The sequence below is a fragment of the Mitsuokella multacida DSM 20544 genome (assembly GCF_000155955.1).
GTDB lineage: Bacteria > Bacillota > Negativicutes > Selenomonadales > Selenomonadaceae > Mitsuokella > Mitsuokella multacida.
Genome location: NZ_GG697141.2, coordinates 614,775 through 672,445, shown reverse-complemented (window position 1 = coordinate 672,445; position 57,671 = coordinate 614,775). Strand labels below are relative to the sequence as shown.

The 57,671-nt window shown below is 58.0% G+C and carries 42 protein-coding genes and 1 riboswitch (2 of these 43 cut by a window edge); of the genes, 4 read left to right on the top strand and 38 right to left on the bottom strand.

Annotation, left to right across the window (positions count from 1 at the left end):
• The 16 genes from hisS to MITSMUL_RS03070 form a co-directional block, all read right to left on the bottom strand.
• Positions 1-706: the 5' portion of a histidine--tRNA ligase gene (hisS, locus tag MITSMUL_RS03140; RefSeq protein WP_005839872.1), read on the bottom strand. It extends 560 nt beyond the left edge of the window; the window shows 706 of its 1,266 coding nt (coding positions 1-706); it begins with the start codon at positions 704-706; its stop codon lies off the left edge, out of view.
• Positions 707-727: 21 nt separating this feature from the next.
• Positions 728-2,239 carry a coproporphyrinogen dehydrogenase HemZ gene (gene hemZ / locus MITSMUL_RS03135; protein ID WP_040635824.1) on the bottom strand — a complete coding sequence of 504 codons (1,512 nt, stop codon included), beginning with the start codon at positions 2,237-2,239 and terminating at the stop codon, positions 728-730.
• A 32-nt stretch (positions 2,240-2,271) separates the two neighbouring features.
• On the bottom strand, positions 2,272-2,727 hold the full coding sequence (locus MITSMUL_RS03130) for a Fur family transcriptional regulator (RefSeq protein WP_071599933.1): 456 nt from the start codon (positions 2,725-2,727) through the stop codon (positions 2,272-2,274).
• Positions 2,728-2,902: 175 nt separating this feature from the next.
• On the bottom strand, positions 2,903-5,125 hold the full coding sequence (locus MITSMUL_RS03125; RefSeq protein WP_005839867.1) for a RelA/SpoT family protein: 2,223 nt from the start codon (positions 5,123-5,125) through the stop codon (positions 2,903-2,905).
• A gap of 73 nt (positions 5,126-5,198) precedes the next feature.
• Entirely contained in the window at positions 5,199-7,205 is a 2,007-nt protein-coding gene (gene recJ, locus MITSMUL_RS03120) for a single-stranded-DNA-specific exonuclease RecJ (protein ID WP_005839866.1), read from the bottom strand.
• Between the two features lie 784 nt (positions 7,206-7,989).
• On the bottom strand, positions 7,990-8,904 hold the full coding sequence (gene secF / locus MITSMUL_RS03115; protein ID WP_005839864.1) for a protein translocase subunit SecF: 915 nt from the start codon (positions 8,902-8,904) through the stop codon (positions 7,990-7,992).
• The gene (gene secD, locus MITSMUL_RS03110) at positions 8,897-10,150 is read right to left on the bottom strand and encodes a protein translocase subunit SecD (RefSeq protein WP_187115581.1); all 1,254 of its coding nucleotides are present in this window, start codon (positions 10,148-10,150) and stop codon (positions 8,897-8,899) included. Before secD ends, secF begins: the two co-directional genes overlap by 8 nt.
• Before the next feature lie 43 nt (positions 10,151-10,193).
• Positions 10,194-10,790, bottom strand: coding sequence for a 5-formyltetrahydrofolate cyclo-ligase (locus MITSMUL_RS03105; protein WP_005839862.1), 597 nt, complete (start codon positions 10,788-10,790; stop codon positions 10,194-10,196).
• Complete coding sequence (gene yajC, locus MITSMUL_RS03100) at positions 10,790-11,068, bottom strand: preprotein translocase subunit YajC (RefSeq protein WP_005839860.1); 279 nt, start codon at positions 11,066-11,068, stop codon at positions 10,790-10,792. The genes MITSMUL_RS03105 and yajC overlap by 1 nt, the downstream gene beginning before the upstream one ends.
• 72 nt (positions 11,069-11,140) lie before the next feature.
• Complete coding sequence (gene tgt, locus MITSMUL_RS03095) at positions 11,141-12,268, bottom strand: tRNA guanosine(34) transglycosylase Tgt (RefSeq protein WP_005839858.1); 1,128 nt, start codon at positions 12,266-12,268, stop codon at positions 11,141-11,143.
• Positions 12,269-12,299: 31 nt separating this feature from the next.
• Positions 12,300-13,163, bottom strand: a complete 864-nt coding sequence (locus MITSMUL_RS03090; protein ID WP_040635374.1) for a shikimate dehydrogenase — start codon at positions 13,161-13,163, stop codon at positions 12,300-12,302.
• A 17-nt stretch (positions 13,164-13,180) separates the two neighbouring features.
• A complete protein-coding gene (locus MITSMUL_RS03085; protein ID WP_272869386.1) occupies positions 13,181-14,647 on the bottom strand; it encodes a nicotinate phosphoribosyltransferase in 1,467 nt (488 codons plus the stop codon).
• Positions 14,648-14,889: 242 nt separating this feature from the next.
• Positions 14,890-15,858: a D-2-hydroxyacid dehydrogenase gene (locus MITSMUL_RS03080; RefSeq protein WP_005839850.1), complete on the bottom strand. Its 969-nt coding sequence runs from the start codon at positions 15,856-15,858 to the stop codon at positions 14,890-14,892.
• A 170-nt stretch (positions 15,859-16,028) separates the two neighbouring features.
• Positions 16,029-16,571, bottom strand: a complete 543-nt coding sequence (gene pnuC, locus MITSMUL_RS03075) for a nicotinamide riboside transporter PnuC (RefSeq protein WP_005839849.1) — start codon at positions 16,569-16,571, stop codon at positions 16,029-16,031.
• Positions 16,568-16,741 (bottom strand): hypothetical protein, encoded by a 174-nt coding sequence (locus tag MITSMUL_RS12955; protein ID WP_005839847.1) that lies wholly within the window; start codon positions 16,739-16,741, stop codon positions 16,568-16,570. The genes pnuC and MITSMUL_RS12955 overlap by 4 nt, the downstream gene beginning before the upstream one ends.
• Position 16,742: 1 nt before the next feature.
• The gene (locus MITSMUL_RS03070) at positions 16,743-17,492 is read right to left on the bottom strand and encodes a nucleoside phosphorylase (RefSeq protein WP_005839845.1); all 750 of its coding nucleotides are present in this window, start codon (positions 17,490-17,492) and stop codon (positions 16,743-16,745) included.
• A 193-nt stretch (positions 17,493-17,685) separates the two neighbouring features.
• Positions 17,686-17,784: riboswitch (THF riboswitch) on the top strand.
• A gap of 104 nt (positions 17,785-17,888) precedes the next feature.
• On the opposite strand from MITSMUL_RS03070, the gene MITSMUL_RS03065 reads away from it, so the two are divergent.
• Positions 17,889-18,437: a folate family ECF transporter S component gene (locus MITSMUL_RS03065; RefSeq protein WP_005839844.1), complete on the top strand. Its 549-nt coding sequence runs from the start codon at positions 17,889-17,891 to the stop codon at positions 18,435-18,437.
• Between the two features lie 223 nt (positions 18,438-18,660).
• Entirely contained in the window at positions 18,661-18,816 is a 156-nt protein-coding gene (locus tag MITSMUL_RS12525; RefSeq protein WP_005839843.1) for a hypothetical protein, read from the top strand.
• 229 nt (positions 18,817-19,045) lie between these two features.
• Here the strand turns inward: MITSMUL_RS12525 and MITSMUL_RS03060 are convergent, their stop codons facing one another.
• From MITSMUL_RS03060 to MITSMUL_RS03045, 4 genes are all read right to left on the bottom strand, one after another.
• Positions 19,046-19,834 carry a DUF6339 family protein gene (locus tag MITSMUL_RS03060; RefSeq protein WP_005839842.1) on the bottom strand — a complete coding sequence of 263 codons (789 nt, stop codon included), beginning with the start codon at positions 19,832-19,834 and terminating at the stop codon, positions 19,046-19,048.
• Entirely contained in the window at positions 19,831-20,670 is an 840-nt protein-coding gene (locus MITSMUL_RS03055; protein WP_005839839.1) for a hypothetical protein, read from the bottom strand. The genes MITSMUL_RS03060 and MITSMUL_RS03055 overlap by 4 nt, the downstream gene beginning before the upstream one ends.
• Positions 20,671-20,701: 31 nt before the next feature.
• Complete coding sequence (locus MITSMUL_RS12060; protein WP_147653083.1) at positions 20,702-22,573, bottom strand: hypothetical protein; 1,872 nt, start codon at positions 22,571-22,573, stop codon at positions 20,702-20,704.
• A 274-nt stretch (positions 22,574-22,847) separates the two neighbouring features.
• Positions 22,848-23,531 carry an alpha/beta hydrolase gene (locus MITSMUL_RS03045; RefSeq protein WP_211205208.1) on the bottom strand — a complete coding sequence of 228 codons (684 nt, stop codon included), beginning with the start codon at positions 23,529-23,531 and terminating at the stop codon, positions 22,848-22,850.
• 378 nt (positions 23,532-23,909) lie between these two features.
• Between MITSMUL_RS03045 and MITSMUL_RS03040 the strand changes: the two genes are divergently transcribed.
• Positions 23,910-24,650: a metallophosphoesterase gene (locus MITSMUL_RS03040; RefSeq protein WP_005839832.1), complete on the top strand. Its 741-nt coding sequence runs from the start codon at positions 23,910-23,912 to the stop codon at positions 24,648-24,650.
• A 28-nt stretch (positions 24,651-24,678) separates the two neighbouring features.
• On the opposite strand, the gene MITSMUL_RS03035 is transcribed toward MITSMUL_RS03040, so the two are convergent.
• The 14 genes from MITSMUL_RS03035 to MITSMUL_RS02970 all read right to left on the bottom strand — a co-directional run bounded on the left by MITSMUL_RS03035 (position 24,679) and on the right by MITSMUL_RS02970 (position 52,623).
• Positions 24,679-25,305, bottom strand: coding sequence for a sugar O-acetyltransferase (locus MITSMUL_RS03035; RefSeq protein ID WP_005839830.1), 627 nt, complete (start codon positions 25,303-25,305; stop codon positions 24,679-24,681).
• 195 nt (positions 25,306-25,500) lie between these two features.
• Positions 25,501-26,085, bottom strand: coding sequence for an orotate phosphoribosyltransferase (gene pyrE, locus MITSMUL_RS03030; RefSeq protein ID WP_040635807.1), 585 nt, complete (start codon positions 26,083-26,085; stop codon positions 25,501-25,503).
• 2 nt (positions 26,086-26,087) lie between these two features.
• A complete protein-coding gene (gene pyrF / locus MITSMUL_RS03025) occupies positions 26,088-26,813 on the bottom strand; it encodes an orotidine-5'-phosphate decarboxylase (RefSeq protein WP_005839824.1) in 726 nt (241 codons plus the stop codon).
• Positions 26,814-26,821: 8 nt separating this feature from the next.
• A complete protein-coding gene (locus MITSMUL_RS03020) occupies positions 26,822-27,772 on the bottom strand; it encodes a dihydroorotate dehydrogenase (RefSeq protein WP_005839822.1) in 951 nt (316 codons plus the stop codon).
• Positions 27,769-28,548: a dihydroorotate dehydrogenase electron transfer subunit gene (locus MITSMUL_RS03015; RefSeq protein ID WP_005839820.1), complete on the bottom strand. Its 780-nt coding sequence runs from the start codon at positions 28,546-28,548 to the stop codon at positions 27,769-27,771. The genes MITSMUL_RS03020 and MITSMUL_RS03015 overlap by 4 nt, the downstream gene beginning before the upstream one ends.
• Positions 28,535-31,762, bottom strand: coding sequence for a carbamoyl-phosphate synthase large subunit (gene carB, locus MITSMUL_RS03010; RefSeq protein ID WP_040635371.1), 3,228 nt, complete (start codon positions 31,760-31,762; stop codon positions 28,535-28,537). Before carB ends, MITSMUL_RS03015 begins: the two co-directional genes overlap by 14 nt.
• 3 nt (positions 31,763-31,765) lie before the next feature.
• Entirely contained in the window at positions 31,766-32,839 is a 1,074-nt protein-coding gene (gene carA / locus MITSMUL_RS03005; protein WP_005839816.1) for a glutamine-hydrolyzing carbamoyl-phosphate synthase small subunit, read from the bottom strand.
• 17 nt (positions 32,840-32,856) lie between these two features.
• The gene (locus MITSMUL_RS03000; RefSeq protein WP_005839815.1) at positions 32,857-34,143 is read right to left on the bottom strand and encodes a dihydroorotase; all 1,287 of its coding nucleotides are present in this window, start codon (positions 34,141-34,143) and stop codon (positions 32,857-32,859) included.
• The gene (locus MITSMUL_RS02995; protein ID WP_040635369.1) at positions 34,140-35,087 is read right to left on the bottom strand and encodes an aspartate carbamoyltransferase catalytic subunit; all 948 of its coding nucleotides are present in this window, start codon (positions 35,085-35,087) and stop codon (positions 34,140-34,142) included. Before MITSMUL_RS02995 ends, MITSMUL_RS03000 begins: the two co-directional genes overlap by 4 nt.
• Positions 35,088-35,399: 312 nt before the next feature.
• Positions 35,400-37,013 (bottom strand): MBL fold metallo-hydrolase RNA specificity domain-containing protein, encoded by a 1,614-nt coding sequence (locus MITSMUL_RS02990; protein ID WP_005839812.1) that lies wholly within the window; start codon positions 37,011-37,013, stop codon positions 35,400-35,402.
• A gap of 222 nt (positions 37,014-37,235) precedes the next feature.
• Entirely contained in the window at positions 37,236-49,349 is a 12,114-nt protein-coding gene (locus tag MITSMUL_RS02985) for an ESPR-type extended signal peptide-containing protein (RefSeq protein WP_169627130.1), read from the bottom strand.
• 324 nt (positions 49,350-49,673) lie between these two features.
• A complete protein-coding gene (locus MITSMUL_RS02980) occupies positions 49,674-50,381 on the bottom strand; it encodes a winged helix-turn-helix domain-containing protein (protein WP_005839809.1) in 708 nt (235 codons plus the stop codon).
• Between the two features lie 100 nt (positions 50,382-50,481).
• On the bottom strand, positions 50,482-51,084 hold the full coding sequence (locus MITSMUL_RS02975; protein ID WP_040635367.1) for a hypothetical protein: 603 nt from the start codon (positions 51,082-51,084) through the stop codon (positions 50,482-50,484).
• A 117-nt stretch (positions 51,085-51,201) separates the two neighbouring features.
• Positions 51,202-52,623 (bottom strand): GDSL-type esterase/lipase family protein, encoded by a 1,422-nt coding sequence (locus tag MITSMUL_RS02970; protein WP_005839805.1) that lies wholly within the window; start codon positions 52,621-52,623, stop codon positions 51,202-51,204.
• Between the two features lie 110 nt (positions 52,624-52,733).
• Here MITSMUL_RS02970 and MITSMUL_RS02965 point away from each other — a divergent pair, with 110 nt between their 5' ends.
• A complete protein-coding gene (locus MITSMUL_RS02965; protein WP_040635365.1) occupies positions 52,734-53,717 on the top strand; it encodes a site-specific integrase in 984 nt (327 codons plus the stop codon).
• A 383-nt stretch (positions 53,718-54,100) separates the two neighbouring features.
• Here MITSMUL_RS02965 and MITSMUL_RS02960 read toward each other — a convergent pair whose 3' ends face one another.
• The 4 genes from MITSMUL_RS02960 to truB all read right to left on the bottom strand — a co-directional run.
• Positions 54,101-56,170 (bottom strand): polyribonucleotide nucleotidyltransferase, encoded by a 2,070-nt coding sequence (locus MITSMUL_RS02960; RefSeq protein ID WP_005839801.1) that lies wholly within the window; start codon positions 56,168-56,170, stop codon positions 54,101-54,103.
• A gap of 116 nt (positions 56,171-56,286) precedes the next feature.
• On the bottom strand, positions 56,287-56,565 hold the full coding sequence (gene rpsO / locus MITSMUL_RS02955; RefSeq protein WP_036376552.1) for a 30S ribosomal protein S15: 279 nt from the start codon (positions 56,563-56,565) through the stop codon (positions 56,287-56,289).
• A 115-nt stretch (positions 56,566-56,680) separates the two neighbouring features.
• The gene (locus tag MITSMUL_RS02950) at positions 56,681-57,619 is read right to left on the bottom strand and encodes a bifunctional riboflavin kinase/FAD synthetase (protein WP_005839796.1); all 939 of its coding nucleotides are present in this window, start codon (positions 57,617-57,619) and stop codon (positions 56,681-56,683) included.
• A gap of 12 nt (positions 57,620-57,631) precedes the next feature.
• Positions 57,632-57,671: the final stretch of a tRNA pseudouridine(55) synthase TruB gene (truB, locus tag MITSMUL_RS02945; RefSeq protein ID WP_040635363.1), read on the bottom strand. 854 nt of this gene lie beyond the right edge of the window; the window shows 40 of its 894 coding nt (coding positions 855-894); its start codon lies off the right edge, out of view — the gene reads right to left on this strand; its stop codon occupies positions 57,632-57,634.

The window sequence follows — 57,671 nt, the reverse complement described above, 5'->3', positions numbered from 1 at the left end:
CGAAGTGCTCGCGGCACTCGTCACAGAGGCAGTCCGTGATCTTCGGCGCATCGGCCATGTAAGGCTTGTCGGCATCGACCTTGCAGTCGAGGATGCGCAGCGGGCTGCGCTCGAAGCGGTCCTGGCAGTCCTCGCAGAGGTCATCGAGCTTGTCGCGGAAGTAGTCCTGCAGGACCTTGCGGTAGACAGGACGGCACTTCGGGCAGCCGACCGAGTTAAGGCTGAGCTTCAGGTCCTTGAGCCCGAGCGACTGCAGGAAATCGACGGCCAACATGATGATCTCAGCATCGGCCATCGGGTTCTCCTCGCCGAGCGACTCGACGCCGAACTGATGGAATTCGCGCATGCGGCCGGCCTGCGGGCGGTCGTAGCGGAACATCGAACCGATGTAGAAGAGCTTGACGAGCGAGGAGTCGCCGTAGAGCTTGTTCTGCAGGTAAGCGCGCACGACTGACGCCGTGTTCTCCGGGCGCAGCGTGATGCTGCGTCCGCCGCGATCCTCGAACGTGTACATCTCCTTGTCGACGACATCGGTGCCTTCGCCGATACCGCGATGGAAGAGCTCCGTGTGCTCGAAGAGCGGCGTGCGGATTTCTTCAAATCCGTAACGGCCGCAGATCTCGCGGATCTTCCCTTCGATGTAGTTCCATTCGCCGACGGTGTCGGGCAGGATGTCTTTTGTTCCCCGAGGGGCATTGGTGAGCATGAATCGTTCCCCCTGTATGAATTATGATGGATTGCCGTACGCTTCGTCGAGAAGCGCGCGGCGCTTTTCGATGTAGATATCGATGTCGCGCAGGTACGTCACGAGGTCCTTCGCGTTGAACGAGGACTTCATGCGCTTCCTGCGAAAATCGACGCCCTTCGTCGTCGCCGCACCGCCGATGCCGATGATGGTCTGGTGCTCCTCCATGATCTGGATGTTGTACATGCCTTCCGCACCGGCGCGGCAGCAGCCGACGTTCTCGAGGTCGCCGCTCATGTAGCCCTGGCGGTAGAGGTAGTACGGGCGCATGCCGAGCTTCTCGACATAGGCCATCGCAACTTCCGACATGCGGCGCGTCTCCTCGTCGGACGGCAGCTCGACGTGCTGGTCCTCCATGAGGAGGCGCAGGCGCGAGCCGCGCTTGAGGGCCAGGGCGTGCAGCGTGATGTCGTCCGGTCCGAGCGCCGTGACCTTCTCCATTGTGTCGCGCACATCTTCGGCCGTCTCGCCTGGCAGGCCGAGGATGAGGTCCATGTTGATGTGCGGGATGCCGGCCTCACGCAGCGCGTGGAACATCGTGACGACGTCTTCCGGCGTGTGCTGGCGGCCGATGCGGTGGAGCGTCTTTGCCTGCATCGTCTGCGGGTTGACGCTGACGCGAGAGACGGAAAGGCGCTTCATCATCTCGATCTTCGCGGGCGTGATGCTGTCCGGACGGCCCGCCTCCACCGTGAACTCCACGATAGAGGGCCCATAGAAAGCATTATATACCATATTGAGCATTTCGGCAAAGGCTTCATCCGGCAGGCTCGTCGGCGTGCCGCCGCCGACGTAGATATTCTGCACGCGGAAGCCGTAGTGGTCGATGGCCTTTTTGGCCGCGAGCAGGTCTTTCTCGAGGACAGTCATGAACTCCGCGATGCGCTTCTTGCCCGGCAGGATGTTCGACGGGAACGAGCAGTAGAGGCAGCGCGTCAGGCAGAACGGGATGCCGACGTAGACGCTGACCGTCTTTTCGTCCGACTGCGCGAGGAATGGCAGTTGGCGGAACGCCATCGGCACGATGACGCGCGCCTTTGCCTCGCTGCAGGCGTAGTCCGACTGCAGGCGCTCGATGATATCTTCTTCCCCCATGCCGCCGCGGATCCAGCGGTGTACGATCTTCGTCGGGCGCACGCCATGCAGAATGCCCCAGGGTGCCTGGGGCATATCGAGTTCTTCGCAGAAGATATGGTAGAGATTGAGCTTGATCAGGCGGTTGACCGCCGCGCCCTCGCGCTCGTCGAGTGCTCCCGTGCCGCGCCGCACAAAAGAAGTGGCGTGGCCTGCGAGGTCAAAGAGCATGAGCTTCGACTCGATGACGACGCGCCCGTCCTCGGTGTCGGGCAGGCGGTGGTTGATGACGGAGAGCTGCAGGTAGTCGGCCTCGCCCTGGCGCCCCACGGTTTCCACCTTGAAGAGCACGAGCACCTCGCGCACAATCTTCGAGATGATCTCCTTGCGGTTGTTGAGCGTGAATGTCCGGACCGTCAGCTTTGCCTCTTGGGTCCCTGCATGTACTGCCGTCACTTCTGGGCCTCCTGGCACTCCTTGCAGAGGCCGAAGAACTTGACCTGATGGTCGCTGACCGTGAAGCCGAGCTTTTCCTTGATGTCGTCCTCGAGCGGCTCTAAGAGGTCGTCCTGGAACTCGATGACCTTGCCGCAGTTCGTGCAGATCAGATGGTGGTGATGGTGCTTCGACGGATCCGTCCTGTTGACCTCGTAGCGGCTGCAGCCGTCGCCGAACTCCATCTTCTGCAGGATGCCGAGCTCCGAGAGCAGCTCGAGGCTGCGGTAGACCGTGGCGAGGCCAATCTCGGATTTGTTGTCGCGCAGGATGCCGTGTACATCCTCAGCCGAAAAGTGCTCGCCCGGATGGTCGAGGAAGATCTGGAGGACGACCTGGCGCTGCGGCGTCATCTTGTGCTGGCGCTCCTGCAGCATGCGCTTGAGGTCGTCCATCGTGAAAGTCTGTGACATAATATAGTCCCCTTTTCTATCGTCTATTGATTCTTGATCCCTGCTACCCCTCTGTATCATTGTTTCATTTCATTCACAGGATATCGTAACATTTCAAATGCATATATTATAACAAAAATGTGAAAAAAATACAATCAAAAGAGAACTGAAATCAACTGTTCTAGACGCTCTGTACTCACTGTCCCGTGCGGCTGCTCAGGGCGCGGGAGACGCTGTAGACGTTCTTGAGACGGCGCATCTTCGTCATGATCTGGGAGACCTGCGTCGCGTTCTTGACGTCGAGGCCCATGATGATGGTCGACGTCTTGTTGCTGCGGTTCGGATTGGCGTTGACGCTGTGGATGTTGATCTTCATCTCCGACGGCACGGCGAGGAGCTCTGCGAGCACGCCGCTCTTGTCGTTGCAGACGATCTCAATCTCGACCGTGTAGTCCTTGTCGAGGCCGATATCCCAGCTGACCTCGATCATGCGCGAGAGGTCGTTGTCGCGCAGGACGTTCGGGCAGTCCGCGCGGTGGACGGAGACGCCGCGGCCCTTGGTGACGAAGCCCGTGATCGGGTCGCCGGGAATCGGGTTGCAGCAGCGGGCCAGGCGGACGAGCAGACCGCTCTCGCCCTCGACGAGCACGCCGTGGCTCGAGCGGTTGCGCTTGCCGACGTGCTGCGGCGTCTTGAGCTCCGAGAGCATCTTCGAGACGTCGGGCGGCGTGGCTTCCTTGAGGTCCTTCTTGTAGAGCTCGATGAGCTTCGTCATGACGCTGCGCACCGTGATGCCGCCGTAGCCGAGTGCGGCGAGAAGGTCTTCCTCACTGAGGATGTTGAGCTTGTCCGCGACCTGCTGCAGGCGCCCTTCCTTGAGCAGGGATTTGGGCGCATAGCCGAGGCGCTTGGCCTCGTCCTTGATGAGCTCGAGGCCCTGCTCGATGTTCTCCTCGCGCTTCTCCTTCTTGAACCACGAGCGGATCTTGCTGCGCGTCTCCGACGAGGCGACGATGTTGAGCCAATCGCGGCTCGGGCCGTTGTTCGCCTTGTTGGTGATGACGGAGACGATGTCGCCGTTCTTGAGCTTGTACTCGAGCGGCACGAGCTTGCCGTTGACCTTGGCGCCGACGCAGTGGTGGCCGACTTCCGTGTGGATGCGGTAAGCAAAGTCAATCGGGATGGAGCCCTTCGGCAGGTCGACGACGTCACCCTTCGGCGTGAAGACGAAGACCTCGTCCGAGAAGACGTCGACCTTGAGCGCCTCGAAGTACTCCTTCGGGTCGCTGAGTTCCTGCTGCAGGTTGACCATCTGGCGCAGCCAGCTCATCTTCTGGTCGACGGCACCCGTTGCCTTGGCGCCCTTGCCCGCTTCCTTGTATTTCCAGTGCGCGGCGACGCCGTACTCCGAGACCTGATGCATCGCAAACGTGCGGATTTGGATCTCGAGCGGATAGCCGCGCGTCATGACCGTCGTGTGCAGGGACTGATAGCCGTTCGACTTCGGCATGGCGATGTAGTCCTTGAAGCGGCCCGGGATTGGCTTCCACATCGCGTGGATGACGCCGAGCACACCGTAGCAGTCCTTGACCGAGTCGACGAGCACGCGCACGGCCGAGAGGTCGTAGATCTCACTGAGCTCCTTGTTGTCGCGCTTCATCTTCTTGTAGATGCTGTAGAAATGCTTCGCGCGGCCGCTGATGTCCGCCTTGATGTGCGCCTCGGCAAGCTTCTCCTTGATCTGCTCGATGGACGTATCGATGAACGTCTGGCGCTCCTTGCGCTTCTGCTTGACGTTCTCGACGAGGTCGTAGTAGATTTCCGGCTCGAGGTAGCGCAGGCAGAGGTCCTCGAGCTCCCACTTGATGCTCGAGATGCCGAGACGGTTCGCGAGCGGCGCGTAGATCTCAATCGTCTCGCGCGCGATGCGCTTCTGCTTGTCCTCGCGCATGTACTTGAGCGTGCGCATGTTGTGCAGGCGGTCCGCGAGCTTGATCATGATGACGCGGATGTCCTTGGCCATCGCGAGGAACATCTTGCGGTAGCTCTCGAGCTGAGCCTCTTCCTTCGATTTATACTGCAGGCGTCCGAGCTTCGTCACGCCGTCGATGAGCATCGCGACCTCGTCGCCGAACATCTCCTTCATCTGGTCGTTCGTGTAGATCGTGTCTTCGACGACATCGTGCAGCAGAGCCGCGCTGATGGTCGCGTCGTCGAGATGCAGCTGCGTGAGGATCTGGGCGACGTGCAGCGGGTGGATGATGTACGCCTCCCCCGACACGCGCGTCTGCCCGGCATGGGCCTTTCTCGCGAGTTCATAGGCGCGCCGGATGAGGTCGAGGTCGGCCTTCGGCGAATACGATTTGACAGCGTCGAGGATGTTCTCGATCGTCACCGGTTCTTTCTCTTTGTCATTCATACATCCCACTCCTTTTTGTCATCACGCATAGACTTGCCGCGTGATGCAAGGTCTTTCTGTTTCTCTATCCCTGTCAGATGACCTTGTGCCGCCGGTACGTCGGCGAAGCGTCCAGTTCCATCTTTCCCTGCTTGCCCTGAACGGGTGGCAAATAATAGCGATTTTCATTGAGATTCTCTCTTAGGATACCTAATTCTTGGAAAATGCGCAAGGCCGCACCCATCGTATACTGCGAAATATGATGGAATGACTGGCAAAAACCTGCTGTGAGCGCCGCTGTGTCAAAGGGAATCAGTCCCTGCCCCCTCTGCATGGCGTAGAGGTAGCGGTAGATATCGCGCAAGAGTTCCTTCTCGGGGAAGACGCGCTCGCTCTGTGCAGGGCTCAGGTCCTCGACCATGCACTGCAGGCTGCGGCGCCCGTTCCACTCATTGATGGCTGGCGCGTAGACGACGTCGAGTGTTTCGCGGTTGACCGCGGCGGCGAGGTCAGCGCGGTTCCACATCAGGCTCGTCACAGGTGCATCCTCCGTGCCGAGCTTGAAGCGCAGGTGGTTCTGCTCGCGCCCGATGGCCATCGCTTCGCGGCCGCGCACATTGCGGCAGCCGAAATACGGCTTGGGGTTGCCCATGCCGTACGGTTCGAGCAGCGAAAGCTCCTCGACGAGGTCAAGCGTCAGTTCCTCCGGCATCATCTCGAACTCGACCGAGACCTTCGGCTCGTAGTCCTCCTCCGAGAGATGCGCGCCCGCATAGGCGGCAAACGCCGCGCGGAACGCGGGAAGCTCCTCCTCGCGCAGCGAGAGGCCAGCCGCCATCGCGTGGCCGCCGAACTGCAGCAGATGCTCCTTGCAGGCCGAGAGCGCCTCGTACATGTTGAGCCCCTCGATGCTGCGGCACGAGCCGCGGCAGATGCCGTCCTCCTGCACGGAGAGCACGATGGTCGGCTTGTAGAACTTGTCGACGAGCCGTGATGCTGCGATGCCGATGACGCCGGGGTTCCAGCCCTTGCCCGCGACAACGATGGCTTTCGTCTCCGCCATGTCGAGGGACTCGAGCTCCTGCTCCGCCGTCTGGCAGATGGTACTCTCAATCTCGCGCCGCTCCGTGTTGAGCGCGTCGAGCTCGAGCGCGAGCTTGTCGGCCTGCGCGCGGTCCTCCGCCGTCAGGAGTGCGACACCCGTGCGCGCCGACTCGATGCGCCCCGCCGCATTGAGCCGTGGCGCGAGCAAGAAGCCGAGATGACCCGCCGTGATTTTCTTGTCCTTGAGCCCCGCGACCTCGACGAGCGCCGCGACGCCCGGCAGTGCAGTCGCCTCCATGCGGGCCATGCCCTGCTTGACGATGCGGCGGTTCTCCCCGCGCAGCGGCACGATGTCTGCGACCGTGCCGAGCGCGACGAGCTCGAGGTCATCCGTAAAGGCCGACTGGCCGTCCCACAGCTTCCCCGACCGCGCAGCGGCAAGGGCCTGGCAGAGCTTGAAGGCGACGCCGACGCCCGCGAGGTCCTTGTCGGGATACGGGCAGTCCGCGCGATGCGGGTTGAGCACCGCGCAGGCGGGCGGCAGCTCACTGCCCGGCAGATGGTGGTCTGTGATGATGATGTCGAGCTTGCCGGCGCCCTGTATCGCCGCGACGTCCGCGACTGAGGCGATGCCACAGTCCACCGTGACGAGCAGGTCCGACTGCTCCGCAATCTCCTCGAGCGCCCGGCGGTTGAGGCCGTAGCCTTCCGTCATGCGGTCGGGGATGTAGAAGTCCACCTTCGCGCCGAATTTGCGCAGCGTCCGCGTCAGAAGCGACGTCGCCGTCATGCCGTCGACATCGTAGTCGCCGTAGACCGTGATGTGCTCACCCTGCGCCAATGCCTTCTGGATGCGCGCGACGGCCTTGTCCATATCGCGCATCGCGAACGGGTCAGCAAAGGGCAGCCGCTCCGGATGCAGGAAGAGCTCCGCCGCATCGCGCGTGCGGATGCCGCGATGCCAGAGGAGCGCCGCCACCGTCGTATCCCGGCCAATCTCCTGCGCAAACGCCGCTAGCTCCGGCACCGGCTCATACAATTTCCACTTCTTATACAACTCGTATCCCTCTTTGTTACCTTGTGCATTTACGTTATCTATATTATATCATAGTTTACAATGTTTCTCTCTATCATACAGGAAAAGCCAAAACATGACAACTAAAATTTATATGGGATTCGCGGCATTGATATTCTCTCATCGAGAAACTATTGGCAATGGGCCGGGGGATGTATTTCAGCTTTGTCGCGGACGCACCAGACTCGTGAAAGATTATCGTAGCAGGGAGGGTACCATTCCGGTTTCGTCACTCTGTTAAATGGACCGCATGTACCCTTCGCATCCCCAAAGCCCATTCGCCGCCTGCCACGGCGTTCCTTCATCCGTGGCCCAGCAAGTACACGGAGCGGCCCATCCCTGCGGGCAATCACGCCGTTCCTGCAAGCGGAATGGTACCCTCCCTGCTCAGTTACTTTCGAGCCCCGAGCCGCTCTCAAGCGCAGACCTGCATCACATAGGAACTAAGAAACGCAACTGCATGGAGCTCAAAGCGACTGTCACGCATGGACTCAGGGGCGGGGGCTGTATTTCACCTGCAGGAGCACAGTGACTGCCCGCAGGGCTGGGCCCCGATACAGCGTCTTCTTGACACGGCGATGTCAGAACACCGCGGCAGGCGGCGAAATTGCTAGAATAGAAGGCGTGACATGGGGCCCATTCAACGGAGCGACGAAGCTGAAATACAGCCCCCGCCCCCTGCTCCGATGTCAATCGAAAGCGGATGGTGCAATATAAAAAAGAGACTGCCTCAGCAGCAGTCTCTTGAAAAATCCAATATGCGATTTTACGCAGCCTCTGGTTTCGGCTGGTGCTTCTTCTTCTCGCCCCAGTTGCGGAAGACAATCCAGAGCGGGCTCGCGATGAAGATCGACGAGTAGCAGCCGACGGTGAAGCCGACGAGCAGGGCAAACGCGAAGTCTTTCGTCGTGTCGCCACCGAAGAAGTAGAGGGCGGCCGTCGTGAAGAGGACGGTGAAGACCGTGTAGAGCGAACGCGTCAGCGTCTGATAGATACTGCGGTTGACGAGCTCGTCGATGTTGCCGCCGCGGCGGAAGTGCAGCTTGAGGTTTTCGCGGATGCGGTCGAAGATGACGATCGTATCGTTGATCGAGTAACCGACGATGGTCAGCAGTGCCGCGATGAACGAGGAATCAATCTGGCGCTGCGTCAGCGAGAAGACCGCGAGCACGATGAGGATATCGTGGATGAGCGCGAGGACGGCGGCGATGCCGAAGCGCAGCTCAAAGCGGTATGCGACGTAGAGGATAATCAAGGCCCACGAGACGACGAGGGCGAGGACGGCGTTCGTGATGAGCTCGCCGCCGATCGTTGCACCGACTTTCTCTTCACGCAGGACCTGATAGTCGCCGACATCCGTCTTGAGTGTCGCCATGACTTCCTTGCGCTGGTCCTCCTCGAGGTCGCGCGTGCGGATCATGACGTCTTCCGATTCCTTGACGTCGGACTGTGCGCCCGACAGCTGGATGGTCGCATCGTCGAGGTCGTACTTTGCGAGGCTCGTGCGGACTTCTGCGATGCTGACCGGCTGGCTGAACTTGAGGTCAATGATGGTACCGCCGGTGAAGTCGATACCGAAGTTGAACCCGCGGACGGCCATGCAGATGAGGCCCGGGATGATGATCAAAGCGGAAATGAGGAACCAGATTTTCCGATGACCTGCTATATCGAATTTAAGCATCCTTCTTCAAATCCTCCTTTTTCAGATCCTCTTTTTTCCAGAGCATGAAGCCCGTAACACCATAGGCACCCGGCTTCTCAAAGAGCTTGGAGTCGACCATGAGCTTGAGCATGTAATGCGTCAGCGTGATGGCGGTGAACATCGAGAGCAGTGTGCCGAGGCCCAGCGTGATGGCGAAGCCGCGGATCGTGCCCGTGCCGAGGAAGAACAGGACGGCTGCGGCGATGATCGTCGTGATGTTCGAGTCGAAGATCGTCGTGAAGGCGCGCTTAAAGCCCGACTCCATCGAGAGGCGCAGCGTCTTGCCTTGGATCTGGTACTCTTCCTTGAAGTGCTCGAAGATGAGGACGTTCGCGTCGACGGCCATACCGATGGACAGGATGATACCGGCGACACCCGGCAGGGTCAGCGTCGCATCGAGCAGGTACAAGAGGCCGAGCAGCATGATCGTGTAGGCCATCAGGGCGATGTCGGCGATGAAGCCCGACATGCGGTAGAAGAGGATCATGAATAAGAGGACTGCGCCGAGGCCGACGGCAAAGGCGAATTCCGACTTATCCTTGGAATCCTGTCCGAGCGTCGGGCCGACCGTGCGCGTCTCGATGATGTTGACCTTGACCGGCAGCGCGCCGCTGCGGAGGACGACGGCAAGATTCTGCGCCTCTTCGAGCGTCTTCTGGCCCGAGATCTCGGCCTTGCCGCCGAGGATCGGCTCGCGGACATTCGGTGCCGTCAGCACCTCACCATCGAGCAGGATGGCGATCGTACGGCCGACGTTCTTCGTCGTGAGGTCGGCGAACTTCTTCGCGCCCTCATCCGTGAATTCGAGGTTGACGACGTTCTGGCCGTTCTGCTGATTCGTCGCGGCCTGTGCGTCCTTGAGGTCGGTACCCGTGAGCACCGTGTTGCCCTCTTCATCCTTGAATTCGAGCATAGCCGTCTTGCCGATGGTCTTGATAGCGGCATCCGGGTCCTTGACGCCCGGCAGCTCGATGATGACGCGGCGCTCGCCCTCACGCTGGATGATTGGCTCGGTGAGGCCCAGCGCGTTGACGCGCTTCTCCATGATGGTGACGACGCGGTTCATCGCATCATCGTTGACTTTTGCTACATCTGTGTCCTCGGCTTCGAGCACGACATGCGTGCCGCCCTGCAGGTCGAGGCCCTGGCGTATGGAGTTGGCCAAAGGCTTGACGAAGGCAAGGAATATGCCGACGATGGCCACGATGCAGACAATGAGTTTGATGAGACTATTCTTTCTCAACGTTTCACAACCCTTTCTACGTGGTCTATTTATTTGGTTCAATCCGACGCGTTTCCGTCAGGATCAGATTGACTCTTGCATCATGCGCTTCCATCGGGACGCTCGGGACGACCTGGCCATCAAAGGTCAGTGCTGCACGGTAAGCCTGTGGTGCCTTTTCCGCAAGGTAGCGGTCGTAGTAGCCGCCGCCGAGGCCGAGGCGGTCCCCCGCTGGCGAGAACGCCGCACCGGGCACGACGACAAAGTCGACTTCAGAGGCAGGGATGATGGACTGTTCCTCCTCGCGGACGGTCAGGATGCCGAACTTGCCCCGCACGAGCGAGTCGAGCGACGGCAGGTTGACAACTTCCATGAGCCCCTTACCCGTAATGAGCGGCAGGCCGACGCGCTTGCCCGCCTTGAGTGCATGGGCGAGCAAATCATAGAGCTGGACTTCGTCGGGCATCGAGGCGTAGGCGAAGATGGTCTTCGCCTGCTGAAAGCGCGGCTCCTCGTAGAGTCTTGCGAGAATGGCCCGGCTCTTTTCCTCATGCTGCTCCTTCGTCAGCCCCTTGCGGAAGGTGAGCATCTTCTGACGAAGCGCCTTCTTCTCGGCGAGCTTTTTCTCGTGCAGCGTCGTCATCAGGCGGCCTCCTGCTGCGTGACGTTGGCGTTGACGCTCGAGCGCACGACTTCGATGACGACACCGTCGGCAATCTTGAGCTTCAGCGACTTGTCGCCAATCTCCTCGATCGTACCGTAGATGCCGCCGATCGTGATGACCTGGTCACCCTTCTTGAGGCTGTCGAGCATCGCACGGCGGCGGCTCTGCTGCTTTTTCTGCGGACGATAGAGCAGGAAGTAGAAAATCGCGACCATGACGACGATTGGACCGAGCGTCCCAAGTGTTTCTGGACTCATAATGAACAACTCCTTTTACTTTGACATCGTTTCTCTTGTATTTGTATATTCCTAATTTCACACACAGCGCGCTCACTGCTTGCCATGCATCTGGTAATGATTGAAGAAATCGCTGCGGAACTCCGTGAAGCGGTCATCGAGGATAGCCTGACGCATGCGGCGCATGAAATCCTGCAGGAAGTAGAGATTGTGCAGCGACAGGAGGCGCAGGCCGAAGATCTCGTTCGCGCGCACGAGGTGGCGGATGTAGGCGCGCGTGTAGCCATTGCGGCAGGCATAGCAGCCACAACCCTCCTCGAGCACATGGTGGTCATGCGTGAACTGCGCGTTCTTCATGACGAGACGGCCCGTCCAGGTCATGGCCATGCCGTTGCGTGCGACGCGCGTCGGGTAGACGCAGTCGAACATGTCGATGCCGCGCTGCACGCCCTCGACGAGGCAGTCCGGCGTGCCGACGCCCATGAGGTAGCGCGGCTTGTCCTGCGGCAGAAGAGATGTCGAGTACTCGAGCATCTCGTACATGAGTTCCTTCGGCTCGCCAACCGAAAGGCCGCCGACCGCGTAGCCCGGCAGGTCCATCGCCGTCGTCTCGCGGGCACTCCACTCGCGCAGCTCCTTGTACATACCGCCCTGCACGATGCCGAAAAGGCCCTGATTCGGGGCTGTCATCGCCTCCTTGCAGCGCTTGAGCCAGCGGATCGTGCGCTCCGTCGATTTCTTGGCATAGTCGTAGTCGGCCGGATACGGCACACACTCATCGAAGGCCATGACGATGTCCGAACCAAGCGCCATCTGGACTTCCATCGAGACCTCCGGCGAGAGGAACTTCTTCGATCCGTCGATGTGCGAACGGAACGTCACGCCTTCCTCCGTGATCTTGCGCAGGTCACCGAGGCTGAAGACCTGGAACCCGCCGCTGTCCGTCAGGATGGCGCGGTCCCAGTGCATGAACTTGTGCAGGCCGCCGGCCTCGCGGATGAGGTCCATGCCCGGGCGCAGGAAGAGATGGTAGGTGTTCGAGAGGATGATGCCGGCGCCAAGGTCACGCAGCTCATCCGGCGAGACGCCCTTGACGGACGCCTGCGTGCCGACCGGCATGAAGATTGGTGTCGGGAAGCTGCCGTGCGGCGTGTGGATGATGCCTGCGCGCGCCCCCGTGCGCTCGTCCTTCTTGACGAGCTCATATGTGATAGCAGTCAAATAAAAACCTCAACTTTCACTGTTTTTTTGATTATTTGCCCTGACGCGAGGCGAGTTCTTCGCGCAGAGCGCGCTTCATCAGCGCAAGGTCCGGAGTCACACCCGTCCAGAGTGTGAAGGCCGCCGCCCCCTGGCCGGCCAGCATGCCCTCGCCGTTGATGATGGCGTGGCCGTGCGCCTGCGCCTCGCTGAGGAAGCGCGTGCGCTCCGGCGTGTAGATGATGTCGTAGACGAGCGCGTCTTTCTTGAGCTTCGTCCAGTCGACGGGCGGCATGCCCTCGACATGCGGGTACATGCCGAGTGGCGTCGTGTTGACGAGCAGGTCCGTCACCGCGAGGTGGTCCAAGAAGGCGCCGTCCTCCCAGTGGAGCACCTGGATCTCGCCGTAAGATGCGAACTCCTCAGCGAGGCGCTCGGCCTTCGCCGGGTTGCGCACGCCGAGCGTGATGCGCCGGACCTTGGCGCGCAGCAGGCCCCAGATGACGGCGCGCGCGGCACCACCGGCACCAAGCAGAGTCGCTGCCTTCCCCTTCGGCGAGAAGCCCTGCTGGGCGAGCGGCTGCATGAAGCCAATGCAGTCCGTGTTGTAACCCGTCAGGTGGCCATCCCGGTTGACAACCGTATTGACCGCCCCGATGATGCGGGCGTCCTCATCGACCACATCGAGTTCCGCCATGATGGCCTGCTTGTGCGGAATCGTGACATTCCAGCCCGAAAACTGCATGGCTCTGAGGCCCGCCACCGCTTCCTTGAGTTTCTCCGGTGGCACGGGCAGCGAGATATAGACGTAGTCAAGCCCCGCCTCCTCGATGGCCGCATTCTGCAGCACCGGCGAGAGCGAGTGCGCGATGGGCCAGCCCATGACGCCGAGATTCTTTGTCGTTCCTTTGATCATTGCCTCTCCCCTGCCCATCAGCCGTGTGCGCGACGCGTCTTCGTCAAGAGGTCCATCTTGAGCTCGTAGTAGTCCGGTGTCATATCGAGGTAATGGCGGTGCGGATTCTCAAAGCGCTGCTCCTCTTCCCAGATCTCGTGGTCGAGCTGGTTCTTGACATAGTTACGGATCGCATCGAGTTTCGGCAGCTCTTCCGTGCGCTTGCCCTGGCGGACATAGCACTTGCGCAGGTTCTTGAACGTGCAGTTCTCGAACGAGCGGTTCTTCCACGGTTTCTGCGGGTCAACATAGCGCAGTGGCCGCGAATCGTCCAGCTGCTCGCCGCACTTTGCGATGAGATCCGCGACCGCATGGCCGTTCTCATTGTAGACGCGGTAGAGGTCCTTGAGACCGGGATTCGTGATTTTCTCGACATTTTCCGAGACCTTGATGCGCGGCGCGAAGTGGTCGTTCTCGCCGACGGCCGCGAGCTTGTAGACGGCACCGAAGACTGGCTCCGACTTCGCCGTGATCAGACGCTCGCCGATGCCAAACGAATCGATGCAAGCGCCCTGCTGCGTCAAGAGCGACGAGACCGTGAACTCATCGAGGCTGTTCGAGACGACGATCTTGCAGTCCGACAGGCCCGCCTCGTCGAGCATCTTGCGCACGCGCTTGGAAAGGTACGCGAGGTCGCCCGAGTCGATGCGGATGCCGAGGAGGCGCTTGCCCATCGGCTCGAGAACCTCATGCGCAATGCGGATGGCATTCGGGATGCCCGAATGGATGACATCGTAGGTATCGACGAGCAGGATGGTCGCATCCGGATACGTCTCTGCATACTTCTTGAACGCTTCGTACTCATCACCGTAGAACATGACCCAGCTGTGCGCCATCGTGCCCGAGATCGGGATGCCGAACATCTCGCCAGCCGAGCACGTCGCCGTGCCAACGACACCGCCAATGTAGGCAGCGCGTGCGCCGTACGTCGCCGCATCCATGTTATGGGCGCGGCGGGCGCCGAAGTCCGATACCGCACGGCCGGCAGCCGCCTTGCAGATGCGGCGCGCCTTCGTCGCAATCAGCGACTGATGGTTGATCTGCGCGAGAATGGCCGTCTCCACGAGCTGCGCGTCGATGAGCGGCGCGACGACCGTCAGGATTGGTTCATTCGGATACATGACCGTGCCTTCCGGCAGCGCGTAGATGTCGCCCTTGAAATGGAAGTTCTTGAGGTACGTCAGGAATTCCTCCGAGAACATGTGCTGCTGGCGGAAGTACTCGACATCCTCATCCGTGAAGGTCATGTTCTCCACATACTCGATGACCTGCTCGAGACCCGCGAAGATGGCGAAGCCGCCTTCGTCCGGATTCTGGCGATAGAAGACATCGAACGCCACCTGGACGTCCTTGTCGTGGTCCTTGAAGTAACCATTGGCCATGGTCAGTTCGTAGAAGTCCATCATCATCGTGATATTGCGTTTATCAAACTGTGTTTGCGTCAATGAAGCCAACCCCTTTGATGCCGCACCGGAGCGCAGCCGTACTAGTATAGAAGTATCTTGGACATTCGGATATGGATATACGGTAACAATTATATCATCTTAGCCAGTGGTATGCAAAACGTATCCCGCGAAAAAGCCTGAAAAAGAGCGGAAATACAAGAAAAAAGAGCCGCCGCGCATCGCGCAACAGCTCTCTTCCTTCATTTGAACACAGACACACGCTCTGCAGGAGCAGAATACAGTCAGTAGCCGAGGTCGCGCTTGACCTCGTGCTCGAGCGGCTCCTGCTTGACGAAGTGCTCGAGGTCCTCGCAGAACATCTCGACCGTCTTGTCGCGCGTGTAGGCGAGCGTCATCTTGCCCGAGCAGTGCGGCGTCAGGATGACGTTCTTCGCCGTCCAGAGCGGGTCGCCCTCCGGTATTGGCTCCTTGGCCATGACGTCGAGCGCCGCGCCAGCAAGATGCCCCGCATTGAGCGCCTCGACGAGCGCCGCCTGGTCGATCGAATTGCCGCGGCCGACATTGATGACGAATGCATCTTCCGGCAGCATAGCCAGGCGCTCGCGTGAGATCATGTTCGTCGTCTCCTTCGTGCCCGGCAAGCAGAGAACGAGGATGTCCGTCTTTGGCAGGTACGACTCGAGCTCCTCCTGCTTGACGACCGTGTCGTAGACCGGACTGCGCTTGCGGCCCGTGCGGCTGACGCCGATGATGGCCGCCGGCTGGAACGACTGGATGCGCTCCGCATAGCGCGTGCCGATATCGCCCGTGCCGACAATCGTCACGCGGCTGCCCTTAATGGAGCGCAGCGGCAGGTTGTTCTTCCACTCGTGGCGACGGATGATTTCCGCGTACTCCGGATAGCGGCGCACGAGCATCAGCGTCACCATGACGAGGTGCTCCGCAATCGTCACGCCGTACGCGCCCGACGAATTCGACAGCAGGCAGCCGTCCGGCAGCACGCCCGGCTTCAGCACCGGATCAACGCCGGCCGACACACTGCAGAACCACTTAAGGTGCGGCGCCGCCTCCGCGAGCTTCGAGCCGCCACCCGTCGCCGCCGCATAGATGATGTCGACATCCGCGAGGTGCGGCAGCGCCTCGTCATTCGTCTTATAATATGCGACCTCCATGCTGTGCTGTGCAGCCGCAGCCGATATCTTCTCACGATGCGCATCGTTCATAAAGGAATTCACAACAGCGATCTTCATGAAAAAAGCCCCTTTCTGTCGTCAAGCTTTAAGTTACCGGTATCTATGTTACATTTCTTGAATTCGCCAAAACTCTCCAGAAGCCTTTTCCAAAAAGCAAAAAGATGTTACAGAGTTACAGCAGAACAAAAAAGATATCCCCAGAGAAGGGATGCCTTCTATACTTATCGTCAGGCTGCGCCGCCTTCGTTGTTGGCCTCGCCGCTGCTCCAGACTTTCTGTGCATAGATTGCATTGAAGAGCAGAGCCGCCTGCAGAGCGACCTGCGAGAGGTTTGCACCGAGCGTGCCGATCGTGTTGTCGCCCATCATCATCTGGACCGACAGGATCGACCAGTAGACAAAGTTCGCGATGTTGACGAAGATCCAGAGCGACCAGTTCTCGTTGTACTTGAGCACGTAGAGGACCTGCGCGATAAAGCTGATGACAAAGTTGATCGAGTCGAAGTACGGCAGCTGACCGCCGACACCCGCGAGCACCCACCAGCCGATGGCCCAGGCGAGAAACGCGCCGAAGAACACCTTCTTGCGCGTGCCCGGCTGGAACGAATGCGTCTGCTGCTGGCGTCCCCAGAGGTACCAGCCAATCGGCTGCGAGATGACGTAGACGATGTCCATTGCAAACGAGCCGTACGCATGGCTGATCCACGCAACGTACGTCATCGCCACGCACTGGATAAAGCCAAAGATAAAGGAAATCTTGCGCCCCTTCATGCCGTAGACGAGGCAAATGACACCCGCGAGCCCGAGATCATGCCGATTGGACTGTCTGGCACAATGGCAAAGACCGTGAGCTGCAAGAGAATCAGGATGGTCACGTAGATGACCTCAAAGCGCTTCCAGTTCGTGAAGAGCTGGCTGTAGAACCAATTGTGTTTCGTCATGTCATTTCTCCATTTCCTTGTCCGACAGGATATTCAGCGCCGTCAGCAGCGAGTCGCGCTCCCCCTGCGCCACAAGGTCCGCACTGTTGACGAGACTGTTGACGCCTTCCGCAAGGTCACCCTGATAGAGCACGACGTTGTTGAGGATGGACAGCGTCTCTATGCCGCGCAGCCTGCCGATGACCATGAGAATGCCCGACTCCATGTCGTCCGCCTTGATGCCCTTCTTCGACCAGAACGACTCGACCTCGGCATTGTCGTCGACATAGAAGCCGTCATGCGAGCGCACGATGCCGTAGACCGCCTGCGGTGCATAGCGGTGTGCGAGGTGCAGGAGCCGGTACGACGGCACAGCCGGATAGATCTCCGGCACGTACTTGCGCGAGAGACCGTCATCGCGCACGACCCCCTCCGCAATCACGAGCCTGCCGAGCGGGATGTCCTTCTGCATCGCGCCAGCCGAGCCCACGCGGATGACGTACTTCACGCCGACATTGTGGAGTTCCTCGACACCGATGCCAGCCGACGGCGCCCCGATGCCCGTCGACATCGCCAAGATCCGCTGACCGCGGTATGTGCCGACGACCGACTTGTATTCGCGGTTAAACGCCCAAGGCTGCGGGTCATCCATAAGCTTCGCAATCGTATCCACCCGCGCCGGGTCCCCCATGATGATCGCCCGGTCCGTCCCGATCGCATGTGTCAGCTGCGTATGCGGCTGCGGAGCCTCTACTTTCCGTTCCTTGTCCATAAGAACGCCCCCTTATACAAAACCTATCATCTGCATGACAGAACAAACGCTCCATCAGCATCATTGTACTACAGAGACTGGCAGGCGACAAGATAAGATGCATTGCTCTCGTTGCAGATTTATACAGAAAAAGAACTGCTGTTGCCAAGCGAGAAAATCTGCGCTATACTACAGACATCGATGCAAAAGAATAAGCAGAGTAGGTGTTTATGCGTTAAGTGCCGGGTATACGGGGAGTTGATAGCCGGACGAAAGCCATCAGGCTGCGGTGTAAGCATTGCATCCCGCTGCTGCAGGCATGGAAGGCAGTTAAAGACATTCCTTGTTGCAGCAACGCTGCGACACATTGGTACGCGATGGTACGCGTACCACAATGGAAAGGAAGGTCTTTTTTTCATGTCCAGATTCTCCGTCAAACCCCTCGTTTATGCCGGTGTCTCCGTAGCCCTGGCTGTGCTCTTCTCCTATGTCTTTGCCATCCAGACGATCTTCGTGCGCATCACGTTCGGCTTTTTGCCGATTGCCATCTATGGTGCAATGTACGGGCCCATGAAGGCTGGTCTCGTTGCAGCAGCCGCCGACTTCATCGGCACGACCCTGCTCGGCACGAGTATCTTCTTCCCGGGCTTTCTCGTCTCCGGCTTTCTCACAGGCTATATCTACGGCTGGTTCTTCTATCGCAAGCGCGTCACGCTGCGGCGCGCCTGCATCCCGTTCTTCCTCGTCATGGTCTTCATCCACCTGGGCCTCAACACGCTCTGGCTGACCATCTTCTACCACAAGGCCGCTTCGGCCATCTTCCTGAGCCGCCTCATCAAGAACCTTCTCTGCTATCCGATGGAAGTCGGCCTCTTCCTCGCGGTCTACCGGCCACTGCTACGTTTCCTGCCCGAGCAGTTCCCACAGCCAGAAGCCAGCAGGCCAGCGCCCTCTACGGGAGCCTAACGAGCAGTAGGGTATAACACACCCTACTCCATAGAATCCCCTTCAAGATTCCTTGCTGACATCTTGTATTCCTGCTATACTATGTTTTAGAGCGAACACAGCAATTGCTGTCATCTACGATGCAATTGATGGTCATCGGTAATCGAGCCGTCTGGCTCTGGCATAAATCCAAACAAGAAAGGGACGTGATGCCTCTGGTGTCACGTGACGAATGCCTGCTTCCATGGAAGCATTTCTCTCCTCGGAGGTCGCAATCCTCACGGTCTGCGGACTGGCTGCACTCTCGGTGCTGGTCTTCCTCGCCTTGATCGTATTGGCTTCCTTCGGGGTCATTGACGGAAAGTTCCTGCTGGAACTGCTCCGCATCATTCGCAAGTAACCCTTCGGCGTACGTCCACAAATGAAAAAGCCGTCCCACTACGGACGACTTTCTCAGGATGTACGGTGGCCATCAGCGTCTGCCAACGCTGTTTGTATGGCTGAAAAAACTTTTTAGTCACCAGATATGCCGAGCCGACCATCTTAGGTTCGCTCTTTTTATCTATGCAAAGTATACCACAAAGATAGAGGAAAAGTCAATCGAGTCATGCAACGCAGTTATACTATCACTACTGCTCGTCCTTGTGCTCTTGGTTCTGGAAATATCCTTGGTAGAACATTTCGGTTATATGCTCTATCTCTTCTTCGGACCGCATGTCGAGCATGCTCAGTCCTGCGATGAGATTGAGGTATTTGATGCCTGAGACGACTGCTGGGCGGTCGACATTCCACTTTTGCGCCATACGCAATTTGCGGATTGCCTTGAGGAAGCCGATGCATGTCTCCCGCCGACCAAGGATGCGGCTGGACGAGAAGATGACAATCGTGCTCGGATATCCTGTAGCCGCAATCTCTTTAAGCAAACCATAGGGATCATCGTGGTTGCTTGGGTCGTAGACCATCTCAGCGCCCCAGTAAAGACTGGCAACACAGTTGACGAAGGTTCCCCTGCGCTTGCCGTGTCTCGTATAGGTGAAGAAAGAATTGTAAATCTTATTCTGGTAATCCCGGACATTCTCATCCAAGAGGTCTTTTTTCTTCTCGCAGACGAAATCAAATAGATAGGTGTGCAACAGCGCAGCCCATATCTTCTCGTCGATTGCCATATAATACGGGAGATCACTGAGGGCACGATGGATGACCTCGGCATTATGGACGTCATCGGTGGAAGCATCGTCTGTCACCTGCAGATTGGATGCAAAGGAATTAAAATCGTATCCAGTATCCTGCAGGAAATCCTGTTTTTTCAACAGGTCAGCGAAGTAGGCCGAATCTCGCTGGATGTAACGCGGCAGATTTGCTTCAAAATTGCCTTTCAGATATTGGATGCCTTCATCGGTCAAGTACTGCAGTCTCATTCGTCGTCACCTCCGTCCCGTTCTGCTCGTTCTAGTTCGTCCATCGCATGCAGCAAAGGATATTTGAAAATCTGCTGTGCAAGACGCCCGACATTCTTCTTGCTGCTGCCCGTGCCCAGCTGGATGTCCTCGATGTCAATACCGTTCTGTTCCAACAGTTTCTTGAATACACCGTACCAGCGATAGGAATCCATCCCTTCGTCGCTGTCCTTATCGACTTCTTTCATATCCATCAGGACCTCCATGATGGCGGGGACAAAGAATGTCTGGATCATCATGTACCGATCACTGGCCTTGTGGCGGTGATAGACATTGAAGAGGTCACGGCTCACAAAAAGTCGCAGGCAATCGCCCTCGCTATCGACCCAGACATCGCCGGGATTTCCTTCGTCGACAGCGATGGCAAGGATATCGGCCATCTTGTCGTAGTTCTTGCCATCACGGTTGATATCGATAGTATACTCCGGGCCAATGGCCAGGATGCCTCCTTTCCAGATATCAAAGGACGCATCTTTGCCAAAACCCACATTGAACTGCTCATTATGATATCCTTGTATATTCTCTGTCGCAACAATATAAGTACTGATCTCGACTTCATTCGTAAGATTTCCCGCGTCAATCGTTACATCTTCATGGGCATTCTTGGATGAGAAAATCTGACGATAGCCGACAAGAGAACATTCCACATGCGTCACATAACTGACCTTTCCCTGTGTCAACAATCTTTGAAGACCGGGGTCATCAAGCATATAGTCGATGCTGAGCTTCAACTGCCCAAACGTGATATCTTCCTGCACTTCCGCGCGGAAACTGCCGCGTACATAATCGTCATCCATACTGCTGAGTACCGGATATGGAGTGAGCCCCTTATTTAGCCTCATAGTAGTTCACCTCCATCATCATCGGACCTTGGAATCCCGTTGAGAAATGCGCAGCAATCGTCTGCCCCTTTTTGGCAGGGCCGAATGTAATGCTGTTCTTCTCCACCTCTACAGCTGAATCATTTCCCTCAATCTGTACGTCTTTGACGGGGATCTTGTAATTGCCGCGTTCAGCAATCCCGACGACTTCCAAGCGGATGCGCGACTTGCTGATGGGAATCGTGAACGCAAGCGTATACTCTCCATTCACCATGTTGTTGGCAATTAGACGTTTCTTGACCGCTCTGAATTTGAAATTGTATGTATTCTTGGCAGGATCCTTTGTAGTCGTCCTCTTCTTTTTCGTATCATCTTTCTTGTCACCTGCACGGGGCTCATCGCCAAGGCCGCCTTCCTCTAGCGGGTCCTTCACTTTGACCTCTCTGTCCGTGCGACGACGGCTCGCTTTCCTCTTTATCATCTTTGCCTTTGGCTTTCGCTCCTTGAGCTCGACATCCAGAGCCCCATCGCCTGCAGCATCGGCGAAGAATTCATCCATCCCATAGGCAACCTCAACATCTTGCTGCGGTGCGCCGAAATTCTCGATGATTTTCTTGCGCAAATACTTCTTCAGGTCCGTATAAGCGTTCTCGTAGAAAGTCTTTTTGACCTTGCATCGGCCTGGCTCCCACTTGTCATGTGCCGGCATCTCCATCATTTTGAAGATCTGGTTCATGGTATCACCTTGAATCAGAAGAATACCCGTATACGAGATGCTGTTTCCGAGCCGACTCTGTGGAAACAGTGTCATGCCTGTCTTTCTCGTCATCAGAACGCGCTGATTCAAGTCCTCTCCCTGGTGAAGCAGCAAGGTGCATTCTCCGTCTTTGATGCCATACTTCTCGCCGTATTCTGCTGCATCCAGCGGGATAACGCGATTATCTTCTGGATCATCATCACGATGAATCAGGAGATTGTAGTAGTCTTTCAGTTCCGCATACTTTTTGTCATCAAGCTGTGCGATGTACTGTGCTAAGGTATTGCGGTCAATCGTTTCCTGACCAACGTGGACAACGAGTTTCTGGAACTCGATTGAGACAAAGAAATTCTTGAGTACAGCCAAGCGGATTGTCCCATACAAGTCTTTGTCTTTCTCAAGTGCAAGGATGTATATATCTGTACCATTGTCCGTTCGTCTGAAATCACCCATCGAGAACGGCTTGAGGATTGCATTCATATCATCAGAAGCTGAATAGAACCCCGTACCAGTTGTCGTGAATTCCTTGCCAAAGAATCCAGATTCCTTCTGCTTGAATGAGAGCAGGCGTGATACGCCGACGTATGAATCCACCGTATCTGCCTTCGATGCATAGAAGATAGTATGGAAATAAGAACAAGCCAATGGCGCCGCCTTGCCAATGCCGAAGCTGCCGCCGGAATTGATATTCTTGTTGGAGGAACCACGTCCCTTGACCAGCTGATGCCAAGGCGTCTTGCTGTTATTCGTCTCAGCACCAGCAAGCCCTGTCGTATTGTGGTCACTGATGCGCAGGACATCAATCTTGCCCTTCATAAGCTTCTTCGCCTGCTCAAAGAAGTCTGTTGCCACCCGATCTCCTTGCGAGGCTTCGATGCAGCAATCAAAGATATCCCCCAGCTGCCTGCCGCCAGGAATCTCATCCTGCGTGACTTGAAAGAAATCAAAATCGACGACTACAGGGCGACTCTCATCTACCTGCTGATCGACGGAATTCTGGATGACCTCGCGAACCATCGACGAAATCGAATCTGCGCTGAACGTTTCAATACCCGGATCATTGAAGCCATCGACAATTCCCTTGTTATTCGAAGCAAATCTCCATTTGCCAATCTCTCGCATGCAAATCCCCTCTTTCCATGCATGGACGAACATTAACTCATCATAAGAAATCCCGACATGCCATATAAGCAAAAGGGCTGACATATCGTCAGCCCCAAAAGCAGCTTGAACATTCATCAGATCATGCTTTAACTATTCAATTAACCAACATATTCAGAATACACTGTTCTTAATAAAAAGTCAAGGTAGCGATAATCTTTGATGAAGAAAACATGCAAAATATAAAATCTTTCTTTCATGATTGACAGATCTTATCAAGAAAGGCAGCCTGCACTTATTCCGAGAACAGTTGCTCCAAGCACCAGATGAAGCCCTTGGCGCAGCGCTGTTCTGGCTGCTGGAAGTGGTTGCCGGGGTTCCATGCGAGGGTGGTCTTGATGCCGGCTTCCTGCAGCAGGGCGTGCTGCTCTTTGATGCAGGTGCTGACGGTGCGCATGACGGGGTTGCGGCCCTTGTCTTCGCGGTCACCGAGGCTCAGGTAGATGGCGCCTGCGTGTGGATCATGGGCTTTGGCATAGTCGAGCCAGCTGGGGAACCAGACGGACGGCGAGGCGGCGGCAATGGCAGCGAAGGAGTGGCTCTCGTAGGCGCTCCAAAGCGAGAAGAGCGCGGCGAGTGAGTAACCACCAAGCACAACAGGGGCATTCTCTGGCAGATTATAATGCCTCTTAAGTGCAGGCAGGATTTTCTCAATGGATTTCAGTGTCTCTCCTGCCCCTGCACCGAAGTCCTGCTTACCGAAGACGGCTGGTGCCTGCCATGGGGATAGCTCCTGATTCCAGTCCTTGACAGCAATGAACGCGACAGCCAACGGCACGCTTATAGCGGCGGCAATGGCGCTGACTTCATCAAAGAGCCCTTTGCGCGCAACAATCTCTTCCTGCTCGACGGGTTGCACGAGCAGGGCGTGTGGCCTTGGTTCATGCAGGACAAGGCCGCGCATTGCCTCCTCGCTCAAAGGAAAATCGACGGGCAACTCGTCGCACTGCCATTTCCTACTGTTTCTCTTGATGGACTGTCCCATATCTATTTCATCTCCATTTCCATTTTCATCTAAATAAGACTCCTTGCTGGTACCTGCCATTCCTGCTATACTATGTGCAGGCATGAAAAAAGCCGTCCTGCCAGGGACGACTTTTCGGGATGTACGATGGCCATCAGCGTCAGCAACCGCTGTTTGTATGGCCGAAATTTTAGCCTACAGATATGCCGAGCCGACCATCTTAGGTTCGCTCTTTTTATCTATGCAAAGCATACCACAAAAATATAGAAAAGTCAATCGAACCGTACATTGCCTGAGCACAGTGCGACAGTATATAAGAAAGGAGCAGTAAGTATGGCTCTCTTTGCAATCGGTGACTTCCACCTCTCGTTCCAGACGCCGGAGAAGTCGATGGACGTCTTTGGCAAGGCGTGGCAGCACCATGAAGAAAAAATCAAGCGGAACTGCGAGGCGCTCGTCGGGCCGCACGACACGCTCGTCATCACGGGTGACCATTCGTGGGGTCGCAAGCTGCCGGAGTGCGAGCAGGACCTCGCGTTCATTGCGGCGCTGCCGGGGCGCAAGATCCTGCTGCGCGGCAACCACGACATGTTTTGGGATGCAAAGAGGACAGCCTCCCTCAACCGGCGGTTCGAGGGGCGGCTGTCCTTCCTGCAGAATAATTTCTATGCCTACGAGGACTACGCACTCGTCGGCACGAAGGGCTTCACGTTTGAAGGGCCCTTCTATCTTGACGGCGAAGGTCATGTCGTCGGCTGGGATGAGGAACGCGAAGCACATGCCAGGAAACTCATCGAGCGCGAATGCGTGCGGCTGCGCCGTTCGCTCGATGCGGCCGTGGAGGCAGGCTACAAGAAGTTCCTCCTGTTCCTGCACTATCCGCCGACGAACATCCTCGAGCAGCAAAGCCCCTTCACGGATATCGCGGAGGAATACGGCGTCGAGCAGGTCATCTACTCACACTGCCACGGCGAAGAACGCTTCCACGACAGCCTGCAGGGCACCGTGCGCGGCATCACCTACCGGCTCGTCTCGGGCGATTACCTCGACTTCCGACCGGTAAAGATCCTCTGACCGTGCCCCAGCAAAGCTGGGCCATGGCTCAGGCTTCTGTCTCTTTGCCAGGCCGACGGTACTTCAGGAGTTCCTGCGGCATGCGTCGGTTCTTGTGGTAGAACTCCCAATCGTGGTCGCCGAGCTCGCGCTGTACGCGGCACGGTACGCCGAAGGCCAGCACATTGGCGGGGATATCACGCGTCACGACACTGCCTGCGCCGATGACCGTGTTGTCGCCAATCGTGACGCCGGGCACGACGATGACGCCCGCGCCGAGCCAGACGTTCTTGCCGATGTGGACCGGCAGGTTGTACTGGTAGGCCCTCTCGCGGAGCTCTGGCGCCAGCGGATGGTTGGCCGTCGCAATCGTGACATTCGGCCCGATCATCGTGTGGTCGCCGATGTAGATGTCGCAGTCATCGACGAGCGTCAGGTTGAAATTCGCGTAGACCTGATTGCCGAGATGCAGATGATGACCGCCCCAGTTCGCGCGCAGCGGCGGCTCGATGTAGCAGTCCTTGCCGACTTCGGCCAGCATCTCCTTGAGCAGCGCCTGCCGCTTTTCCTGCTCATGCGGACGCGTCGCGTTGAAGTCGTAGAGTTTCTCCAAGCAGTCGAACTGCTGCTCCATCAGGCTCGTATCCGACGGCCAGTAGATCTCCCCGCTCTTCATCTGCTCTTCATCTGCTCATATGGTGTACTCATGCAATCTCCTCTTTTCTCTTTCTTTTTATTTGTGTTCTGTTTTTACTAATTCGATGATATCCTTCGGTTTCCTGCCTGATGAATATGAATACGATTGGGGAGAAAAAATCGGCATCATTCAGTAATTCTGAACGATGCCGATTTTAATTTATGAATAAATTTATTATTTATTCACCTTTCCGGTGCTGCCTCTCTTAGTCATCGGGATGCCCTGTTTGCAAAGCGGGCAGTCCTCCGGCTTGTAGGTCTCAACGTTGAGGTGCAGCAGTGCGGTGCACGGGACGTCACCGAAGTTGACTTTGCCGCCACTGCGGTCGACGAGCATGCTGACGGCGACGGGGATGCCGCCGTTGGCCTTGACGACGTCGATGACTTCCTTGATGGAGCCGCCGGTCGTGACGATGTCTTCGACGATCAGGCAGCGCTCACCCGGATGCAGGTGGAAGCCGCGGCGGAAGGTCATCTTGCCATCGACGCGCTCGGTGAAGATGGCGCGCGTGCCGAGGGCCTTGCCCGTCTCATGGGCGAGCAGGATGCCGCCGGTCATCGGGCCGACGACGGTCTCGATGTTGGCGTCCTTGAACTTCTCGGCCATCGCCTCGCAGAGCTGCTGCGTGTACTTCGGATGCTGCAGCACGTTGAATTTCTCGACGTAGTGCGGGCTGTGCAGGCCGGACGTCAGCAGGAAATGGCCATTCATGATGGCGTTCGTCTTGACCAGCAGGTCTTTTACTTCTTCTTCGGTCATTGTCATTTTACCGTCTCCATTTCTTTCAAGATAGCCTCGGCGGCTGCTTTCGGGTCTTCGGCAGCGCGGATTGGGCGGCCGATGACGAGGTGGCTCGCGCCATTTGTGAGGGCCTTAGCAGGCGTCGCGATGCGGCTCTGGTCGTTGATGGCCGAGCCAGCGGGGCGCACGCCCGGCGTCACGATCAGGAAATCCGCGCCGCATGCCTCGCGAATCAGGGCCGCTTCCTGCGGCGACGCGACGACACCGTCGAGGCCAGCCGACTTCGCGAGCTTGGCGAGGCGCACGACGGCATCCTGGATGGGCAGCGTCTGGCCGACGCCATCCCAGTCCTCCTGATTGATGCTCGTGAGCACCGTGATGGCGATGAGCTTCGGGCACGGGATGCCCCTCTCCTCTGCTGCGGCGTGCAGCCGGTCGGCCGCCGTCTTCATCATCGTATAGCCGCCACTCGCATGGACGTTGAGGATGTCGGCGCCGAGGTCCATCAGCGAGCAGAGCCCGCCGGCCACCGTGTTCGGGATGTCGTGGAGCTTGAGGTCGAGGAAGACGTGCTTTCCCTGGCCACGCAGCCAGCGGACGACTTCGCCGCCGACGCTGTAGAAGAGCTCCATGCCGACTTTATAGTAAGAGACGCTATCTCCGAGCTTCTCGACGAGGGCTTTGACGTCCTCCATCGTGTGGAAGTCGAGTGCCACGATCAGGCGGTCATCTGCTTTGATAGCCATAGTTCTCCTTATCCTTTCTGAACATCTTTTGGGAAACCGAGAAAGCCCGGGTTAGCCTTGCCGACGATCTCCTCGATGCTCGAGAAGCCGTTCTCGGCGAGGTAATCCGTGAGGCCATCGCAGATCTTCATCGTGATCTCCGGGTCGGTGAAGTTGGCCGTGCCGACGGCGACGGCGCTCGCACCGGCGAGGAAGAACTCGACGGCATCCTCGGCGCTCGCGATACCGCCCATGCCGATGATCGGGATGTGGACGGCCTGCGCGACCTGCCAGACCATGCGCACGGCGACTGGCTTGACGCATGGGCCCGAGAGACCACCGGTGATGTTGCCAAGCACCGGGCGGAAGCGATGGATGTCGATCTCCATGCCGAGCAGGGTGTTGATCAGCGAGACCGCGTCAGCGCCGGCCGCCTCGACAGCCTTGGCCATCGCGACGATGTCCGTGACATTCGGCGAGAGCTTGAGGATGACGGGCTTCTTGGTATGCGCCTTGGCCGCGCGGACGACGGCCGAAGCCGCCTCCGGGTCGGTGCCGAAGACGATGCCTCCTTCCTTGACATTTGGGCACGAGACGTTGAGCTCGATGGCGGCGACGCCCGGCACATCGAGGAGGCCGGCGAGCTTGCCGTAGTCCTCGGCCGTGCTGCCTGAGATGTTGACGATGACGTTCATGCCGTACTGCTGGATGCGCGGCAGGGTCTCCTTGAGGAAATGCTCGACGCCCGGATTTTCGAGGCCGATGCAGTTGAGCATGCCCTTCGGTGTCTCCGTGATGCGCACGCCGTCGTTGCCGCGGCGCGGCAGGAGCGTCGTGCCCTTGACCATGACGCCGCCGAGGCGCGAGAGGTCGACGAAGTCGGCGAATTCCTCGCCGAAGCCGAACGTGCCCGAGGCCGTCAGTACCGGCGTCTGCATGGCGATGCCGAGCAGATTCGTGTGGAGTCGTTCGTCACTCATGCAAACACCTCCTCTGCCGGGAAGACGGGGCCGTCTTTGCAGACCTTCTTGCGCTGGCCGTCCGTCGTGTCAATGGAGCACGAGAGGCAGGCGCCGAGGCCGCAGGCCATGCGCTTCTCGAGCGAGACTTCGCACGGGATGCCGTGCTCTTTGGCGATCTTGGCGACGCCGCGCATCATGATCTCAGGGCCGCAGGTCACGACGACATCGTAGTCGCCCTTCTCGAGAATCTCGGGAAGGACGGTCGTCGTGAAACCCTTCGTGCCGAGCGAGCCGTCATCCGTCGTCAGGAAGCACTGGCCGCAGAGATCGTCGAAGAGGTTCTTCCAGAAGAGCTCTTCGGCCGTCTTGCCTCCCATGAGGACGTCGGCCTTGCCCTGCATCGCCGCTGCGTAATAAAGCAGGGGCGAGAGGCCCATGCCGCCGCCGACGATCAGCGGATGTTCGTACTGCATCGCGAAGCCGTGGCCAAGCGGACCGAGGACGTTGACGATTTCTCCGGGCATCAGCTCGGAGAGCGCCTTTGTCCCCCTGCCGACGACGCGGTAGATGAAAGCAATGCTCCCCTTCTTCTCGTCGACCGCGGCCACGCCGACGGGGCGGCGCAGCGTGAAGTCCCCCGAGAGGATGCGCAGCTGCACGAACTGGCCGGCCCGCGCGAGGCGCGCAATCTCCGGCGCCTCGACGACGAGAAAGAAGACGTCCGTCGCGAGCTCCTGCTGAGCGAGGACCTTCGCATCGCGCACGATTTTTTTCGGCTGATTAGGCAAGGTCATCACCACCACCTACATAGTCCTGGATGGCCAGCGAGTAGACGAGGCGGCGCTCCCGCATGAAGGAGAGCACGCGCAGGACTTCCCAAGCCGTGTCGAGAGACGTCAGGCAGGCGATGCCGTGCTCGACCGTCGCGCGGCGGATCTTGAAGCCGTCCTTGGCCGAGTGCTTGCCCTGCGTCAGCGTGTTGATGACCATGTTGATCTTGCCGTTCTTGATCATCTGGATGATGTCGGAACTGCGCTCGTGGACCTTGCCGACGACCTCTGCGTCGATGCCCATCGACTGGATGGCCTTGGCCGTGCCTTCCGTCGCGCAGATCTCGAAGCCGAGCTCCGAGAAAGCCTTGGCGAGCTGCTTCATCTCTTCCTTGTCCTTGTCGGCAACCGTGAAGAGGATGCAGCCCTTCGTCGGGACGTGGATGCCCGAGCCGATGATGGCCTTGTAGAGGGCGCGCGCGTAGTGGTAGTCGATGCCCATGACCTCGCCCGTCGACTTCATCTCAGGTCCGAGCGCGATATCGACGTCCGTCATCTTCGCGAACGAGAAGACCGGCGCCTTGACGGCGACATACGGCTTCGGCGGCACGAGGCCCGACTTGTAGCCGAGTTCCTTGAGCGTATGGCCCATGGCGATGCGCGTCGCGAGGCCGACCATGTCGACGTTCGTGACCTTCGAGAGGAACGGCACCGTGCGCGAGGAGCGCGGGTTGACCTCGATGATGTAGACCTCGCCGTCGACGACGACGAACTGGATGTTCAGGAGGCCCTTGACGTGCAGCGAGAGCGCGAGGCGCTTCGTGTAGTCGATGATCGTGTAGATGACCTTCGAGGAGAGCGTCTGCGGCGGGTAGACGGCGATGGAGTCACCCGAGTGGACACCGGCGCGCTCGACGTGCTCCATGATGCCCGGGATGACGACGTCGACACCGTCGGAGATGCCGTCGACCTCGACTTCCGTGCCCTGCATGTAGCGGTCGACGAGGACCGGATGGTCCGGCGTGACCTTGACAGCGCGGCTCATGTAGTCGCGCAGCTCGGCCTCATTGTAGACGATTTCCATCGCGCGGCCGCCGAGAACGTACGACGGGCGGACCATGACCGGATAACCGATCTTCGCGGCGCCCGTGACAGCCTCGTCGAGGTTCGTGACGCTGATGCCCTGCGGACGCGGGATCTGCGTCTGCGTGAGGACTTCGTCGAAGCGCTCGCGGTCCTCGGCGCGATCGATGTCGTCGACCGACGTGCCGAAAACCTTGACGCCGGCCTTCTGCAGGGATGCGGCGAGGTTGATGGCCGTCTGGCCGCCGAACTGGACGATGACGCCCTCTGGATTCTCTTTATCGATGATGTTGAGCACATCTTCCGTCGTCAGCGGCTCGAAGTAGAGTCGGTCGGAGATGTCGAAGTCCGTTGAGACGGTCTCCGGGTTGTTGTTGATGATGATGGCCTCGATGCCCATCTCGCGCAGTGCCCAGACGGAGTGGACCGAGCAGTAGTCGAACTCGACGCCCTGGCCGATGCGGATTGGGCCGGAGCCGAGCACGATGACCTTGCGGGCATCAGATACCTTGACTTCGTCCTCCTCTGCCTGGAAGGTCGAGTAGTAGTACGGCGTAGCGGCCTCGAACTCGGCTGCGCACGTATCGACCATCTTGTAGCGCGGCAGGATGTGCATCGTCTTGCGGACCGTGCGGATCTCGTCCTGCGTCTTGCCCGTGATCTCGGCGATGGAGCGGTCGGCGAGGCCGATGTTCTTCGCCTCGAGCATGAGGCTCGGCGTCAGGGCTTCTTCCTTGAGCTTGTTCTCGACGGCCGTGATGTTCTGGATCTTGTAGAGGAACCACTTGTCAATCTTCGTGATCGCATGGATCTCGTCGATCGTCGCGATGCCGCGGCGCAGCGCCTCGGCAATGACGAAGATGCGCTCGTCGTTGATGCGCGCGAGGTTCTTCTTGACGCGGGCATCGTCCCACTCGTCCATCTTGTCCATGTGCAGGCGGTGCACGCCGATCTCGAGCGAGCGCACGGCCTTGAGGATGGCGCCTTCGAAGTGGCGGTCGATGCTCATGACCTCGCCCGTCGCCTTCATCTGCGTGCCGAGCGTGCGGTCCGCGTAGACGAATTTGTCGAACGGCCAGCGCGGGAACTTGACGACGCAGTAGTCGAGCGCCGGCTCGAAGCAGGCCTTCGTCTTCTGCGTGACGGCGTTCGTGATCTCATCGAGCGTGTAGCCGATGGCAATCTTGGCTGAGACCTTGGCGATCGGATAGCCCGTCGCCTTCGAAGCGAGTGCCGAGGAGCGGCTGACGCGCGGGTTGACCTCGATGACGTAGTAGCGGTTGCTGTTCGGGTCGAGTGCGTACTGCGCGTTGCAGCCGCCTTCGATGCCGAGCTCGCGGATGATGCGCAGCGATGCACTGCGGAGCATCTGGTACTCGTGATCCGTCAGCGTCTGCGACGGAGCGACGACGATGGAGTCGCCCGTGTGGACGCCGACCGGGTCGAAGTTCTCCATGTTGCAGACGGTGATGCAGTTGTCGTGGCCGTCGCGCATGACCTCATACTCGATCTCTTTCCAGCCGGCGACGCTGCGCTCGATGAGCACTTGGCCGATCATGGAGTACGTCAGGCCCTTGATGACGATCTCGACGAGCTCTTCCTCGTTCTCGGCAATGCCGCCGCCAGTACCGCCCATCGTGTAGGCCGGGCGGACGATGACCGGGTAGCCGATCTCATTGGCAAACTCCACAGCCGACGGCACATCCTCGACGATTGTGCTCTCGGGGATCGGCTCGCCGAGCTTCTGCATCGTCTCCTTGAAGAGCTCGCGGTCCTCGGCGCGCTCAATGGCCTTGAGCGGCGTGCCGAGCAGCTCGACATGGTACTTCTCGAGTACGCCCTTCTCCGAGAGCTGTACCGCAAGGTTCAGGCCAGCCTGACCGCCGAGCGTCGCGAGCAGGCCGTCCGGGCGCTCCTTCGAGATGATCTCCTCGAGGAACTCGACCGTCAGCGGCTCGATGTAGACGCGGTCGGCGATGTGCGTATCCGTCATGATCGTCGCCGGGTTCGAGTTGACGAGCACGACTTCGAGGCCCTCTTCTTTGAGCGCGCGGCAGGCCTGCGAGCCGGCGTAGTCGAATTCAGCGGCCTGGCCGATGATGATTGGGCCAGAGCCGATGACCATTACTTTATTGAGATTCGCTTTCTTTGGCACGAGTCATTCCCCTTTCTTCAGCATTGCCCAGAACTCGTCGAACAGGTACATATTGTCGTCCGGTCCCGGTGCTGCTTCCGGATGATACTGCACGGAGAAGATCGGCAGCGTCTCGTGGCGCATGCCTTCAACCGTACCATCGTTGACATTGATGTGCGTGACCGTCAGCGGCAGGTCCTTGAGGGATGCCTCGTCGACGGCGTAGCCGTGGTTCTGCGAGGAGATGTAGACATTGCCCGTGCGCAGGTCCTTGACCGGCTGGTTCGTGCCGCGATGGCCGAACTTGAGCTTGTAGGTCTTCGCGCCCATCGCGAGTGCCAGCAGCTGATGGCCGAGGCAGATGCCGAAGATTGGCTTCTTGCCGATGAGCTTCTTGACCTCCTCGACGATCTCCGGCACGTCCGCCGGGTCGCCAGGGCCGTTCGAGAGGAAGATGCCGTCCGGATTCATGGCGAGCACTTCCTCTGCCGTCGTGTGCGCCGGCACGACCGTGATCTTGAAGCCGAGGTCGTGCATCGACTTGATGATGTTCTGCTTGACGCCGAAGTCCATCGCGACGACAAACGGCGCATCTTCCTTCTCGCTCTCGAGCGTGTAGGCCTCAGGCGTCGTGACTTCCATGACGACGTCCTTCTTGATGGGCACGGCGAAGAGCTCGTCAATCTCCGTCTGCGCGGCGTCTTCCGGGACAATGATGCCCTTCATCGTGCCGGCGTTGCGGATCTTGCGCGTGACGGCGCGCGTGTCGACATTGTAGAGGCACGGAACGCCCTGCTTCGTCAAAAAGTCCGCGAGGCTCGTCTCATAGTGCCAGTTGCTGCCGTGCTCGCAGAGCTCGCCGATGACGAAGCCATTGACGAACGACTTGCGCGACTGCATGAAGATGTCGGCGATGCCGTAGTTGCCGACCATCGGGTAGGTCAGCGTCAGGATCTGGCGGCAGTAGGACGGGTCCGTCAGGCTTTCCTGATAGCCGACCATGCCGGTATTGAAGACAACCTCACCCGTTGCCTTGATATTGTTCAAGAGTTCCCCGTGGAATACGCTGCCGTCTTCCAGGATCAATTTTCCTTTCACTCAAAACACCTCGCTAATCAGAGAACCACGCCGTCTTTCATGACGACCTTGCCATCGACGATCGTCAGGACCGGCTTGCCCGTGAGCTCGCGGCCGACAAACGGCGAATGGCTGCCTCTCGTGTAGAACTTCTTCGGGTCGACCGTCCAGACAAGGTCCGGGTCGATGACCGTGACGTCGGCGTTCGCGCCGACGGAGAGCGTGCCGGCATCGAGCTTGAACGCCTTAGCCGGACCCCACGTCATCTTCTCGATGATCGTCGGGATGTCGACCTTGCCCGTCTTGCAGAGGTCCGTGAAGAGCACGCCGATGGCCGTCTCGAGGCCCGGGAAGCCGCTTGGAGCGTAGATGTACTCGCGGTCCTTCTCCTCCTGTGCGTGCGGGGAATGGTCCGTGACGATGGCGTCGATCGTGCCGTCCTTGAGGCCCTCGACCATCGCGTCGACATCGCTCTGCGAGCGCAGAGGCGGGTTTGTCTTCGTCGAGCTGTCGTAGAGGTTGACGCACTCGTCCGTCATCGTCAGGTGATGCGGCGTGACCTCCGTCGTGACGCGGATGCCGTGCTTCTTGGCCTCGCGCACGAGCTCAACCGAGCGGCCCGAGCTGATGTGGGCGACGTGGACGCGCGCACCGGCATACTCCGCGAGCAGGATGTCGCGCGCGACGGCGATATCCTCGGCGACCGTCGGGCGGCCCTTCATGCCGAGCATCGCACTGCAATGGCCTTCATTCATGACGCCGTCCTCGACGAGCGACGGCTCTTCCTCGTGGTTGATGATGACCTTGTCGAACGTGTGCAGGTAATCGTAAGCATTCAAGAGGACCTTGGCCGTCGGATCGAAATGGCCGTCATCGGAGAACGCGACAGCACCTGCTGCGACCATGTCGCCGAGCTCTGCGAGCTCCTGGCCCTTCTGCCCCTTCGTGACCGCACCGATGATGCGGATGTGGACCTTCGCGACGTCCTCCGCGCGCTTCTCGAGGCTGCGCACCAGAGCGGCCGTGTCGACGACCGGCTTCGTGTTCGGCATCGTCGCGACCGTCGTGTAGCCGCCGGCTGCCGCTGCCTTCGAGCCGGACTCGAAGTCCTCTTTGGCCTCCTGGCCTGGCTCGCGGAAATGCGTGTGCATGTCGATGAGGCCCGGCGTGACGATCTTGCCGGCTGCATCGTAGACTTCTGCACCTTCTGCAGAAAGATCCTTGCCGACGGCTGCAATCTTGCCATCCTCGATCAGCACATCAGCGACTTCGTCAAAATGCTCTGCCGGATTGATGACCCGGCCACCTTTGAGTATCAGTTTCATTCCTGTTTGCCTCCCGTCAGAACCAAGGTAAAGAGTGCCATGCGGACTGCTACGCCATTCTGGACTTCTTCCTGAATCGCGGAGTTGTCGCCGTACGCGACGAACGGTGAGATTTCCCATCCTTTATTCATCGGGCCCGGATGGAGGACGAGCACATCGTCCTTCGCGAGGGCGAGGCGCTCATTGTTGAGGCCGAAGATGCGGGCGTATTCGCGCGTCGTCGGGAAGAGACCGCCCTTCATGCGCTCGAGCTGGATGCGCAGGACTTCGATGACATCCGCGTCCTTGATCGCATCCTCGATGCGCTCGTGCACGACGATGCCCGGCTCCTCGTAGAGGAAGCGCGGCAAGAGCGTCTTCGGGCCGGCGATGTGGACTTCCATGCCCATCTTGCGCATGCCGTAGATATCGGAGCGCGCGACGCGGCTGTGCAGGACGTCGCCGAGGATGGCGACCTTGAGGCCTTCGAGATGACCCTTGTGCTGCTCGATCGTGAAGAGGTTCAGGAGACCCTGCGACGGATGCGCATGGGCGCCGTCACCCGCGTTGATGATGACCGGGCTCACGACGCGCGAGGCGTACTCCGCCGCGCCCTCTGCCTTGTGGCGCATGACGATGGCATCGACGCCCATCGCCTCGATCGTGTAGAGCGTATCGCGCAGGCTCTCGCCCTTGACGATGCTCGAGGAACCCGCCGTGATGTTGACGACGTCCGCGCCGAGGTACTTGCCGGCGAGTTCGAACGACGTGCGCGTGCGCGTGCTCGGCTCGTAGAACAGCGTGACAATGGATTTGCCGCGCAGCGTCGGGACCTTCTTGATGTCACGATGGATGATGTTCTTCATTTCCTTGGCCGTCTCGAGCACGAGACGGATCTCCTCCGCCGAGAAGTCAGCGAGTCCGAGGACGTTCTTGCCCCGTAAGGATACATTTGTTTTCCCCAAGTTGATCACTCCTTAAAGAATCCGCTAGAAATGGTCCATTGTCTTTTTCAGCCCCTGATATGCAGAAAAGGAGCTCCCTATGCGTATGCATAAGAAAGCTCCTGGCTTTACGTAAGCTTATGACGTTACTTTGTGGCTCCCTTTATGCGCATCGCAGTACGCATCTTAAAAAGGCAATTTTCCTTTTTCAACTGTGTCATTTGACTGTAGCTATTATATCGTATCTTGAACTGAAACGCAAGGCAGATGAGAAGATTTCCCTCTGCCATTTTGCGTTTCCTGCGGTATATGTTCGATACGATCTGCTCGCGCTCAGATGTTGAACGGCGTGAAGAGTTTGCGGATGTAGTTGCGCGCCTTGTTCATGACCTTGATGACCGGCTCCATCATCTTCGGCTGGCGCACGACATAGTGCATGACGCGGCGGCGCAGCTGACGGTAGTCGGAGTCGAAGTCGCGCAGCACGTCCTCCATCTCCTTCTCGACCGAGACCGCCGGGATGTTCGACGGAATGATCTCCGCCGTGCGGCCCGTGATCTTCGCGAGATCGCCGCGGAACGGCACGTAGCACTCGATGCCGAGCTCCTTCTGGATGCGGCTCTTGAGCGCGCCCTGCGCCGTCGCTTCGCCGTGGACGATGAAGATCTTCGCGGGCTTCGGGCTCGTGATCTCGCCGAGCCAGCTCATGATCTGGTTGGCGTCGGCATGAGCCGAGAAGCCGTCGAGGCTCTTGATCTGCGCCTTGACCGCGATTTCCTCGCCGAGCACGCGCACGCGCGTGATGCCGTCGATGAGCCGGCGGCCAAGGCACCCCTCCGCCTGGTAGCCGACGAACAGGATTGTCGACTCCGGACGCCAGAGGTTGTGTTTGAGATGATGCAGCACGCGGCCCGCATCGGCCATGCCCGACGCTGAGATGATGATGGCCGAGCCTTCCGACGAGTTGAGTGCGCGCGACTCCGCCGCCGTCTCACAGAGACGGACCTGCGGGAAATCCGGCACCTTGCCATTCTTGCCGAAGACCTTGAGCGCATCCTCGTCGAAATCGCGGAAGTTCTTGAGGAAGACGCGCGTCGCATTGATGGCCAGCGGACTATCGATGATGATTGGGATGTCCGGGTCGAGGCGTCCCTCACGGTGCAGCCGGAAGAAATAGTAGAGAAGCGTCTGCGTGCGGCCGACAGCAAACGACGGGATGATGAGGTTGCCGCCGCGGTCCATCGTCTCATTGACGATCTCAATGAGCGCCGTCTCCTTGTCGTAGAGCTGGTGCAGGCGGTCGCCGTACGTCGACTCCGTGATGACAAAGTCGGCGCCGTGGATGATTGTCGGGTCGCGCAGGATCGGCTGGTCGGGCTGACCGAGGTCGCCCGAGAAGACGAGCTTCGTCTCCTTGCCGTTCTCCTTCACGTAGACTTCGAGGATGGCCGAGCCGAGGATGTGGCCCGCATCGCGGAAGAAAACGCGCAGGTTGTCGGACAGGTGCAGTTCCTGGTCGTATGGGACCGGAGAGAACTGCTTGAGCGCGTCGAGCGCGTCGTTGATGCCGTAGAGCGGCTCGACCGGCGCATCGCCGCGGCGCTGTCCCTTGCGGTTGAGCATCTCAGCGTCCGACTCCTGGATATGTGCCGAGTCGGGCAGCATGATCTTGGCGAGGTCGCAGGTCGCCTGCGTCGCGTAGACCGTCCCCTTGAATCCCTCGCGCACGAGCTTCGGCACAAGGCCGCAGTGATCGACATGCGCATGCGTCAAGAGCACGCCATCGATGTCCGCCGGATTGAACGAGAACTCCTCGTAGTTGTACTCACGGATGCGCTTTGAGCCCTGGAACATGCCGCAGTCGATCAGATAGCGGTCCTCGCCCGTCTCGAGCAGATAGCAGGAACCCGTGACCGTATGAGCCGCACCTAAGAATTCGAGTCGCATAGAAATGCCCCCTTATACAGTTGTGATACATTTGTATTGGTTGTCTTCCTATTAGATACACATTGCTCTTATTGTCTCTTACCTGTAGTATTCGCACTCATACGTTCGGAATCCTCTTTTGAACAGAAAGATTTTTTATTCTCCCAAAGTCCTGCAACAGCAAAAGCCCTCGTACGGATCCCCAAAGGAATCCATACGAGGGCCAGTCTTTATGCAATCTGCTTAGCGTTTGACATTCTTGAGCTCAACTCGGAACTCACTTGCAAGACGGTTGAGTCCGTTGTCCTTGTTGAGTGCAGGGTTCTTCGTCGCACCATTCTTGAGCGCCGTGTAGAGGATCTGGGCGAAGTCGTTGCGCGTGAGCATCGGATTGTTCGCCGGGGCTTCGACGCGGCAGTCCTTGAGCGCACCCGCCTTCGCGACAAAGTCGTAAGCCCAGTGGTTCTCCGGCACATCGGGGAAGAGGTCCTCACCGCTGACCGGCGCAGCCGCAGCAGCTGGAGCGGCCGCCGTCTTCTGCTCCGCGAGCTTCTCGAGGATGGCCGTCTGGCGTGCCAAGAGTTCCTTGAGCTCGTCATTCTCCGCCCGCGTCGAATTGTCGACCGATGGCAGATACGCCGCCACGATCGGCACCTGCTGGCCGCTGGCCGTCGTCGTCACAGCCGTGACCGGCTGCGGCGTCTTCGTGCCCTCTGTCTGGCCAGTCGGCTGCGTCGTCTGCGTCGGAGCTGCTACAAACTGTACCGGAACTGCCTTCGTTGCTGCCTGCGTGCGCATGTGGCCGGAGTCCTTGCCCATCTTCCACGTGATGCCGGCGTTGACCATGTTCTCGCCGCCGCCAAAGCTTGCGCCGACCGACATCGTCGTCGTCTCATCCGGATGGTAGTACATGCCGACAGCCGCCGCACTCGCGCCGCGGTAATTGCCGAAGCCCGCCACGAAGTCGACCTTGTCGTCCGGATCATAATTGCCCGGATGCAGGGCCGCCAGAGCAGCCGCCCCCGCGCCGACGCGATTGATGCGCGAGTCGAGACGGTTGACCGCCCGGTCGAGCTGATTGATGTGCGCCGCATTCTGGCCGATGACCTCGCCTTGTCTTGCCGCCAAATCATTGACCTGCTTGACATTGACCGCATCACCGTCATCCTTGCCGTCACCGACATTGCGGATGACCTGACCATTGGCATTGACGCCCTTGTCGTCGACATACGTCTTGCCGTTGACCTTGAGCGAGTCGCCCGTCAGAGCCGACTGATCGCCGACTTTGATGCCGTCCTTGTTGACGACCGTATCGCCAGCCGTGAAGGAGTCGGACTTGATGGAATTCGCCTCAATCGAGCCTTCATTGCCCTTGATCGTCAGGTTGCCGAGATTGATCTGGTCTTTATTCAGGCCAATCTTGTAATCCGTGCCGCCCGAGGTATTCTTGCTCTCGCTCAGCGTCAAGTTCGTATCCGCCGTCGACACCGACGAATGCTGTCCAGCCGTCGTGTAGATGTCGTTCATGCGATTGTTGAGCTTGCCGATGGCCGTCGTCGCACTGTCGCCGTCGGCGATTTCCTTGCCCTTGACCCCACTATACACATTGTCGCCGACTGTCGTCTCCACGCGCTTGTCAAGGTTGTTGATGGCATCGACCGTCGAAGTCGGACGACCGTCTGCATTCTTGACCGTATCGTTGAGCTTCGCGACATCGCCGAGCTCGTCAGCCTTGGCCACGTTGTTGATGACAACCTGACCCTTGACATCCCCCGGCTTCGTCCCGTCGCCAGAGACGACATTGATTGCGACGCTGTTCTTGTCGATGGCCTTGCCATCAAGGCCCTTGCCCAGGCCGACATTATAATTGCCAGCCTGGATGTGCTGCTCATTCTGAGCCGCCGTCGCCGTCGCATTCTCGACCGCCTGCTGCAGCTGGTCCTCGGTAGCGGCACGGCCGCTGACAGCTCTGCCATTCCAAGTCCTATTAGACAGCCCCAAAATCGTCTGCTGGCCATCGTTAGCCTCAATCTTGATACCGTTGTCGCCACCGACGACAACGCGGCCATCTGCCACCGTCGTATTGCCCGTCTTGACCGTCTCTGCCTCGACATCTTTAGCCGTCACTTTGCCCTCAGTACCATAGATATGAACCTTGTCAAGGTTCATGTGCTGCTTATTGAGGCCGAGCTTATAGACCGTCCCACCATCTGCATTCGTTGTCGTGCCGTCGATGGTCACGTTGTTGTCACTATCGACGGACTGTACTTTCGTATGCTTCTTGGCTTCCGTCACGGCATTCGTGACATCGCCGTTGACCTGCTTCAGGCTATCGTCGACCTTCTGGTTGACCTTGTTGACGGCCTGCACCACGGTAGTCGGACCGCCGTTAGGATTCTTCAGGTTATCCGCCAGCTCACCGACCGTACCGAGTTCCGATGCCTTGGCCACATCATTGATGACGACCTGACCGTCGACTGCACCTTTGGCATTGACCACGTCGATGGAGACACTGTTCTTGCCCTTCGGGTCCGCGAGATACTGTCCATCCTTATCCTTGCCGACACCATAGGTGCCCTTCCGGATATGGAGTTCACTGTTAGAAGCCTGCGTCGAAGCATCCGAGATGGCCTTAGCCAGCTGATCCTCCGTCGCAGCGCGGCCGCTGACCGCCGTACCATCCCAAGTCGTATTGGCAAGTCCCATGATGGTCTTCGCTGTGCCATTTACCGTGACACCGCCGATGGAAGCCGTGCCAGCGGTGCTGTTCAAGGCAATCTTCTTGGCAGCATCGCCCGTATTGTCCAGTACGATGCTGCCAGCCGACACTTTGCTGGCGCCAATCGTCAACGAACCTGCCTCACTGAGGTCGATGTCCTTGTTGAGCTTGACCTTGATGGCACCCGTCGGGCCGGCATTATCGGTGTAAGCCACCGTCGAGATGTTGCCCTGCTTGACAACCGTACCGTCTGCACCATAGGTGCCATCACCCTGGATAGCAATCGTACGTCCCAATGTCTGGGAAACTTTCTTCTCACCACCATTATTGGCACCTTCATCAGCCGTCAGGCCGAAGCCGCCCGTTCCCGTAGCTGCCGAAACCTTATCAATGGCTTCTCGCAACTGGGCTTCCGTAGCCGCCCGCGTGCCTTCATAGTTGGACTGATCCCATTTCGTATTCGAGAGGCCCGTGATGTAGTATCCCTTATCCGGATTAGCACCGCCGCCGTTCTGGAGGCCAATGGTCAGATTGCTGGCACCACTGCCGAGGCCGGTGAATGCAATCGTATTCATGCCGGTGAGACTTGAATTCAACGCATAGGTGAAATTCGTGCCATCCTGCGTCAGGATCATATTATTCCCCGCAATGAAGCCGACTTTCGAACCAGCCGTAATGGACTGTAAAGTGCTACCGTTATTCTGGCCACTGCCAACCTGCGAAGACTGTGCCGTCCACGAAAGACTATTCAAGACACTCGTCAGATTTGTTCCCGTGACAAGCCCATCCGTCGTGCCAGTCAGCGCGGCCTTTCCATCTGTAGTGGTCAGACTAGCCGTCTGTGCCGTATAGGATACCGTAGCACCCGTATTGGTCGCATTCGTGACCTTCTGCTGCAATTCATAGAGCAGGCTGCCATTGATAGCATCCTGCGAACCGGCATCAACCGTGCCGTTAGCTACACCTGTAATCGTATGACCGCCGTTCTGCAAGCCCTGCTTATTGAGCACCACATCAGTGGTCGTACCTGTTGCCGTTTTCGTCGCATCGTGGAGACGGATTTCCGTCGCATGCTGGGTCAGGCTGTTGCCATCCTTATCGGATACCTTCAGGCCCTCACCGGTTAAAACTGCTGTATTATCCTTCTGATCCTTTGCTGTGACACTCGTCATATTCTGAAGATCTGTATTCAACGCATAGGTGAAGTTTGTACCATCCTGCGATAAGCTCAGATTGCTACCTGCATTGAACGTGATTGTAGAACCAGCGCTTACTTTTTGCGCACTCCCAGTCGCATTTCCTGCTTGGATGGTCCAATAAGCACCGTTGATGGCATCTTTGACTGCACCTGTTGTCGTCAGGCCATCACCATTGGATGTAATCTTGCCATCCGCTCCAACCGACAGTGTATTCGTCACTGCATCCACCGCAACCGTTGCATTGCCAGTCGTACTGTCAACCGAAAGTGTTGCCGTTGCATACTTGCCACCTGCATACGAGACAGTCTTGCCCTTGCCGATATTCGCTGTCAGGTCTGTCCCCGAGGCATTCTTGCCAGCAATCGTCCATCCTGTAGTGACGTCAGACTTTACTGCCTCCAACTGAGATACATTGACCGCATCGTTCGGATTGGTACCATTCGCTACACCTGTAACCTTCTGGTTGGCTGCATTGATACCATTATTGGTGAACTTCGGCCCATTCTGAATTGTAAGGCCATCAGCACCAAGACTCATATTGCCGTTGGTGATGCCTGTCTTGTTCATGAGCGTACTGCCAGTCGTGACACTGCCGTTTTCGCCAAGGTTGATATCCTTATTGAGTTTCACCGTCAGCGTAGCATTGCCATTCGTATCGGTCGAGGTGACAACACCAACATTGTCATTGGACAGATTGTCCTTCGCAACTTTCGTAGTATCCACATCGCCCACGATATTGAGTTGCTTATCCAGACGAGACGTTACCGCCTCACCGTAGTTGCCTTTTGTCTTGAAGCCCGAAGCCGTGGTGCCTGCCGAAGCTGTCTCGATGGCTTTTTTCAAATCGCCAATGGTAGCTGCATTGCTTTCGACAGTACCACCGCTGGCTACATTGGTGATCTGTTTATTCCCAGCATCAATGCCACTCTTCAGGACCTTTGGGCCGCCCGTGATGGTCAGGCCATTGGTGTTGAGTTTGCTTTCGCCGGTCTGAACCTGGTTCAGAGAAATGCTGTCTTTCAGGTCATAGGTCACTTTGCCATCGGCTGTAACATCTGCCATGGTGTTCGTACCACCAGCGAAGTTGATGCCGTCCGACAGTTTACGTGTTGCCTTATCGGCACCGTCAGCCTGCAACTTCAGGTCGTTTACCGAAACCGTATAGGTCTTTACGTTATTTGCATCAGTCGGAGTGCCAATGGTCACATTGTCGCCAGCCGCAAGGACAACGGCGTCCTTCGCCTGAGCCTTGATGGCGTCATTGGAGATGCTAAAGGAGACTTTGCCATCAGCCGTGACACTAGCCGTAGTATTCGTGCCATTCTGGAAATCCAGACCATCTTTCAGGGCTACGCCAGTACCTACTTTCGTACCATTCTGCGACAGACTCAGATTGTCTACATTCACTGTGTAAATCTTATGGTTATCCGTAGAATCTGTCGCAGGCTTGCCAACTGATACATTGGTGCCAGCCTGGACTTCTGTCGTAGCTGCTTTGACCTGGCCGACATTAGCAGCGTCGGTATCCGACTCGCCTGCCGTTACCTTATGGATCTGCTGATTGTTGACGTCGATATTGCTCTTCGTGAAAGTCGGACCGTTGGTGACTGTCAGGCCATCCGTATTGAGTTTTGAATTCCCTGTGGTAACAGACTTGATACCAGAAATGTCATCTGCCAGTTTGAAGGAGACTTTGCCGTTTGCTGCTGTCGTGACAATTTGATTAGCCGTACCGGTGAATGCAGTTGCCGTATTCATGGTGTTGGAGCCAGCAGTATCATTGTCGCCGCGGTACTGGACTTTCAGATTTGCCGGGATCTTGCTGTAGTCCACCTTGATATCGTACGTATGAGTATCGCTGTTAGGCGAGCTGTCGTTAATAGTGACACTCTGATCAGAAGAAGTCACAGTCGTGCGTCCTGCACTGACGCCGGACTGGGATGCCAGGCCGGTAATCTGGATGGTCTTTGGCGTACCAGTCGGATTCTTGTCATCTACCACATTCAGCGTGACCGTACCATTGCTGTCAACGGCATAAGCCTGATCATGGGTCGTTCCTGCACCAACAAGATGATAGTCGCTGAGGCTATACTTCTCCAAGATTGGATTCAGATTCAAGTCTACCGTGCCACCGCCCAGTCGGGTCATGGTCACATGGTTGTTTTCCGCGCCGACTGCCGCACTGGTGATGTAGTCGTCCTTCAAGCCGGAGATGGTGGCTGTAGAGCCATCATTCATGGTCAGTACTGCACTGCCGTTCATAGTCGCATTCCCTTGAGCATCCATATAACTTGCCGTACCGGAGGAAACCTTCGTATCCTTCAGGCCCCTAATGGAGGCCGTTAGTCCGTTAGTCCCCGTGAGGGAAGCCGTACCATTGCCGTTTGTATCATAGCTTACGGTGCCGCCGGTGATGTATTTATCCTGTGCCGCCGTGATACCGCCCAGGTCGGACAGGTCCAGCGTCTGTGTTTCGCTGTCATTGCGCTTGAACGTGACTTTCTTGGTTGTAGCATCTTTAGAGACTGTCGTATAAGTATCGGTCAGTCCAGTGGTAGTCGTGTTGCCGTCAGCATCCTGCAATGTCAGCGTAACAGCATTGCTGTCAGCGGTGGCTTTGGTAGCCGCACCCGTGGCATTGAGCTTATTGTGCGTAGCTGTAACCGTGAAGGTCTTGAGCGTACCGTCTGCATTCGTTTCCGGCGTAACAGTCACATTTTTGTTGTCGCCCGTTACATTGACAGCCTGTACTGCCTGTTTCTTGATGGCAGCATCGGACACATTAAACTTGATGGTGCCATTATCCCCCACCGTTGCCGTCGTATTGGTGCCATCAGCAAAGACAAGGCCATCTGCCAAATGGACGGACTTCTTCTCACCGGAAGTCGTCTTAACAGCCAGGTCATCCACATTGACGGTGTAGATATTCTGGCCGTTAGTACCCGCTGTCTTCGTGACGGAGGCCACGTTGGTACCATTGGTCACTTCAGAAGTCGCTTTGGCAGCAGCCTTGTTGAGCGCCTCAGTAGAAGCACCGTCCAGATCTCCCAGAGACAATGTCTGTGTCGTTCCGTCATTCCGAGCAAAGGTGACCGTATGGGCCGTTCCGTTCTTGGTAACAGTGGTATAGGTATTCTTGAGGCCGGTGGACGTAACCGTATTGCCGTCTGCATCCGTCAAAGTCAAGGTCACATTGTCGTTATCCCCTGTTGCCGCAGATACCGTGCTGAGCTTGTTATGGGTGGCATTGATGGTCACCGTGCCATCTGTACCGACAGTTGCCGTGGTGTTGGTGCCGTTTTTAAAGTTGATACCGTTATCCATGGTGACAGTTGCTGTATTCGTGCCATTGGCTTTGAGGGCCAGGTTCTTGGTATCGATGGTGACATTGCCATTGGCATCGACGGAACTGGTGGTATTGGTGCCGTTCTTGAAGTTGATGCCATTAGCTAATGCCACGGTAGTGCCCGTTCCATTGGCTTTCACTGCCAGATTGTCCACATTCACCGTATAGGTATGGTGTCCATCAGCATCTATATCAGCCAAAGTGGTATTCGTGCCCTGGGTCAACAGGGTACGAGCAGACTGCAACTGCTTAACATTAACCGCATCTGCATCTTTCGTACCTGCCGTCACATTATGGATTTGCTGATTGGCTGCATCGATGCCGCTGCTGGTAAATTTCGGACCATTGGCAATCGTGATGCCTGTGGTATCCAGGGTAGTCTTTACGGTTCCATCAGCACTAGCCAATGTCATCTGGCCACCGCTGGTCCCGGTGCCGTCCAGCTTGATGGTTTCTTTATAGCTTTCCCCATTGCCTGAGCCCAACTGAGCGGTGTTCAGGTCCTTGAGATTGCTGGCCAGCTGGACATGGAGTGCGTTGGCATCTTTGTCGGCTATGACAGCGATGTTATTGCCGGTGAGCTTGGCAGCGTCCACGGTATAGGTCGTCGTGCCATCTGTAGTCGAGGCGGTGACGGCGTCACTGCCACCGGTGATAGAGATGGTCTCATTGGATCCCCGGGCTACTACGTTCTGATCGTCTGCCGCAGTAGTCTTGCCAAAGGTGGAGTTGTCCCCGCCAAAGCGGATCTGCCGGGTCAGAGCGTAGAGCTGGGAACCATTGACGGCGTCAGTGCTCGTGGCGCTCACTAGGCCGGCCGCTACGTTTTGGATGCGGCGCTCAGCACCAGCGCTACCGACAGTGATGGCACCAGTCGGGTTGCTGCCGGCATAGGTGTAGCTCGTACCATTGCCATAGGTCTCATCTGTATTGTACGAATTCATGCCGGCAGTCGTGCCCTTGGCTTCCATGGCCTGCACTCTCAGCTTGTACAGGTATTTTGCTTCATACTGGGCCTTGATCGTCGCTTTGTCTTCATCCGTCGCAGCAGCTTTGTATTCATCCGAGGCTTCAGCTGCGGTATCTGCCTTTGTCCTGGCTGCATCGATGGCATCCTGGGCAGGCCCATTCGGCTGGACATAAGCAGCATGATTGCCCAGGTAGACCGAGTTGCCCAGAGTAGCTGTCACATTGCTGCCGAGAATCTGGGTGTTGGAGAAGTCGACTGTCGTATCCTTGTTGGCATCCACTGTGTTGTTATAGCCAAGGATAGTCACATCCTTGATATTGTTGGTCTTGCCGTCATCCGAGCTCTTGCCCTGCACCGTATTGCCGGAACCTACAATGGCAATCTGTGACAGCGTATTTTGATGGCTGGACGTGCCGCCTGCCCCGCCATCGATTGTATTACTGCTTCCCTGCACAGTGATATCCTGCATGACGTTGTATTTGACATTCTGATTTAAGGTGTTGCTATTGCCAGTCAGATAGATGCCAGTCAGGGCATTCGTCGTATCCTGGTCGGATACCGATGTGATGGTATTCTTATAGCCAGAAACGCCACTCTGGATAATAGATTCCCATTCACCGCTGAAACTATTGCTGCTGCCTAAACCATAGACATTGTTGCCAATCACTGTATTATCTTGACCAATGGCCATAGAATCTGTGCTGTAGGCCTTGCTGCCCTTGCCAATAGCCACTGCATCAACACCAGAAGACAAAGCTTCCTTGCCGATGGCAGTGCCATAGTTGTATTTGACTGTAGCCGAATAGCCCAAAGCTACGCTTTCATCACCAGCTGTCGTAGCGAGATTGCCGATGGCAACAGAGCGCGCACCAGTCTTGCCCGATTTTGTATCCGTCGTATAAGTCTGTGCACGAGTACCGATGGCCACCGAGTTGTCGGCCTGAGCGGTTGTCGATGTACCGAGAGCGATGCTGTTCTCCCCTTCAGCGGATGTGTTGTGTGTCGTCGTCTTTCCAGCAGCATCCGTCGTCGGGTTTGGTGCTGTTCCGATGGCAATGCTGCGGAGGCCTGTAGCATAGACGTTGTTGCCCACGGCCAAGCTCTTCACGTTGGTCGCATTGGCATTGGGACCAATCGCCATAGCGTCGGCTTTATTGGAAGTAGCACCTGTATTATCTTTATTCCCGCTCAAGTTATCACTGGACTCGCTGATGGAGAAGTAATGCGTCTTTGACGAATCAATCGTCGTATTCAGATCGGTAAACTTCTGCTCAAAATAATCCTTCGTCAATCCGACTTTTGTATCCGTCGCCTGCAGGAGTTCGTTCAGTGAGTTCAACTGGCCTACCGTAGCCGCATCGGAATCAAACACGCCATCTGCCACATTGGAGATGCGCCGTGTCAAGGTACTGTTACCCACGGAGATGTAATGAGAATCTGCTTGAAGCGGTTTATAGGTAAACGCTGATTTAAACTGATTGCCATTGGCATCGTAAACATAATTGACAGTCGTTCCATCCACCGTAACTGCCTTTACTGTTCCCAAGGTCGAAACAGCAGGTGCTGATGATCCATTGCCGATTGCAATATTTCCATCTGAAGCACTCGCATTGTGACCAAACGCAATACTTTCCGTATCATTGGCCTGGGCTGTATCACCAAGTGCCAGTGAATACGTTCCGCTTGCTTTTGCTTTATCGCCGATGGCTACTGCATAGTTAGAAGCGTTTGCTTCGTTGCCCAGTGCCGTAGAATACATGATGTTGGCCGAGTTTTTCTGATAGTTGGCATTGTAACCGATGGATACGTTGTAACCGTTCTGGGATTTGTCGTCACTTGCATAGTTGATGCCATACCCAGCCTGCGTACCGATGGCAATATTGTAACTACTCTTTACATTACTGCCAGCTCCTTCACCAATGGCCACGTTCTGCATACCGGAGACATTGTTGCCGGAGCTGGTGCCGATGGCAATCAGCGAGCCCGCATTCTGAGTTTCGCCCTTTCCTTCACTCGTGTCGACACCGGCTTCATAGCCGAGAGAAATCGATTTATCGGCATTGGCCGTGGCTTTGTTGCCGATGGCTACCGCATTGTAGTTGTTGGCTGTAGCAGACTGGCCAATAGCAGTAGAGCTGCCCGATGCAGTGGAACTTAATCCAATGGCATTGCCACCTTCTACCGTCGTCGTAGCGCCCTTGCCGATGACGACAGAGTTTGCACCAGTAGCGCTAGTGTCCTGACCGATGGCAATGGTATCTGCCGAAACGGTCTTGGCGCTGGTACCCATTGCAATGGAGTCCGCAGCACCACTGCTCACAGCAGCACCCTTGCCTAGGGCCATAGCATTGTTGGAAGAAGCCCCTACTGTGGCGCTGCTACCGATTGCCATAGCATCGGTGCTCTGAGAGACCGTCGCGCTCTTGCCGATAGCTGTAGAAGAATCAGAAGCACTGGTCTTCGCCCCTGTACCAATGGCCACGTCATCCGACTTCACCACAGCCTGATAGTTTCCATCGGTGTCATTCTCTATCGCTGCACCCTTGCCCAAAGCAATGGATGTATTACCTGCACTGGACGCATTGGTGCCGATAGCAACACTGTCTACACCGCCGGCAGCCTTGATATTATAGGTCACATTGTCGACTGTTTTCGTCGTATCTTCTGAACCTGTCACCGCGCCATTACCGATGGCTACGCCGCTGGTGGCTGTTTTATTGATGGTCGCGCCTTTGCCGAAAGCCATGGCATTGGATGCCGTATCTACAGTGGCGCCGGTACCCAAAGCTGTAGAGTCACTGCCGCCCTCGACTTTTGCGCCATTGCCGATGGCGGTACTGCCACTGATGGCAGTCGTCGAACCAGAAGCGTTGAGCACCTGAGAATTGTAGCCAAGTGCTACCGACTGATCGCCGTTAGCTTTGGCGCGGTCACCAATGGCCGTACTGCTCGTGCCGCCAGTAACGGTTGTTGCGGAAGTCGTCGCATCCTTCGTCTTTTCGCCGGCCTGAGCACTTGGGCCGATGGCGACGGAGTTGGTACCGTTGGCAGCCGCATCCGCAGCATATGTTTTTGTATTATCGTTATTGGTCGTTATCTCCGGATTAACCTTGAAATATTTATTCAGCTTCGAGGTATAGCTCTTTGAAGTGTCATCCGCATCCAGGCCAAGGGCATTGACAACGTTCAACAGATTTTGATCCAAAGAAATCAAATTCTTTGCAGTACTTTGATCTGCACGGATATATTGGCCGCTGGCTGGGCGCAGTTCCTTGTACATCGTGCCGCCCGAAACGAGATTCGTATCCCCAGAAATAATCGTACCATCATTGTTGGCGCTGATGGTGTACGTCGTCTGTCCCGTCGTTGCATCACTAGTCGATGTGATAGTCACACGATCCCCCTGCGTGATTATCGTGGAGAGTCCTGTGATGACTTTCCTGCCTGCGTCCGTGATATTGCTCAGGTCCTTCAAACTGGTGATATCACTTGTGATGAACGTAATCTTAGTATTGAGATTGGTATTGTTTGTCGACACAGTATTAGACAGAGCGGACAATCCAGCTGCATTATTTTTGACCTGTGTATCCAGTTTGCTCAGATTGCCCGCTACTGTCGTGCCAGATGTGATTGTTCCAATTGTAGTGTTCAGCGTAGAAATCGCTGTCGTATTAGTTCCAAGCTGGATGTCCAAGTTCTTCAGATTGTCGGCTGTAGAATTATCTGGGCTGACATAGGTCAACCTCTCAGATGTAGCAGCGATAGGACGCAGTTCTTTGTAGATATCTTGACCAGCAATCAATTTTACATCATCTGCTGCAACTTTTCCGCCGCCTAGAGCCGTCCTCCAAGCGGTCTTGTTTTCGCCGGACAAGTTGGACGCATCGACTTTTGCATCTTCGACAGTTGTCGGGTCTGTCGCTGTAGTCGTTGTGCCAGCCGCCCATCCGACTGGCAGGCTGGTGCCCATGGCAAACAGGGCGATGAGGATGGAGGTCGTCAGGCGGTCGTGCCGGTGCTGGGCAGTAAGGCTCTTTGTCTTGCCGCGGCTGTGCACGATTTCTGAGACGACCTGGTAGAGATTCCTTGCGCGATTATAAATGACTTTGTAGACTCTGTTCATTGTAACCATCCTTTGCCATTTGTGTTATTCGATTCTTAGATTCCCTCTTACATGATTAGAAGTGATGCCCTATGCAGCACAGGTCAGCAGGCCGCAGAGCTCTTATCCCAGCATTATCTTTCTAGTGACCTATAATGCCGATTATATTTTTCTGCCATTTAGGCAGAATTTTATAGTCGATTCTTATTATAGCACAAATCGTTCTAAAAGAAGTGCAAAAGTTTCATGGTTACGTATAGTAACAAGGTTTTAATACAAAAACACAGGCATCTGTCTATCTTGATATGACAGATGCCCGTGTGCTCGGTATCCGATATGGTATTTTCAGGCCGGCCGGCGCGCGAAGCGGTAGCCGACGCCGCGGACGGTCTCGATGGCGTCGCTGACGGTCGGGTCGTCTTTGAGCTTGGCGCGCAGGTGGCGGATGTGGACGTCGACGGTGCGGGTGTCGCCGTAGTACTCGTAGCCCCAGATGCGCTCGAGCAGCTCGTCGCGCGAGAAGGCGCGGCCGGGGTTCGTGACGAGAAGCTTCAGGAGCTCGTACTCCTTGGGCGTCAGGGCGATGGTCTTGTCGTGGAGCCATGCCTGATACGAGGAGAAGTCGAGCCGCAGGCCGCCGATGGTCAGGCTCTCTTCTCGCTCCTTGTTCTCGCGGCTGCCCTTCTGGACGCTGGCGGAGCGGCGCAGCACGGCCTTGACGCGCGCGAGCAGCTCGCGCATGGAGAAGGGCTTGACGACGTAGTCGTCGGCGCCGAGCTCGAGGCCGAGCACGCGGTCGATCTCCTCGGCCTTGGCGGTCAGCATGATGATGGGGATGCCGCTCGTCTGCGGGTCGGCCTTGAGCTGCCGGCAGACTTCGAGTCCGTCGACTTCGGGCAGCATGATGTCGAGCAGCACGAGGTCGGCCTCAGGGGCCCTTTGGAGGGCGGTCCGACCGTCGGCGGCCATCTCGACTTCATAGCCGCTCTTCTTGAGGTTGAAGCTCAGGAGTTCGCGGATGGGCGCTTCATCGTCTACGACGAGGATCTGCATGGTATCATCCTTTCTGGATTTCCGGGGTATCTGGGGGCATCGAAAAAAGCGGCAGACCCCCATCCCGCATTTCGCATTCCGGGGGTGCTGCCGCATGTGATCAATAGTAATGCTCGGTCAGGTCGATGAGGTTGTCGCGGACTTGGCGCAGGAAGTCCCAGCGATTGACGTTCTCCGCGCCGACGGAGAAGCAGACGCCGTCCTTCGTCCAGTAGGCGACAAAGGACGAGTCGCTGACTTCGGCCAGCTGGACGGCGGTGCTGCCAATGGTCGTATCCTTCCAGTCGGCACCGTAGACGCCGCTGAGGGCCTCGGCCGTCATCTGAGTCGGATTGGCGACCACCGTGCGCACGGTGAACTGGGCGCGCTTCTCGGGCGCACCGTAGCGCGAGGCATAGCGAAGGTCGGCGACTGTGCCGCCGATGATGAAGCGCTGCTGCAGCTCGAGGCCGGAGCTCAGCGGGAAGTAGAGCGGATGGACGGAGATGGCCTCAGCCATCTCGCTATAGCTCGCGGCGGGAACCATCGGGTTCGGCATGCCGACTGCAGCCGTTGCCTGCGCTGCGCTGTCGTTCGTGGCCTGCACGGGCGTGGCGGCCATCTGCGCGGCCTCGATGTCGGCGTTATCAGCAAAGCTCGTAGCCGGAGCGAGCAGGATAGCACCGGCAGCAGCCAGGGCCATGAGGTTATGAGAAAAATGCATGGATATTCCTCCAAGGTCAAAATAATTGCAACGATAAAGATTAAGAAATGAGGGAAAGGCTGTTGTCTTTCCCTCATTTCATTATAGTACAGATATTAGCACAAATCCAGAGGCTTTTCATTCGCCCGCTTCGTACGCCTCGAGTTCCTGGTCAGCGGCGACCTTGACCTCGGGCCAGACGCTGTTGACATAGGCGCCCATCAGGGCCTTGCCGTTGGCGTCGGGGTGCAGGCCGTCGAGGGCGTACTGCGTCGGCAGCAGGCCATCCTGTGTCGGGATGGCTGTGGCCATGTCGATGTAGGCATGCGTGCGGATGTAGGCGTTGACTGCGTCGAAGCGCTCCTGCCAGTCGTCAGCGGTCGGCTCCTGAAAGACGTGGTCGATGTTGTCGGGGTTGATGGCCGGCAGCGTCGCGAAGATTGGGCGGATGCCGTTCTCGAGGCAGCGCTGGCGCATGGACTCGAGGTCGGCGATGACGGCGTCCGTATCCTCCCCTGCCCGCAGGCTGTTGCTGCCCGTCATGATGATGAGGTAGGCCGGATGGAACGGCAGGACGTCGCGGTCGAAGCGCTCGGCGGTCATGCCGCTCGTGTCACCGCTCTGCGAGAGGTTGATGGCCGGGAAGTCGAGGTAATGGAGCCAGCTGAACGAAAAGACGGCTGGACTGTAGGAGAAATGGCCGCCTCCGTGGCTGATGCTGTCGCCGAGCACGGCGACCTGCCACCCGTCGGCGGGGTCTGTGCGGAAGGAGCGCACCTGCGACCACTCGCCGAGCGGTTGCCCCTCGCCGTCAAAGGCGCGCACGCGCCAGTAGAACGGCGTCGGACCGTAGTGGGCCTGCGGATCGTAAATCTCGGCCATGTCACTTCGCAGCGTCTCGATGGGCTCAGCTGCGGGCTCTTCCTCGGGGTTCACCTCGTAGATGGCAATTTCGTAGCTCGCAGCATTCGCCTGGCCAATCCAGGTGTAGACGGGATAGAGCAGCGTCTCCCCTCGCCTGCCGCCGTAGGAAGCTGTCAGTACGGGCGCCGTCATCGGCGGGATGTCGGGCGAGGTGTAGAGCGGCACGAGGTCGCTGTACGGCGTGTAGGGCGTGCCGTTGAAGTCGATTGCGCGCACGCGCCAGTAGAGCGGCTCGGTCTTGGAGCCGAGCTGGTCCGCGGCGAATTCGCGCAAAGGCGCGTTGTAGGCGTTCTGGTAGACGCTGCGCGTGCGGAAGACGGCGGCCTCGGAATTCTTTGCGGGCGAGAGATGCGCGGGCCGCTCGGTGAAGAACTCGATCTCGTACATGACGGCCTCATCGTCCGTGTTCCAGGTCAGGATTGGCGAATACGAGAGCGGCGTCTCGGCCGTCGTCGCGCTGAGGCCCGCGGGCGGCGGCGTCAGGAGCTGCGACGACGCTTCATGGCGCTGCGTCAGCAGGAGCGCCGCAAGGACGACGACGAGACACGAGAGCCCGACACCGATGGCGGTGAGGTGCTTATGGCCGATGCCGTTCTTGTTTCCTTTCTCTTTTCTTGCTTCTTTTCTTGATAACATGGGGATTCCCCCCTTTCGTGGATTCTATGAATGATTTCATGCATTGCATTATAGCACAAATCTGCCCTATAATAGAAGAAAATTACGGTATACATGATGAAAGGGCAGCTATGCGGGCAAAGAAGAATTTCCTGCTGGTCAAGAACCAGCGCATTGAGCAAAATGAACATCTCTCGGAGAAGGCGAAGGCGCGCCTCGGCAAGTCGAAGGCGGACAACACGCTCAAGGCGTATTCTGCGGACTGGAGCGATTTCTCGGACTGGTGCCATTACCACGGGGAGCGCGACCTGCCGGCGCGGCCGGAGACGATCGTCAACTACCTCAACGACCTCGCGGATGACGCGAAGGCGAATACGGTGGCGCGCCGCGTGACGGCCATCTCGGAGAACCACATGGCGGCCGGCTACACGGGCAAGAACAATCCGGCAAAGGACGCACTTGTGCGGACGGCGATGGAGGCGATACGGCGCGAGAAGGGCACGTTCCAGCAGGGCAAGGCGCCGATCCTCATGGAGACGCTCTACGTGCTGGCGGACTGCTTCGGGGATGACATCGTCTCCTTGCGCGACCGCGCGCTGATCTTCCTCGGCTTTGCGGGGGCGTTCCGCCGCTCGGAGCTCGTGGCGATACAGGTGGAGCATCTGACGTTTACCTCGCAGGGGCTCGTCGTCCTCGTGCCGCAGTCGAAGAGCGACCAACTCGGGCGCGGCACGGAGATCGCGGTGCCGTATGCACCGGACCCGGAGGTCTGCGCGGTGCGCGCGGTGCAAGCGTGGCTGCAAGCCGCGGACATCCACACGGGGCCTCTTTTCCGGCCGTTCACGCGCAGCCATTCGCTCCGGGACTCGCAGCTCACGGACAAGTCGGTGGCACTGATCGTGAAGAAGTACGCGGCGCTTGCGGGCTTCAATCCGGCGAGCTTCGCGGGGCACAGCCTGCGCAGGGGCTTCGCGACGAGTGCGGCGCAGCACGACGTCGACGCGCTGACGATCATGCGGCAGACGCGGCACCACTCGGAGAAGATGGTGCATCGATATATTGAGCAGGGCAATATCTTCAAGGAGAACCCGCTCAACAAGATGTACAAGAAGTGAGTGTGGGGTCAGCAAAGGGCATGGGCATACATTCCGGCTTCGTCGCTCCGTTGAATGAGCCCCATGCTACGGATAGTGTATCTAGGTGCTTCGCCGCCTGATGCGGCGTTCTGACATCGCCGGACTTCGGTGCGGCAGCTTGGGGCTCAGCCTGCGGCGGTCACTGCGCTCCTGCAGGCGGAATGCATGCCCACGCCCCGGAGCGGATGTCTGCAAACTGAGCTGCTGCGGTAGCGCGGCTGAGTGCTTTGCTCCAGGCCGTTTACAGCTATGAACATTAGGCGGCCGATTGCTTCGCTCCGGCCTTGATTTCTATGATAGTTGCTGATACTAGAAAAAGCTTCCCCTCTCAATCTGAGATGGGAAGCTTTTTTATGACGTACTTAGAGCACGGCTTTGTGGCTGAGGTTGATGCGGCCTTTGTCGTCGATCTCGACAACTTTGACCTGAAGCTGGTCGCCGACCTGGACGACGTCTTCGACTTTCTCGACGCGGTGCTTGGCGAGCTGGGAGATGTGGCAGAGGCCTTCTTTGCCCGGCAGGACTTCGACGAAGGCGCCGAATTTCATCAGGCGGGTGACGCGGCCGGTGTAGATCTCACCGACTTCGACTTCGCGCACGATGTCCTCGATCATCTGCTTGGCTTTCTTCATGCCCTCGGCATCGTTGGAGGTGATGAAGATGTTGCCGTCTTCGTGGATGTCGATGTCGACGCCGGTCTCGTCGATGATCTTCTTGACGACTTTGCCGCCGGAGCCGATGACGTCGCGGATCTTGTCGACCTTGATCTTGATGGTCTCGACGCGCGGTGCGTACGGGGAGAGCTCAGCGGCCGGCTTGTCGATGCACTCGAGCATCTTGCCAAGGATGAAGGCGCGGCCGCGCTTGGCCTGCTGCAGGGCGGCGGACAGGATCTCGCGGGAGAGGCCGTCGACCTTGATGTCCATCTGGATGGCGGTGATGCCTTCGGTCGTGCCGGCGACCTTGAAGTCCATGTCGCCGAGGGCGTCTTCCATGCCCTGGATATCCGTGAGGATCGTGTACTGATCCCCTTCTTTGACGAGGCCCATGGCGACGCCGGAGACGGGGCGCTTGATGGGCACGCCGGCGTTCATCAGCGAGAGGGTGCTGCCGCAGACAGAGCCCATGGAGCTCGAGCCGTTGGACTCGAGGACCTCGGAGACGAGGCGGATCGTGTACGGGAACTCCTCGATGGACGGGATAACCGGCACGAGGGCGCGCTCGGCAAGGGCGCCGTGGCCGATCTCGCGGCGGCCTGGGCTGCGCATCGGGCGAGCTTCGCCGACGCTGTAACCCGGGAAGTTGTAGTGATGGATGTAGTGCTTCGTCGTCTCGGGTCCGAGGCCGTCGATGACCTGCTCGTCGCCGAGGGAGCCGAGCGTCGTGACCGTGAGGATCTGGGTCTGGCCACGCGTGAAGAGGCCGGAGCCATGCGTGCGCGGCAAGAGGCCGACTTCGCACGATACCGGGCGGACTTCTTCGACCTCGCGGCCGTCCGGACGAATCTTCTCATGCGTGATCATGTGGCGCACGACGGACTTCTCGAGGTCGTGGATGGCGATGGCGATCTCTTTGTCCATCTCCGGGTAGAGCTCGAGGAAGTGTTCCATCGTGTCGGTCGTGACCTCGGCAATATGGGCGTCGCGGTCGAGCTTGTCCGGGTTGCGCACGGCGGCGTCGAGGCGGTCCTTGGCGTAGTCGCGGATGGCCTCCTCCATCTCGTGCGGGACGAGGAAGAGCTTCGGCTCGCTCTTCTCCTTGCCGCAGTCGGCCTGGATGCCCTGCTGGAACTCGACGAGGCGCTTGATCTCCTCGTGGCCGAACAGGATGGCGTCGAGGATGACGTCCTCCGGCAGCTCGTTGGCGCCGGCCTCGACCATCATGACGGCATCGTGGGAGCCGGCGACGGTGAGGTTCAGCGTCGAGACTTTGCGCTGCTCTTCGGTCGGGTTGATGACGAACTCATCGTTGACGCGGCCGACGCGCACGCCCGCAATCGGTCCCATGAACGGGATGTCGGAGACGGTCAGGGCACACGATGCGCCGATCATGGCGGCGAGCTCCGGCGCGTTGTCCTGCTCGACAGAGAGGACGGTCGCGACGATCTGGACGTCGTTGCGGAAGCCCTTCGGGAACAGCGGGCGGATTGGGCGGTCGATCAGGCGCGCGCAGAGGATGGCGTCGCTCGACGGGCGTCCCTCGCGCTTGATGAAGCCTCCCGGGATCTTGCCTGCCGCATACATCTTCTCTTCATAGTCGACCGTCAGCGGGAAGAAGTCGACGCCTTCACGCGGCTCAGCCGAGGCCGTAGCCGTCACGAGCACGACGGTATCGCCATAGCGCACGAGGACGGCGCCGTTGGCCTGCTTCGCGAGCTGTCCGTTCTCGATGACGAGCGGGCGGCCTGCGAGTTCCATCTCAAAGCGATTCATATGTACCTCCTTGGATCTTGAATCTCAATTCCTCTATATCTCTTGTATATCTCTATTTTTCCAGAAAAAAAAGCGGGATTGCTCCCGCTTTCCGCTTCAGGATCGCTCGCCAGCAATCAGCGCTCAACCGTGGAACGCAGACCAAGCTTTGCGATAATCGAACGATAACGCTCAATATCCGTCTTGTAGAGGTAGCTGAGCAGACGACGGCGATGGCCGACCATCTTCAGCAGACCGCGACGGGAATGATGATCCTTCTTGTGCTGCTTGAGATGCTCCGTCAGATAGTCGATACGTGCGGAGAGGACAGCGATCTGTACTTCCGGCGAACCCGTATCACCCTCGTGAACGGCATACTTCTGCATGATTTCCTGTTTTGCTTCCTGAGTCAGCATTTGTTGAATTCCTCCTGTTTGTTGTTCAATCTCCATCAGCCAAGAATACGTCGGAGTTCTTCGCAATCTGGGCTGAGGTTTGCCATTTGGCACTTTCAATAGTATATCACAGTCGTCAATCGCTTGTAAAGCAATTGCGCCAGATTTCTTTAGCACGCTCGCGGTCCTTGTGCATCTGCGCGATCAGGGCATCGACCGAGGCGAACTTCTCCTCCTCGCGGATCTTCTGCAGGAAGCGCACCTCGAGCAGACGGTCGTAGATGTCTTCAGAAAAGTCCTGGATGTTGACCTCGATGCGGCGGTTGCAGCCCTCAAACGTCGGGTTGTTGCCGATGTTGGCGAGTGCGGCATAGTCCCTGCCCTCATAATGGGCCGTCGCGGCGTAGACGCCGTTCGGCAGCATGACCTGGGCGTCGGGGATGGCGAGGTTGGCCGTCGGGAAGCCCAGCGTGCGGCCGCGCCTGTCGCCGTGGATGACGCGGTCAAGCACGGTGAACGGGCGGCCGAGGCACGCCTCGGCTGCGGCGAGGTCCCCGCCTGCAATCAGGGCGCGGATGCGCGTGCTGCTGACGGGCCGGCCGCCGAGCTGGACAGCCGGGCAGATCTCCGCGCGGAAGCCGTAATCACTGCCCACGCGCTGTAGGAGTCGGTGCGTGCCCTTGCCGCGGCTACCGAAGGTGTAGTTCGGCCCCGTGACGAGGATGCGCGGCGCGAAGGAATCGCGCAAGAGCGCGAGGAAGTCCTCCGGCGTGCGGCGCGCGAGGTCTTTCGTGAACGGGATGGCCATGAGCACGTCGACGCCGAGCGCCTCGATGAGCTGACGGCGCAGCGCGTTGTTGCTGATCTGCGGCGGCACGGCCTGCGGCGCGAGGACGGCGAGCGGATGGTTGCTGAAGGTGAAGACCATGCTCGTGCCGCCGATCTCGTGCGCGAGCTCGACGGCGCGGCTTATGATGCTGCGGTGGCCGCGATGGACCCCGTCGAACATGCCGAGCGCAATGACGAGCCGCGGGAAATCGTCGCGCAGCGTGGTGAGTCTTGAATAAAACTGCATAATGCTCCCCTCTCAGTTCTTCGTCGCAGGCTCGCGGCAAACGACCTTGGCC

What these genes read in the sequence shown, in the direction of transcription:
- MITSMUL_RS03130 (WP_071599933.1), bottom strand. Translation starts at nt 2,727, where the DNA reads ATGTCACAGACTTTCACGATGGACGACCTCAAGCGCATGCTGCAGGAG.
- MITSMUL_RS03125 (WP_005839867.1), bottom strand. Translation starts at nt 5,125, where the DNA reads ATGAATGACAAAGAGAAAGAACCGGTGACGATCGAGAACATCCTCGAC.
- secF (WP_005839864.1), bottom strand. Translation starts at nt 8,904, where the DNA reads ATGCTTAAATTCGATATAGCAGGTCATCGGAAAATCTGGTTCCTCATT.
- MITSMUL_RS03105 (WP_005839862.1), bottom strand. Translation starts at nt 10,790, where the DNA reads ATGACGACGCTGCACGAGAAAAAGCTCGCCGAGAAGAAGGCGCTTCGT.
- yajC (WP_005839860.1), bottom strand. Translation starts at nt 11,068, where the DNA reads ATGAGTCCAGAAACACTTGGGACGCTCGGTCCAATCGTCGTCATGGTC.
- MITSMUL_RS03090 (WP_040635374.1), bottom strand. Translation starts at nt 13,163, where the DNA reads ATGATCAAAGGAACGACAAAGAATCTCGGCGTCATGGGCTGGCCCATC.
- MITSMUL_RS03080 (WP_005839850.1), bottom strand. Translation starts at nt 15,858, where the DNA reads ATGAAGATCGCTGTTGTGAATTCCTTTATGAACGATGCGCATCGTGAG.
- pnuC (WP_005839849.1), bottom strand. Translation starts at nt 16,571, where the DNA reads ATGAAGGGGCGCAAGATTTCCTTTATCTTTGGCTTTATCCAGTGCGTG.
- MITSMUL_RS12955 (WP_005839847.1), bottom strand. Translation starts at nt 16,741, where the DNA reads ATGACGAAACACAATTGGTTCTACAGCCAGCTCTTCACGAACTGGAAG.
- MITSMUL_RS03070 (WP_005839845.1), bottom strand. Translation starts at nt 17,492, where the DNA reads ATGGACAAGGAACGGAAAGTAGAGGCTCCGCAGCCGCATACGCAGCTG.
- MITSMUL_RS03065 (WP_005839844.1), top strand. Translation starts at nt 17,889, where the DNA reads ATGTCCAGATTCTCCGTCAAACCCCTCGTTTATGCCGGTGTCTCCGTA.
- MITSMUL_RS12525 (WP_005839843.1), top strand. Translation starts at nt 18,661, where the DNA reads ATGGAAGCATTTCTCTCCTCGGAGGTCGCAATCCTCACGGTCTGCGGA.
- MITSMUL_RS03060 (WP_005839842.1), bottom strand. Translation starts at nt 19,834, where the DNA reads ATGAGACTGCAGTACTTGACCGATGAAGGCATCCAATATCTGAAAGGC.
- MITSMUL_RS03055 (WP_005839839.1), bottom strand. Translation starts at nt 20,670, where the DNA reads ATGGATGACGATTATGTACGCGGCAGTTTCCGCGCGGAAGTGCAGGAA.
- MITSMUL_RS12060 (WP_147653083.1), bottom strand. Translation starts at nt 22,573, where the DNA reads ATGCGAGAGATTGGCAAATGGAGATTTGCTTCGAATAACAAGGGAATT.
- MITSMUL_RS03040 (WP_005839832.1), top strand. Translation starts at nt 23,910, where the DNA reads ATGGCTCTCTTTGCAATCGGTGACTTCCACCTCTCGTTCCAGACGCCG.
- MITSMUL_RS03035 (WP_005839830.1), bottom strand. Translation starts at nt 25,305, where the DNA reads ATGAAGAGCGGGGAGATCTACTGGCCGTCGGATACGAGCCTGATGGAG.
- pyrE (WP_040635807.1), bottom strand. Translation starts at nt 26,085, where the DNA reads ATGACCGAAGAAGAAGTAAAAGACCTGCTGGTCAAGACGAACGCCATC.
- pyrF (WP_005839824.1), bottom strand. Translation starts at nt 26,813, where the DNA reads ATGGCTATCAAAGCAGATGACCGCCTGATCGTGGCACTCGACTTCCAC.
- MITSMUL_RS03020 (WP_005839822.1), bottom strand. Translation starts at nt 27,772, where the DNA reads ATGAGTGACGAACGACTCCACACGAATCTGCTCGGCATCGCCATGCAG.
- MITSMUL_RS03015 (WP_005839820.1), bottom strand. Translation starts at nt 28,548, where the DNA reads ATGACCTTGCCTAATCAGCCGAAAAAAATCGTGCGCGATGCGAAGGTC.
- MITSMUL_RS03000 (WP_005839815.1), bottom strand. Translation starts at nt 34,143, where the DNA reads ATGAAACTGATACTCAAAGGTGGCCGGGTCATCAATCCGGCAGAGCAT.
- MITSMUL_RS02990 (WP_005839812.1), bottom strand. Translation starts at nt 37,013, where the DNA reads ATGCGACTCGAATTCTTAGGTGCGGCTCATACGGTCACGGGTTCCTGC.
- MITSMUL_RS02985 (WP_169627130.1), bottom strand. Translation starts at nt 49,349, where the DNA reads ATGAACAGAGTCTACAAAGTCATTTATAATCGCGCAAGGAATCTCTAC.
- MITSMUL_RS02980 (WP_005839809.1), bottom strand. Translation starts at nt 50,381, where the DNA reads ATGCAGATCCTCGTCGTAGACGATGAAGCGCCCATCCGCGAACTCCTG.
- MITSMUL_RS02975 (WP_040635367.1), bottom strand. Translation starts at nt 51,084, where the DNA reads ATGCATTTTTCTCATAACCTCATGGCCCTGGCTGCTGCCGGTGCTATC.
- MITSMUL_RS02970 (WP_005839805.1), bottom strand. Translation starts at nt 52,623, where the DNA reads ATGTTATCAAGAAAAGAAGCAAGAAAAGAGAAAGGAAACAAGAACGGC.
- MITSMUL_RS02965 (WP_040635365.1), top strand. Translation starts at nt 52,734, where the DNA reads ATGCGGGCAAAGAAGAATTTCCTGCTGGTCAAGAACCAGCGCATTGAG.
- MITSMUL_RS02960 (WP_005839801.1), bottom strand. Translation starts at nt 56,170, where the DNA reads ATGAATCGCTTTGAGATGGAACTCGCAGGCCGCCCGCTCGTCATCGAG.
- rpsO (WP_036376552.1), bottom strand. Translation starts at nt 56,565, where the DNA reads ATGCTGACTCAGGAAGCAAAACAGGAAATCATGCAGAAGTATGCCGTT.
- MITSMUL_RS02950 (WP_005839796.1), bottom strand. Translation starts at nt 57,619, where the DNA reads ATGCAGTTTTATTCAAGACTCACCACGCTGCGCGACGATTTCCCGCGG.